Origin of the sequence: Janthinobacterium sp. LPB2021202312-11-4 (genome assembly GCF_037049705.1) — a bacterium.
Classification (GTDB): domain Bacteria; phylum Pseudomonadota; class Gammaproteobacteria; order Pseudomonadales; family Pseudomonadaceae; genus Aquipseudomonas.
On record NZ_JBAGKV010000018.1, the window covers coordinates 1 to 56446 of the forward strand.

Genomic DNA, 56446 nt, shown 5'->3' on the forward strand with positions numbered 1-56446 from the left:
CAAAGACAACTAAAATCGTTTAATCACATAGCAAGCCCCTGCGGGGGGGGGGCACCAACTTAAAAGGACTCAATAAACATGGCCATTATGCCCAGCACCAAATACATATTCACAGCTCCAACCCTAACCGTCGAACAAGAAGCAGAGCGCGACGAACGAGTTAAGAAGCAAGCGGTTAAGACGGCTGAACATCGCCGCATTCTTGCACTTAGCCCTGAACAAGTGGCTGAAGAAACTAAAATTCTACAGGCGCAAGTAGCTAAGTTGACGGCTGCCGCTACCAAAGCAGCGTTGGTTGCACCAACAACACTAGTTGCAGATAAGCCCGACAAAGCGTGCTTAGTGCCTGCACCAAAACCGGCCACAGCACCAGCAGCAATAGAGCCAACCATCAGCATTGAAATGCAGCTCATCTTGGCTGCCAAGAAAAAGGAGAATAAATAATTTTAAACACGCCTCTATTGAGCACACTTTACTTCGCAACCGTAACAGCCAGCTGATTAGCCCGTAATGTGCTGGATTGCTTCGAACATGGCCTTCATTGGCGTCCTGCTTCCGTAGATACCAAACGTTACCGAACTATCTTCGTGCCCAACCATCCGCTTGATTAACGAGTCTTGAACCCCTGAATCTCGAAGATCATCAATGAAGGTGTGCCGGTAGCTGTGAAAGGTCTTCTTGGTGTCGGTAATGCCAAGCTTAGTTTTATACCTTCCAAACCACTTGCTTGGTGCATGGCCGAGCTTGCCACGTGTTGGTTGAAGTTCAGGGAATAGCCGGGTAGCACCAGTGGCTTTTATAGTTTCGACATGGTCGAGTAGGCCGTTCCTTATCAGTTCTGGGTGGATGGGGATGACGCGGCGGCTACTGGCATTCTTTAAATTCTGGCCGTCTCGATTATCGTCGATGCGGATGCACGGGATACCTTGTACCTCAGCTAAGTCGTGAACGTGCAACTGGCATAACTCTTCCAGTCTGGCACCCGTGTAGCGCCCAAGGAGCGGTAGCCAATAACGCCACGGATGCTTGCGGGCTTCTGTTCGTAGGTTGCTCAGATCAAGCAGTTTGCCTAAATCGTCGTTTGAGAATGACAGCCGGGCGTCTTTCGCTGACCCCGTCATTACCTTCAAACCTGATAACGGGTTTTCTTTTATGTAGCCGTTGGCTTTGCACCAATTCAGGAATGCAGAGAGCTTGCGGAGTCGGTTGTTCACCGTAGTGGCTGTGATGGTCTTGTACGTGCTGCCTGACTCGACAACCTGTAGAAGTGCCTTCCCTTTGAACTCTGGACGAAGCTCGAAGTATTGCGGGCATCGGCTTAGTCGATCCTTCAGGGTGCGTGCATGCTCCACGTCGAAGGCTAAAGCGGGCATATCTCCCATCAACTCAAAGAGATCACGTAAGGCTCGCTGCACTTCAAAGGTGCTGACGGTTCGCCACGTGCCGCCACGTTTACCTTCTTCTATATATAGCTTCGAAAGGGTGCTCAGCGTGGGGCCGCTTGTGGATGTCCTGATCGGAGTTCCAGCGTTGGTTTTGGTGGCTGATATGGGTACTGATGGCGTGGGGGTGTCGGCCATCCATGACGCACATAGAGCACGCAGCTCTTCGAGTTCAATTAGTGGGTGATTGGCGATGTGGTTGTGTACTTGATGGGCCAGTGAGCAGGCAAGGAAGAGGGCGGCTTTACGCTCCCTTAAACCTAGGCTCATACGCAATGTGTGACAGTGCCGGGAGTGATACTTGGGTAGGCGGAGATTCAGGTAGTAGAGCGCCCCGCGCCTGATTATGTAGGTCATGTGTGACACCAATGTGTGACAGCTATGTGTGACAGTGGTGGCTACACCCCAAGTTTTTGGTGTTGATGAATGATGGTATTCGCCGCTCTATGGCGGTAACGCAAACCCCCTTTAAATCCTGCCAACCCAAGCGCCGTCCGGCTTTCAACGATTAACCGAGCATGCTTGCATGCCACCTGGTCAGATCCGGAAGGAAGCAGCCATAGCGGGAACATCGTGTGCCGGGGTGTGGCTGGTGGGGTTGCCTCCATAACGCCAAGTCCTCAGCTTTGAGGCTTGTGCGCGCAACATGCTCTGATACTTTTCGTTTTAAAAATCTTTATGTTCTGTTTGTCTGCTGCGCTGTCATGCGGCGGTTTTTTCGTGTCTGTCGTTTAAGAATGCTGCGCTGTCAGGGTCGCCTGACAGCGCAGAATGATGAAGGCCTTAAGCCTTTTTGCGGCTGAACAACTTGCGCACGAAGCCGGCGATCACCACCAGCCCGACGATCAGGAATTTTTTCGCGGCCAGCAGAAAAATGCCGATCTTGGCAAACAGCCCTGCCTTGGCCGCCAGACCGCCACCCACCAATGCCGCCAGACCGTAGGACGCCAGTTTGTCGGTGGCGGGGCTGTAGTCGGTGTAGAGGTTGCCGTCGGTGAAGTTGGTGAAGGCGATGACCTTCGGCAGCTCTTGCTTGACCATTGGCAAGTCCGCCATCGCGGCAACGGCGTTCAACTCCAGTACGCCTTTGCGGCCCAGTACCCGAATGCTGTAGTTCAAGGTGCTGCCCTCGGCATCGTCGGATTTCAGTTCCCGCGCCCAGTACATTTTGTGGCTGGTTTCGTCGTAATGCGGCTGCTCGGCCCAGCCCAGCAAGTGCAGGCCGGCATAGCCTTGCTTCTGGCGCTCTTTATTGTCCTCCTCGTCCTCTTCCTGCATTTGCTTGAGCAGGTCGGCGTAGTCGATTTTCGCCGCGTCCTCGTCGGAAATGTGCCCGTCTTCGGTATAGCTGACGATCACGCCCCAGCCGCTGGCGGCCAGCGGGTTTATGGCTGTCGGGATAATCATGCCCAGTGTCTCGGTGCCGGGTGGGTTGCCCCAGCCTTCGGTCAGCAGGCGTTCGGTGTCTTTGGGGTTGAGGTAATAAAACTCGTCGTTGAGCTTCATCGTCGCAGTGCCCGAGGGCAGGGTGATGGTGCCGTGCTGCTTCTTGAGGGAGGCGAGAAACTGCTCGGGCGATTGCTCTGCTTGAGCGGCTTCGACAGTTTCTGGCGCAGGCGTGGTGGCCGCTTGGGCGGGGTTATGCAGGGCGCACAGCAGTGCAGCCATCAAGAACGGACGGAGGTGTTTCATCGTATTCCTTTACATTTTGAATTGATTTAGCGCGAGGATATCGGACGGCCATTATCGGCGCACGCCCTTTGAGTCTGTTTCTGGCGCCTGAACAAGCAAAAGGCAGATCGGTCGATGTCGACAAATCTGCCTTCTTTGTTCCTGGCACTAAGGCTTGGACAAGGCCTGGTCAACCGCTGCAATCAGCTTTCCCAGATCCTTCGGGGTGGCTTTATGTATGACACCGAACAGATACGCTCGCTGTTCATCTTCATCGCCCAGATCTGCGAAAAAGGCTTTCAGCTTCACGCCCAGCACATCTGAAAGCAGGAACAACGCTTCCACGCTGGGGGTATAGGTACCGGTTTCGAAGCGGCTGATGGTTTTAGGGTCAAAACCGGTTTTTTCGCCGAGTTCAGCCTGAGTAAGCCCCGCGACCTTGCGGTAGCGTCGGATGGCCGGACCCAAACTTGAAATTTGCATCGCTCAATTCCCATTTAGAATCAAGAACTTAACGATAGATTTTTGCATTAGACAACTGCATGATCCATCACCTTGCTTTGCAAAATGTGATGTATTTCGTAGAATCGGCACTCATAGGGGGCATTTGGTGACCTGCTTACAGACGTTGAGACGATGTGAGCCGTCCAGCATTGCGTTCCATTGCCGGGTGTGCGGACGAGTCTTCAGTGGCGGGAAAGCTGTATTAAATGTAACTGATTCACTGTTTCAGCCTTGCCCGAGGCCTATGAGCCTAGTTGATCCTGGGCTGTCCCGGGGCCATCAACAGCTGTCCATGGAGTGATCACGTGTCTCTGCGCAGTTCGTTTCAAAACATCTCTTCCGGGCATTCTGCACTGGTCGAGCGGTACCACCGCTAGCGACAGAGAGCCTGACTCATGGATGAGAAATACCGCAGGGCCGTGGATGCCGCCGCCATTTTTTCCGAAACGGACTTGAGCGGCCGGATCACTTACGTCAATGACCAGTTCTGCACCATCTCCGGCTATAGCCGCGAGGAGCTGATCGGGCAGAACCATCGCCTGTTGAATTCCGGTCTGCACTCCGCCGATTTCTTCGCCAGCCTGTGGCGCACCATCGCCCTGGGCAGCGTCTGGAAGGGCGAGATCTGTAACCGCGCCAAGGATGGCAGCCTGTACTGGGTCGACAGCACCATGGTGCCGGTGCTCGACGACGCCACCGGGCGGGTTCACCGTTATTTGTCGATACGTTTCGATATCAGCGAAAAACGCCAGTTGCTGCACTCCCTGCAATGGCGGGTCGGGCATGACGTGCTGACCGGGCTGCCCAACCGCGCATTCCTTTCGGATTTGCTGGACCAGGCGCTGGAGTTCTCCCGCAAGGAAAACATCCCGCTGGCAGTCTGCATGCTCGACCTCGATGGCTTTAAGGCTGTCAACGATGGCTACGGGCATGCCAGTGGCGATTTGCTGCTGGTGGAAGTGGCCAAGCGCTTGCGCATGATCGTGCGCGGCGAAGATGTGGTGGCGCGGCTGGCCGGCGATGAGTTCGTATTGGTGTTGCGTTACGTGCGGGACTTGCCGGAACTGCGCGCCGCGCTGAATCGGGTGTTGGGCGCGATTTCGGCGCCGTACTCGCTGCATGGCAAAGACATCAATGTGTTTGCCAGCATTGGCGTGACCCTATTCCCCTACGACAACGAAGATGCCGAAACCCTGCTGCGCCACGCCGATCAGGCCATGTACGTGGCCAAGCAGCGCGGACGCAACCGTTTTCACCTGTTCGATGTCTCTCGGGACCAGGAAGTCAAAGCCACCCACCAGACGGTCGAGCGGGTGCGTCAAGCCCTGGCGGACGGCGAGTTGTGCCTGCATTTTCAGCCCAAGGTGAACATGCGCAGCGGCGAGGTGGTCGGCTTCGAAGCGTTATTGCGTTGGGAGCATCCGCAAAATGGCCTGGTGCCGCCGCGCGAGTTCTTGCCGCTGGTGGAGGAGACTGACCTGATCATCGATATCGGTGAATGGGTCATGGACCAGGTCTTGTCGCAATTACAGCGCTGGCAGCAGGCCGGGAAGGGCTGGCCGGTCAGCATTAATATTGCGGCGCGGCATTTTCAGCGGGTGGATTTCGTCGAGCGGCTCCAGCAAGTGCTCGCCCGGCACAACCAGGTCGCCCCGCAACTGCTGGACCTGGAAATCGTCGAGTCGGTGGCCGTCGAGAATATCCAGCATGTCAGCGCCTGTTTGCAGGCTTGCCAGGCACTCGGGGTGCAGTTTTCGCTGGGGGATTTTGGTACGGGTTATTCGTCCCTGAGCTACCTCAAGCGCCTGCGCACGCAAACCATCAAGATCGATAAATCCTTTGTGCGTGACATTCTTCATGATCATGACGACCTGGCGCTGACCACTGCGGTGATCGGTTTGGCCCGGGCGTTTGGCCGGCAGGTGATCGCCGAGGGGCTGGAGAGCATCGAGCACGGTCAATTGTTACTGAGTCTGGGCTGCGAAGTGGCTCAAGGCTATTTCATCGCCCGGCCAATGCCTCCGGCGGAAGTGCCCGGCTGGGTCGCCGGGTTTATTGCGCCGGCGCAGTGGCGGGAACTGGATCAGGTTGGCTGACAAAATGTGTGTCCGCCATCAATCCTACTGTGGCAGCGGGCTTGCTCGCGAAAGCATTTGGTCAGTCAACACTGATGTCGTCTGACACGACGCTTTCGCGAGCAAGCCCGCTCCCACATGGGTTTTGCGTCGATCATGAAAATTATCTAGGGCGTTCGCGGCTCGGCGCCGATGTAGAGCCCGATGATGTCATCAATCTCGCCGGACATTTTCATCCGCAGCAAGGTGCGCAAGATACGTTGCACCGGTACGTTCGGGTCGTTACGCACGTAGCAGCCGACATTCTGCTCTTGCAGCATGGCCACCGCTTGCAGTTGCTGATCAGGCAGCAAGCGCTGATTGAACCAGTCCAGGGTCCATTGATTGCTGACGGCGTAGCGAGAGCGACCGGCCAAGAGTTTTTCCAGCACTTGCTCCTGATTGCGCGCGTCTTCGCGTTGCAACTGGCCGGCATCGAACAGCGGTTGCAGCGTCGGGTAGATATAGCCGAGCACGGTGCCGATGGCCTCGTGCCGCAGATCCGCCGGGTTTACTGACACGGGCATGTCCTTGCGGCTGACCAGCAGGTCGCGCTGCAAGAACAGCGGAATGCTCCAGATGTAATCCCCGGACTGATTGGGCAGCCACGACTGTGCGGCATAGCAGCGCACGTCGACTTCGCCGTGTTCCATGGCGTTCTGCACCCGCGCCCGGGGCAGCACATGAAATTCGGCGGGGGAGCCGACCTGGGTCGAGAGGCTGAGCAGGATGTCGTAGAGAATGCCCTGGGTTGGCCGGCCGCGATCCAGTTGCACTATCGGCATGGCCCAACTGTCGGCCATGACGAAGCGCAGCGGCGCGTCGGCGGCTGTGGCGTTCAGGCAGATCAACAACAAAGCCCCCAAGGCCAACCGCATAAACGCTCCGGTACTGATGAACCCTGTGCTGATAAATAGCTCCCCAAAATGCAGCTTAGCCAGATTAGACGAGCACACCGGATGCAATTTCAGGCCTGCTCCGCTAGCATTAGCCGCTTCTGCTTCCCAGTGGCGATGGTTTTCGATGAGTTATCAGGTTCTTGCACGTAAATGGCGTCCGCGCTCGTTCCGCGAAATGGTCGGCCAGACCCATGTGCTCAAGGCTCTGATCAATGCCTTGGACAGCCAGCGGCTGCACCACGCCTACCTGTTTACCGGGACGCGCGGTGTCGGCAAGACCACCATCGCACGAATCATTGCCAAATGTCTGAACTGTGAAACAGGTATCACCTCGACGCCCTGCGGCGAGTGTTCGGTGTGCCGAGAGATCGATGAAGGCCGCTTTGTCGACCTGATCGAAATCGACGCCGCGAGCCGGACCAAGGTCGAGGACACCCGCGAGTTGCTCGACAACGTGCAGTACGCACCGAGCCGTGGGCGCTTCAAGGTCTACCTGATCGACGAAGTGCACATGCTCTCCAGCCATTCCTTCAATGCGCTGCTGAAAACCCTCGAAGAGCCGCCGCCCTACGTCAAGTTCATCCTGGCGACCACCGATCCGCAGAAACTTCCGGCAACGATTCTTTCCCGTTGCCTGCAATTCTCCCTGAAGAACATGACACCGGAGCGGGTGGTCGAGCATTTGACCCACGTGCTGGGCGTCGAGCAGGTGCCGTTCGAAGACGATGCGCTGTGGCTGCTGGGCCGCGCTGCCGATGGTTCGATGCGCGATGCCATGAGCCTGACCGACCAGGCCATCGCCTTCGGTGAAGGCAAGGTCATGGCCGCCGACGTGCGAGCGATGCTCGGCACCCTCGATCATGGCCAGGTGTTCGATGTCCTGCATTCGTTGATCGAAGGCGATGCCAAGGCATTGCTCGAAGCGGTTCGTCATCTGGCCGAGCAAGGCCCGGACTGGAATGGCGTGCTCTCGGAAATTCTTAACGTGCTGCACCGTGTCGCCATCGCCCAGGCCTTGCCCGAAGGCGTCGACAACGGCCACGGCGACCGTGACCGGGTGCTGGCACTGGCCCAGGCGTTGCCGGCCGAAGACGTGCAGTTCTATTACCAGATGGGGCTCATCGGGCGCCGCGACTTGCCGCTGGCACCGGACCCGCGTGGTGGCTTCGAAATGGTCCTGCTGCGCATGCTGGCGTTCAGGCCGGCGGACACGGCGGATGCCCCGAGGCAGCCGCTAAAGCCAGTGGGGATCAGCCAGGCCACAGTTGATTCCACCAATTCTGTGGCTGCCGCGCCTAAAGTTGCGCCGGTAGTCCCTGCGGCGGCGGCACCTGTTGCGCCTGCGCCGGTCGTTGCCCCGGCCCCTGAGCCCGAGCCTGAGCCGGTTGTGCCAGTGGTCGTGCCCGAGCCTGTGGTTGAAACGGTCGCGGTTGCACCTGTCGTCGACCTGCCATGGAACGACCCGGTTGAACCCGAAGTGGTCCAGCAACCCGCCGTCGAGCCAGTGCTGGAAACCGCCAGCGAGCAACCCGAGTTGCCGCCGATGCCGATGCCAACGCCTGACAGCGCAGTGCCGGACGCGCCGGAATGGGCCGCTGCGCCGATCCCGGAGCCGTCCGTGGCCGACGTCGATGCTGCCACGCCGGGCATCGACCTCGACGACGAGCCGCCACTGGACGAGGATTACATCGAGCCGGACATCGACTCGGCCTATAGCTACCTCGATGAACTGGCCAGCGAACACACCGCCGAACCGGCGCCGGAACCCGAGCCAGAGCCCGCCGCCGCACCAGCCACCGGGTTGGCGCTGCAATGGCTGGAACTGTTCCCGAAACTGCCGATCTCCGGCATGACCGGCAGCATCGCCGCCAACTGCACGTTGATTTCCGTTGAAGGCGACAACTGGCTGTTGCACCTGGACCCGGCTCACAGTGCCTTGTTCAACTCGACGCAACAGCGTCGCTTGAACGATGCGCTGAACCAGTTTCACGGCCGCACGCTGACCCTGAGCATGGAGCTGATCAAGCCCGAGCAGGAAACCCCGGCCCAGGCTGCGTCCCGGCGCCGTGTGAACCGCCAGCGCGAGGCCGAGGAGTCGATCCACGGCGATCCGTTCATCCAGCAGATGATGGAGCAGTTCGGTGCGGTGGTCCGGAACGATACTATTGAACCTGTCGAAGCCCTGGTCAGTCAGGGCTAATAACTGAAGGCGTTCGGCTACCGTTGCCGGGCGCCGTTTTTATCCAAGTACTTTGAGGTGATTACCATGATGAAAGGTGGCATGGCCGGCCTGATGAAGCAGGCGCAGCAGATGCAGGAAAAAATGGCCAAGATGCAGGAAGAACTGGCCAACGCCGAAGTCACCGGTAAGGCCGGTGGCGATATGGTCACCGTGGTGATGACCGGTCGTCACGACGTCAAGCGCGTGACCATCGACCCAAGCCTGGTTGAAGGCCTGAGCGAAGACGACAAAGAGATGCTGGAGGCCGTATTCGCCGCCGCCGTCAACGATGCCGTGCGCAAGATCGAAGCCAACAGCCAGGACAAGATGGGCAGCGTAACCGCAGGCATGCAACTGCCGCCGGGTATGAAACTGCCATTCTGATTCGCCAAGGCGCGTCGGATGGGCTACAAAAAATGCCAGGCATTGCGCCTGGCATTTTTGTTTCTGGCTGGTGGGGTTGTTGTGTCCGTGAGGCCGCCTTCGCGATCAAGCTTCGCTCCTACGTGTCATATGTCGGCCCGAATCGCGCGGCTGACGTAAAACCTGCAGGAGCAAGGCTTGCCCGCGATGAATCCACCTCGGTCCCACTGAATAAACATCGAACGCCCTACCGCCACGACGGTCTGCTCCCTATACCGCTGAATTCACCGATCAAGGAGACGCTCACATGCCACAAGCATTGACCCTCAACCAACGTATCGTCCTGGTGTCCCGCCCGGTAGGCGCGCCGACTCCAGAGAATTTTCGCCTGGAGCGCGTGGCGCTGCCGGAGCTGGCGGACGGCCAGGTGTTGCTCAAGACCCTTTACCTGTCCCTCGATCCCTACATGCGCGGTCGCATGAGTGACGCGCCGTCCTACGCCGCGCCGGTGGAAATCGACGAGGTGATGACCGGTGGCGCTGTCAGTCGCGTCGAGCGTTCGCTCAATCCCAAGTTTCAGGAAGGGGATGTGGTGGTCGGCTCCACCGGTTGGCAGAGCCACAGCATCAGCGACGGTCGCAACATCATTCCGGTGCCGGCCGGGCTGTCGAGCCCGTCGATGGCGTTGGGCGTGCTGGGCATGCCGGGCATGACGGCCTACATGGGCCTGATGGACATCGGCCAGCCCAAGGCCGGTGAAACTCTGGTGGTTGCCGCTGCGTCGGGTGCCGTGGGTTCGGTGGTCGGCCAGGTGGCGAAGCTCAAGGGCCTGCGAGTGGTTGGCGTGGCCGGTGGCGCCGAGAAGTGCCGCTACGTGGTCGAGGAGTTGGGTTTCGACGCCTGCATCGACCACAAGAGCCCGGATTTTGCCAGTGATCTGGCGCTGGCGTGCCCCAAAGGCGTCGACATCTACTACGAGAACGTCGGCGGTAAGGTCTTCGACGCGATCGTGCCGTTGCTCAACGCCAAGGCGCGGATTCCGCTCTGCGGTCTGATTGCCGGCTACAACGCCCATGAAGCACCGAGCGGACCGGATCGCCTGCCGCAATTGCAGCGCACCTTGTTGACCAAACGGGTGCGTATCCAGGGCTTTATCGTGTTCGACGACTACGGTGATCGTCAGCCGGAATTCGTCAGTGCCATGGCGCCGTGGGTGCGCGAGGGCAAGGTCAAGTTCCGCGAGGACGTCGTCGAGGGCCTGGAGCAGGCGCCCGAGGCGTTCATCGGTCTGCTGGAGGGGCGCAACTTCGGCAAACTGGTGGTGCGGGTCGCTCAGGACTGAGTATTTGACGCTGGCCAGAGGCGCGGGTATAAACCGCGTCTCGTTGTTTTTGTCGGACTTTTCCCCATGAGCTTCAGCCCTCTGATTCGCCAACTGATCGATGCCCTGCGAACGTTGCCGGGCGTGGGTCAGAAAACCGCCCAGCGCATGGCGTTGCAACTGCTCGAGCGCGATCGCAGCGGCGGCTCGCGCCTGGCGCTGGCCCTGAGCCAGGCCATGGAAGGGGTCGGTCACTGCCGCTTGTGCCGCACGCTGACCGAAGACGACCTCTGCCCGCAATGCGCCGACAACCGCCGTGACGACACGTTGTTGTGCGTGGTGGAAGGGCCGATGGATGTCTACGCCGTGGAACAGACCGGTTTTCGTGGTCGCTACTTTGTGCTCAAGGGCCATTTGTCGCCGCTCGACGGTCTCGGACCAGAGGCCATCGGCATTCCGCAATTGCTGGCGCGGATTGAAGAGGCGGGCACCTTTGCCGAAGTCATCCTGGCCACCAATCCGACGGTGGAAGGTGAAGCCACGGCGCATTACATCGCCCAGTTGCTCAGCAATAAAGGCTTGATCGCTTCGCGTATCGCCCATGGCGTGCCGTTGGGTGGCGAGCTGGAACTGGTGGATGGCGGGACCTTGGCGCATTCGTTTGCCGGGCGTAAGCCGATCGCCTTGTAACCGTTGAAAGTAAAAGATCGCAGCCTTCGGCAGCTCCTACGGTGGGAGGGCGTACACCTCGTAGGAGCTGCCGAAGGCTGCGATCTTTTGATCTCTTCTTGAAAACCAAGCAAGCGCTCGGTTAACGTCGCTGAACCCTTCAGTGGAGTTCGCCGATGCCTGCCTTCCAGGAATACTTCGATTCCAGCCACCAATTGGTCCGTGACAGTGTCAGGCGTTTCGTCGAGCGCGAGATCCTGCCGGACATCGACCAGTGGGAGGAAGCCGAAAGCTTTCCCCGTGAGCTCTACCTCAAGGCCGGTGCGGCGGGGATTCTCGGTATCGGTTACCCCGAAGCCCTGGGCGGCAGCCATGAAGGTGATCTGTTCGCCAAGGTTGCGGCCAGCGAAGAGCTGATGCGTTGCGGCTCCGGCGGTTTGGTGGCGGGGCTTGGTTCTCTGGACATCGGCCTGCCGCCGATTCTCAAGTGGGCCCGGCCCGAGGTCCGTGATCGGGTGGTGCCGCAGGTGTTGTCCGGCGAGAAGATCAGCGCTTTGGCCATCACCGAGCCCAGCGGCGGTTCCGATGTGGCCAACCTGCAAACCCGCGCCGTGCGCGACGGTGACGTCTACCGGGTCAGCGGCAGTAAAACCTTTATCACCAGCGGTATTCGTGCGGATTTTTACACCGTCGCGGTGCGCACTGGCGCGCCGGGTTTTGGCGGCATCAGCCTGTTGTTGATCGAGAAGGGCACACCCGGTTTCACCGTTGGCCGACAGTTAAAGAAAATGGGTTGGTGGGCGTCGGACACCGCCGAGTTGTTCTTCGACGATTGCCGGGTGCCGGTGGGCCATCTGATCGGCGCCGAAAACATGGGCTTCGCCTGCATCATGGGTAACTTCCAGAGCGAACGCCTGGCCCTGGCGCTGATGGCCAACATGACCGCGCAGCTGGCGCTGGAAGAAGCCTTGAAATGGGCGCGGCAGCGCGAGGCCTTTGGCAAGCCGATCGGCAAGTTCCAGGTGCTCAAGCATCGCCTCGCGGAAATGGCCACGGCCCTGGAAGTGTCACGGGAGTTCACCTATCGCCAGGCGGCGAAAATGGCGGCGGGGCAGAGTGTGATCAAGGAGATATCCATGGCCAAGAATTTCGCCACCGACACGGCGGATCGCATTACCACGGATGCGGTGCAGATTCTGGGGGGAATGGGTTACATGCGCGAAAGCCTGGTGGAGCGGCTGTATCGGGATAACCGGATTCTGTCGATTGGCGGCGGAACGCGGGAAGTGATGAACGAGATCATCAGCAAGCAGATGGGGCTTTAAGAGCAAAAAGATCGCAGCCTTCGGCAGCTCCTACACTGGGATGGCGTACACCCGTAGGAGCTGCCGAAGGCTGCGATCTTTTAATCTTTACTGTTCGCTCAACGCAAACTGCGTCAGGCAAAACGTCGGAATCCCCATGTCTTCCAACCGCTGCGACCCGCCCAACTCCGGCAAATCAATAATCGCCGCCGCTTCATGCACTCGCGCACCCATGCGCCGAATCAGATTCGCCGCTGCGATCAAGGTGCCACCGGTCGCAATCAGATCATCGAACATCACCACCGAATCGCCCTCGCACAGGCTGTCGGCGTGCACTTCGAGGAAGGCTTCGCCGTACTCGGTCGCGTAACCTTCGGCCAGCACATCCGCTGGCAGTTTGCCTTGCTTGCGAAACAGCACCAGCGGCTTGTTCAACTGGTACGCCAACACCGAGCCGATCAGGAAGCCCCGGGCATCCATCGCGCCGATGTGGGTGAAGTCGGCCTCGACGTAACGGTGGGCGAAGCTGTCCATCACCAGGCGCAGGGCCGTGGGCGATTGGAACAACGGGGTGATGTCGCGGAAGATCACGCCCGGCTTGGGAAAGTCGATCACGGGGCGGATCAGGGATTTGATGTCGAAGGAGTCGAAGACCATCGTCGAGGTGTCCTGGCAGGGCTGCAAACGACGCAGTATAACGGCGGCTGAACCGTTTCGCTCAGCCGCAATGGTGTCCGTCAGTCGAGGGAGCCGCCGGCCAGGGCGCAGAGCTGGATCGGGTCGAGGATATGGATTTCCTTACCCTCGGCGGCAATCAGTTCGTTTTGCTGGAAGCGAGTGAATACCCGGGACACGGTTTCTACCGCCAGGCCCAGGTAATTGCCGATTTCGTTGCGCGACATGCTCAAGCGGAACTGGTTGGCCGAGAACCCGCGCGCGCGAAAGCGCGCGGACAGGTTGACCAGGAACGTGGCGATGCGCTCGTCGGCGGTTTTCTTCGACAGCAGTAACATCATTTGCTGATCGTCACGAATCTCGCGGCTCATCACCCGCATCAACTGACGACGCAGTTGCGGCAGTTGCAGGGCCAGTTCGTCGAGGCGTTCGAAAGGAATTTCGCAGACCGAGGTGGTTTCCAGTGCCTGGGCCGACACCGGGTGCTTTTCAGTGTCCATGCCCGACAGGCCGACCAGTTCGCTCGGCAGGTGGAAACCGGTGAGCTGTTCTTCGCCGCCATCGCTGAGGCTGAAGGTCTTCAGGGCGCCCGAGCGTACTGCATAAACGGAATCGAAGGTGTCGCCCTGGCGGAACAGGAACTCGCCTTTTTTCAGTGGGCGACCACGTTTAACGATCTCGTCCAGCGCATCCATGTCTTCCAGATTCAGAGAAAGTGGCAAGCAGAGGGGAGCCAGGCTGCAATCCTTGCAATGGGCCTGGGTATGAGCGCGCAGCTTTACTGGCTCGGACATTTCTTCAATCCTTGTGGGAAAAACACACATAAGCCGTAAGGGTAACTCACGGGAGGACGTTCAGGCCAGTACACGGCGAATTTGCCGCAGGCTTGTAAAGCCAGTGAGCGCTCGGCCGATAGCCTGTCTACTGATCGCTTGCAAGGAACTGCATTCATGTCCGCCATTGGCACGTTGAGTCCCGGTAACAACGGCTTGTCGTCGTTGATCGATACCTCGAAAACCGCAACGGCCAATGAGTCTGACGTCACCTCGCCGATCTCCGAAACCCCGACCAAAGTCGAAGGCATCAAAGTCTCGCTGTCCGGTGCCGGGATCGAAAAGGCCGCCGCGCCCAAGGGTGAAAACAGCGACATCGAAGAAAGCGGTTTGCCGGAGAACATTCAGCAGATCCTGAAGATGATTCGCAAATTGCAGCAGCAGATCGCCGAGAAACTGGCCGAAATGCAGGCGGTGATGAGAGATAAACGTCTGAGCCCGGAAGAAATAAAGGCCAAACTCGGCGCCTTGCAAGCGTTTATCAACAACCTCAACGGTGGCCTGATCACCGCCAACACCGCACTCAGTAAAGCCATGAAACAGGCGGGCCTGACGCCGCAGCAAATCCTCAAAGCGGCGTCATTGGCCATGAAGTCCTAAATCACCCGGGAAAACCGCTGGCGATTCTGTTGTTCAAGGTAGGCATCGAAAACCATGCACACCGAGCGCACCAGCAGGCGTCCGGCCGGTAATACGGTGATCCCTTCGCTGGTCAGTTCGATCAAGCCGTCCCTGGCCATCTCCTCCAACTGCGGCCAGAGTTCGCCGAAGTAGCCACGGAAATCGATATTGAACGCTTGCTCGATCCCGGCGAAGTCCAGGCTGAAACTGCAAATCAATTGCTGAATCACCGCCCGTCGCAGGCGATCGTCGGCGTTGCACAGCAGGCCGCGATTGGTGGCCAGTTGCGCCGAGGCCAGGGTGTTTTGATACAGGTTCAAATCACTGGTGTTCTGGCAGTACAGGTCACCGATCTGGCTGATGGCCGAGACGCCGAGGCCGATCAAGTCGCAATGGCCGTGGGTGGTGTAGCCCTGGAAGTTGCGTTGCAGGGTCGATTCTTCCTGGGCAATCGCCAATTCGTCGTCGGGCAGGGCGAAATGGTCCATGCCGATGTAGTGGTAACCGGCCTTGGTCAGTTGTTCGATGGTGCCCTGGAGCATTTCCAGTTTTTGCGCGGGTGTCGGCAGTTCGTTGCTGTTGATCCGCCGTTGCGGCATGAAGCGTTCCGGCAAGTGTGCGTAGTTGAACACCGAGAGCCGGTCCGGTTGCAGGGCGATGACTTCATCGACCGTGCGGGCGAAATTCTCGGGCGTCTGGCGCGGCAAGCCGTAGATCAGGTCGATGTTGATCGAGCGAAACTGCAAAGTGCGTGCGGCGTCGATGACGGCGCGGGTTTCTTCCAGGCTTTGCAGGCGATTGACTGCGCGTTGCACGGCGGGGTCGAGGTCTTGCAGGCCGATGCTGACCCGGTTGAAGCCCAGTTCCCGCAGCAGGCCCATGGTCGACCAGTCGGCTTCCCGGGGGTCGATTTCGATGCCGTAGTCGCCGGAATCGTCGTCCAGCAAGTTGAAGTGCTTGCGCAACTGGGCCATGAGTTGGCGCAGTTCGTCGTGGCTGAGGAAGGTCGGGGTACCGCCGCCGAAATGCAGTTGCTCGACTTTCTGGGCCGGGTCGAGGTGGCAGGCGATCAACTGGATCTCCTGCTCCAGGCGCTGCAAGTAGGGGAGTGCGCGGCCGCGGTCCTTGGTGATGACTTTGTTGCAGGCGCAGTAGTAGCAAATGTTCGCGCAGAACGGCACGTGCACATACAAGGACAGTGGGCGCAGCGCTTTGCGGCTGTCGCGCAGGGCATGAAACAGGTCGAACGTGCCGACCTGGCTGTTGAATTGAACGGCGGTCGGGTACGAGGTATAGCGCGGCCCCGACAGGTCGTAACGGCGAATCAGGTCTGTGTCCCAACGAATGGCGTCGAGCATGCGGGCATTCCCCCGGATAGGCTTGCAGTGTCAGCGAGTCTATGGGGTGCGGCGTTGGGGCATCTTGATTTACATCAACGGTCAGGATTTGTGTTGCCCTTTCGGGCCTCTTCGCGGGCAAGCCTCGCTCCTACAGGGGGCCGCGAATTCCTGTAGGAGCGAGGCTTGCCCGCGAAGGGGGCGCCGCCGATCTAATGCCCCATCAACCAATGCTGATGCGGCCCCGGCAACGTCCAGATCCCGAACAGGATCACCAGCAAGCCGCCACTCATTCGCACGCTGCGCTTGCGCAACAACGCGGTAACCCGCTCCGCCGCCAGGCCCGTCGCCAGCAGCACCGGCCACGTCCCGAGCCCGAATGCCAGCATCAACAACGCACTATCAAGCGCATTACCCTGGCTCGCCGCCCACAGCAACGTGCTGTAAACCAGCCCGCACGGCAACCAGCCCCAGAGCGCGCCTAGCAACAAGGCGCGAGGCAGGCTCGACACCGGCAGCAGTTTGTTGGCAACTGGCTGGATATGCCGCCACAGGCCGCGACCGAGGCTTTCGATACGGGTCAGGCCGCTCCACCAGCCGGCCAGGTACAGGCCCATGCTGATCAACAGCAGCCCGGCGATGATGCGCATGACCATCGCCGCCGGGCTGTTGGCCACCGCCCAGCCAGCCAGGCCGATCAGCAGGCCGGCGGTGGCATAGCTGAGAATTCGCCCAAGGTTGTAGGCCAGCAGCAGACGGAAGCGGCGGCTGCGTTGTTCCTTGGGAATCGCCAGGGTCAGCGCGCCCATCAAACCGCCGCACATGCCCAGGCAATGGCCGCCACCGAGCAGGCCAAGGATCACCGCTGATACCAGCAGCGGCGCCAGCTCAAGCATGGGGTGGCGCCTTGTCGTCGGGTTTGGCCGGGTGACCGCTGGCTTCATCGACCGCCGCTTGGTGGGCCGGGTCCTGGTCGTCGAACAGAATGCTATGGGCCGGGCCGTCGAGGTCGTCGTACTGACCACTGTCGACCGCCCAGAAGAAGATGTAGACGGCGATGGCCACGATCAGCAGTGCCGCCGGGATCATCACATAAAGAGCTGGCATTGGAAGACTCCATGCCCGCGCGGCTCAGGCCGGCAGCGGACGGGTTGCTGGCGTGGTGCGGGCCTTGGGCGTGCTCGGCATGCGAGTCAGGCGCAGGGCGTTGAGTACCACGGTCAACGAACTGATCGACATGCCGACCGCAGCCCACACCGGAGTGATCCAGCCAAGGGCGGCGAACGGCAACATGAGGCCATTGTACAGCCCGGCCCACAGCAGGTTTTCGATGATTACCCGGCGGGTGCGTCGCGCCAGGCTGAAGGCTTGCACCAAGGCATCGAGGCGGTTGGACAACAGCACCGCATCGGCGCTGGTTTTCGCCAGGTCGGTGGCCGAACCCATGGCCACGCTGATGTCAGCGGCGGCCAGCACCGGTACATCGTTGACCCCGTCGCCGAGCATCAACACCTTGCGACCTTCCTTGTGCAACTGTTGCAGCACCTGCAACTTGTCATCGGGCCGCAAACCACCACGGGCCTCGTCGATGCCCAACTCGGCGGCGACGCTGGCGACCATCGGCGAACTGTCGCCGGACAGCAACAGTGTGCGCCAGCCGCGCGCCTTGCACGCGGCGAGCAGGGCCGGCGCATCGGCGCGCAAACGGTCGTCGAGGACAAACCACGCCAGCGCGCCGGTTTGATCGCCCAGCAGCAGCCATTGCCCGGCTTCATCCGGCATCAATGGCACGCTGGCGCCGCTGAGTTCGCAGACAAACCCCGGTTGGCCGATCCGCAGGCGTTGCTCACCGACCAGGCCTTCAAGGCCCAATCCCGGCGTACTCAGGACTTCTTCGGCCGCCAGTGGCGCGCGGCCAAACGCCCGGGCGATCGGGTGTTCGGAGCGGTTTTCCAGCGCCGCCGCGAGGCCCAGGCACTCATCGCTGCCGAGGGTCCCGAGCGGGCGAATCGAGCGCAACGCCAGACGACCTTCGGTCAGCGTGCCGGTTTTGTCGAAAATCACCGTGTCGATCTGGTTCAGGCCTTCGAGCACATGGCCGCGAGTCAGCAGTAGACCGAGTTTGTGCAACGTGCCGGTGGCGGCGGTCAGCGCGGTTGGCGTGGCCAGGGACAAAGCGCACGGGCAGGTTGCGACGAGCATCGCCAGCACGATCCAGAAGGCCCGCGATGAATCCAGCTCCCACCACAGCAGGCCAATGGCGGCCGCCGCAATCAGCGACAGCAGCAGGAACCACTGGGCGGCGCGGTCGGCGATTTCCGCCAGGCGTGGTTTTTCCGCTTGGGCGCGCTCCAGCAGGCGGACGATGGCGGACAGTCGCGTGTCATGACCCAGGGCCAGCACTTCCACGGTCAACGCGCCTTCAACGTTCAAGGTGCCCGCCGTGACCGCATCGCCCAAGGTGCGCGGTTGCGGCAGGTATTCACCGGTGAGCAGGGATTCGTCGATGCTCGACTGGCCGTCGAGGATCTTGCCGTCGGCCGGGAGGATCGCCCCCGGATGCACCAGCACTCGATCGCCGACGCGCAATTCGCTGAGCAGGATGCGCTCGCTCTGGCCATCGGCACTCAGGCGCAGGCACGAGGCCGGCAGCAGGTTGACCAATTGCGCAGTGGCGGCGGCGGTGCGTTCCCGGGCGCGGCGTTCCAGGTAACGCCCGGCCAGCAGGAACAGCGCGAACATGCCGACCGCATCGAAATACAGCTCGCCGACCCCGGTGATCGACGTCCAGATCCCGGCGAGGTACGCGCTGCCAATCGCCAGCGATACCGAAACGTCCATGGTCAGGTGCGGGGTGCGCAGGTCGCGCATCGCGCCTTTGAAGAACGGAGCACAGCTATAGAACACAATCGGTGTGGTCAGGAACAACGCGACCCAGCGCAGGATGGTGTGCAGCTCGAGGCTGAGGTCGATATTGAATTCCGGCCAGGTGGCCATGGTCGCCATCATCGCCTGGAACCACAGCAAACCGGCGACGCCGAGCTGGCGCAGGGCCAGGCGGTTTTCGCTGGCCAGTTGCTCGCTGGCGCGGTCGGCCTGATAAGGGTGAGCGGCGTAGCCGATGTGGCGCAGTTCGCTCAGCACCTGGCTCAGGGGCAATTGGGCGTCGGCCCAGCGCACATAGAGGCGATGGTTGGACAGGTTCAGCCGTGCCTCGGCCACTGCCGGCAAGCCGCGCAGGTGTTTCTCGATCAGCCAGCCGCACGCGGCGCAACTGATGCCTTCCATCAGCAGCGTGGTTTCGGCGAGTTCGCCTTCGTGGCGGACGAAGGGTTGCTGGACGTCGGCGCGGTCGTACAGCGCCAGTTCGTCGACCAGTTGCACCGGCAAGGTCTCGGGGTTGGCCGAGGCTTCGCTGCGATGCTGGTAATAACTTTCCAGCCCACCGGCCACGATAGCTTCAGCCACGGCCTGGCAACCCGGGCAGCAGAGCTCGCGGGTTTCACCGAGGACGACGGCGGTGAAGCGGCTGCCGGCCGGGACGGGCAGGGCGCAGTGGTAGCAGGGGGTTGGGGTGGTCATGGGGTTTTCACTAATGCCGCTGAATCAGGATCGGGCCTCATCACTGTAGGAGCCGGTAGGAGCTGTCGAGTGAAACGAGGCTGCGATCTTTTGATGTTGTTTTTAACGAGCAAGATCAAAAGATCGCAGCCTCGTTTCACTCGACAGCTCCTACGGGTCCTACGGGTCCTATGGGGCCAACGGGGCCTACGGTTTCTTCAGGTCTTCAGCGCCTTGCAGCGGCTCGTCGCCCAGCAGCAGGTCTTTGTCGTGGCTGACTTGTTCTTCTTCGAACATGCGCCAGGTCTTGTCGTCTTGCACGCCCAGCAGTTCGACAAAACGCCGGCCTTCGACCTTGTCGCTCATCTGGCCGAGGTAGCGGCCCTGTTCGGTTTCACTGCGGGTCAGGGTGATCTTGCGATCCTTCTCCGGCTGGGTCGGCGAGATCAGGTTCAGCTCCAGGGTCTTGGGCTGGCTGTTGCCGGTCAGGTGCAGGTCGACTTCGCCGGTCAGCTCATCCAGATGCACGTTGGCGCGCAATTGCAGGGTCTGCGCGAGCAGTTCGCGGTCCAGGGAACGGTTGATGCCTTTGCCTGCCTCGTAGTAGTTGTCGTTGACCAGGTTGTCCGGGTTCTTGACCGCGATAGTCACCATGGACAAGGTCAGGGTCACCGAACAGGTCAGAATCGCGATGATGATCCATGGCCAAAGATGCTTGTACCAAGGGCTTGCGGCAGTTGCTGCGGGCATGTTCAGTTCTCTCAACGAATTTGTGGGCCGATGAATCGGCTCTTGGCTTCAACGTGGACGCTGTCGTCATCGGCATCCTTGAGGGTGAATTTCACCTCATTGGTGCTCGATGGCAATTGCTCCGGCGAACTGGACAACTCCACCGGCTGGCTGAAAATTTCCCCGGCGGCGACTTTGATCTCACGCTTGCCTTGCAGCTTGAGGTCCGGCAGACCGCTGGCTTCGAGCAGGTAAGTGTGGTCGCGCTGGTCCTTGTTCATGATCTTCAGGCTGTAGACGTTCTCGATCCGGCCTTCGGCGTTTTCGCGGTACAGCACACGGTCCTTGCTGACGTCGAAACCCACCAGCGAACGCATGAAGAACGCGGTCACCAGCAAGCCGATCATGGTCAGCAGCACCAGTGCATAACCGATCAGGCGTGGGCGCAGTTTATGGGTGACCTGCCCGGACAGGTTGTGCTCGGTGGTGTAGCTGATCAGCCCGCGCGGGTAATCCATTTTGTCCATGATGCTGTCGCAGGCGTCGATGCACGCAGCACAGCCGATGCACTCGATTTGCAGGCCGTCGCGGATGTCGATGCCAGTGGGGCAAACCTGGACGCACATGGTGCAATCGATGCAATCGCCCAGGCCCTGGGCCTTGTAGTCCACGCCTTTTTTGCGCGGGCCACGGGATTCGCCGCGACGCGGGTCATAAGAAACGATCAGCGTGTCCTTGTCGAACATCACGCTCTGGAAGCGTGCATACGGACACATGTAAATGCACACTTGCTCGCGCAACCAGCCGGCATTGCCGTAGGTGGCGAGGGTGAAGAAACCGACCCAGAAATACGACCAGCCATCGGCCTCGCCAGTGAAGAAGTCGATGGTCAGCTCACGGATGGGTGAGAAGTAGCCAACGAAGGTCATGCCGGTAACGAAGCCGATCAGCAGCCACAGGCTGTGTTTGCTGAACTTGCGCAGGAATTTTTTAGCGCTCATCGGCGCCTTGTCGAGCTTGATGCGCTGGTTGCGGTCGCCTTCGGTGACCTTCTCGCACCACATGAAAATCCAGGTCCAGACGCTTTGCGGGCAGGTATAGCCGCACCAGACGCGCCCGGCGTACACGGTAATGAAGAACAGGCCGAAGGCGCTGATGATCAGCAGGCCCGAGAGCAGGATGAAATCCTGGGGCCAGAAGGTCGCGCCAAAAATGAAGAACTTACGTTCCGGCAGGTTCCACCAGACGGCTTGATGACCACCCCAGTTCAACCACACCGTACCGAAATACAGCAGGAACAAACCGGCCCCGCCCATCATCCGCAGGTTGCGGAACAGGCCGGTGAAGGCGCGGGTGTAGATCTTTTCTCGAGAGGCGTAGAGGTCGACGCTGTTGTTCGCGTTCTTGGCGGGCGGTGTAACGTCGTGTACCGGAATCTGATTGCTCATCATTGCATCCCACGGCAGTGGAAAAATGCCTCGGTCAGTACATGCCGACCGCGGTCAAAAAGAGGTGTTGCAGTGGCGCAATGATACGCCTGTCGCTCTGGCTCAAGGGTGCGACCTTTGGTCACGTTTGCGGAAATCATTTGACGGTGTAATGACTTGAATCAATTGACTTGTGAATTATGGACGGTTTTCCCGGTGTTGCCGCTCAATCGGTCCATGGGTTGATCACTCCCTCAACGCCTCGCGACGCTCGATACACAGGACACCTGTCCGCTCCAGAATACTGATGTTGCCGGTCGCGAAAAGTTATTTCCGTGCGGATGGATGTTGTTTGTCAATAAGCTTTTAATAGTGTGTGTTAGTTGTGCCTGGCGTGTCGGGAAATACATTTTTATAACTAGGGGCTGGAGGTGTTTTTACTTTAATGTTTATTCTGGTGCGGCGTAGTTATGGAGACTGCGGCGGTATCGCTCTTAAATGTTTTATTCAAATGGAAAGGGATGTCTATGAAGTTGTTTGAGAAGTATCGGCTTTTAACGGGCCTGATGATGGTCATTGTTATGCCAGCGGCTTACGCTGCCCCCGGGGAGTATTCACCTCGATATTTGGTCTTTGCCTCCGACCCGCAATACCCCTGGACCGAGCGCTCGGACAGCGGCACCGCTCAGACCGACAGTGAGCGAGATACCCGCTCCAAATGGCTGATCGAAACCCAATATGCTGACATCGCCAGTTTCAGGACAGCTAATGGTGGTGCTTCGAACGTGCCCGTGATGATTAACGGCGATATGACCGCCTTCGGTCATGGTTGGCAACGATCGACGGTCAAGCCGATTCTGGATAAACATCTAGGTGATCAGTACGACTACGGTTTGGGTAATCACGACTATCAAAACAATGTGGATGATTGTTTTCTGAATAATTGTGCTGCCGGCAGTATTGTGGATTTAAAGAACCGTTATTGGGGTAAGCTGGATTCGCTGGATTTGAAAGTAAGCAGCGCTATGTCTATCACTAAGATGGTTGCAGGCAGCCTCGCTTATTCCAGAACCTATGGCGATGTTCATCTGGTGCAACTGCATAACGAACCGACTTATTCGACAGTGTTTACCGCTTGGGATTGGGGCATGCCAACGGTTTATCAAATCACGGATGCCCTCGACTGGCTGGAGCAGGATCTGAAAGCGGCCCGGCAAAAAGGTCGGGTCATCCTGCTCAATATGCACAAGCCGGATGAGTGGAAGGGCAGTCGTGAGCAAGTTGATCGATTCCGGCAAATGATTCAGAAATACCAGGTGACCGCTGTTTTTGCCGGCCACTATCACCGCAATGCCGGCAATTGGTGGGGCTATGACCAGCGCACTTACTTTGGTGATGTGCCGGTCTTCCTGAGCGGTGGTGCTTCCGGGCAAACCTACCTGACCGCCAGTTTTTCCGAGGACCGTAAAAATCTGACCGTGAAGCTGGTCAGGGAAAACCAGTGGCCGAAGCAGGCCGAGCTGAAGACGATCCCGGTTCGCTAGCAGACCTTTTACGCGCGCATAAAAAAGGCCCCGTCAGATGACGGGGCCTTTTCATTTTGCGGTCAGGCGTTTGCCTTACTGGGCGTCTGCCACTGGAGCCTTCTCACCGTGAGACAGGCTGTAGACGTAAGCGGCCAGCAGGTGAACCTTGTCGTTGCCTTGCAGCTGTTCTTGCGCAGGCATCTGGCCCTGACGGCCGTAACGGATGGTCTGCTGCAGTTGAGCGAAGCTCGAACCGTAGATGAACGCCGCCGGGTGGGTCAGGTTCGGTGCGCCCATGGCTGGCGTACCTTTGCCTTCCGGACCGTGGCAAGCCACGCAGTTGGCCGCGAACAGTTTCTGGCCGGCAACCGGGTCAGCCTTGGTGCCTTCCGGCAGCTTGCGGCCATCGAGGTTGGTCAGTACGAACGCGGCAACGTCCGAAACGCCTTGCTCGCCGATCACTTCAGCCCACGCCGGCATCACCGCGTGACGACCGCCCATGATGGTAGTCTTGATGGTGGCCGGCTCGCCGCCCCAGCGCCAGTCGGCGTCGGTCAGGTTCGGGAAGCCATAAGCGCCCTTGGCATCGGAGCCGTGGCAAACCGAGCAGTTGGAGGCGAACAAGCGGCCACCCATCTTCAGGGCTTGCGGGTCCTTGGCCACTTCTTCGATGGGCATGGACGCGAATTTGGCGAAGATCGGACCGAACTTGGCGTCCGACTTGGCCATTTCCTTTTCCCACTCGTGAACGCCGGTCCAGCCGCTCTGGCCGTTGGCGAACGCGGTCTGCTTGTCGTTATCGAGGTAGTTGTAGCCCGGTAGCAGGCCTTTCCAGTTGCCCAGGCCCGGGTACAGGACCAGGTAGCCGAGGGCAAAAATGATGGTGCCCACGAACAGCATGAACCACCATTTCGGCAGTGGGTTGTCGTACTCCTCGATCCCGTCGAAGGAGTGGCCAACAGTCTCTTCGGTGGCTTCGCTGCGCTGGCCCTTGCGGGTGGACAGCAGCAGCCAGGTCAGGGCGAAGATAGTACCCAGACTGAGGACTGTGACGTACAGACTCCAGAACGTAGTCATTCTTTGTTACTCCTAGAAGCTTGCTCGACGTGCTTGATGGCTTCGGGATCATCCGCGAAAGGCAGCAAGGTCGCGTCTTCAAACTCCGACTTGCGCTTGGGGCTGAACACCCACAACGCCAGACCGATAAAGGCCACCATCACAACAACGGTGCCCAGGCCACGAATCATCCCGATATCCATCTAAATCACCGTTTGCTTTTGATGATGGTGCCCAGGCCTTGCAGATAGGCCACCAGCGCGTCCATTTCGGTTTTGCCCTTCACAGCATCCTTGGCGCCGGCGATGTCTTCGTCGGTGTAAGGGACGCCGAGCGTGCGCAAGACTTCCAGTTTCTTGGCGGTGTCTTTGCCGTCGAGCTTGTTTTCCACGAGGAACGGGTAGGCCGGCATTTTCGACTCAGGCACCACGTTGCGCGGGTTGTACAAGTGCGCACGCTGCCAGTCATCGGAGTAGCGACCGCCGACACGGGCCAGGTCCGGACCGGTACGCTTGGAACCCCACAGGAACGGGTGGTCCCAGACGCTTTCACCGGCGACCGAGTAGTGGCCGTAACGTTCGGTTTCAGCACGGAACGGGCGGATCATCTGCGAGTGGCAGCCGACACAACCGTTGGCGATAAAGACGTCGCGTCCTTCGACTTCAAGCGCTGGACGAGGCTTCATGCCTTCGACCGGCTTGTTGGTGACGTCCTGGAAAAACAGCGGAACGATCTGGGTCAGGCCGCCGATGCTGACGGCGATAACCATGAAGAAGGCCAGCAGGCCAATATTCTTCTCGACTGCTTCATGCTTCATCAGTGAGCTCCAACTACAGCAATCTGAGCGGCGGCTTCGGCTTCAGCCGGGTTCGAGGCACGAACGGTGCGGAACACGTTGTAGGCCATGAACAGCATGCCGCTGGCAAAGAACGCACCGCCCAGGGCGCGAACGATATAGCCAGGGTGGCTGGCTTGCAGCGCTTCGACGAACGAGTAGGTGAGGGTGCCGTCGTCGTTGATTGCACGCCACATCAGACCCTGGGTGATGCCGTTGACCCACATCGACGCGATGTACAGAACGGTGCCGATGGTCGCGAGCCAGAAGTGCGTGTTGATCAGGCCGATGCTGTGCATCTGCGTGCGACCGAACAGTTTCGGGATCATGTGGTAGATCGCGCCGATCGAGATCATCGCTACCCAGCCAAGCGCGCCGGCGTGTACGTGGCCGATGGTCCAGTCGGTGTAGTGCGAGAGCGAGTTGACGGTCTTGATCGCCATCATCGGGCCTTCGAAGGTCGACATGCCGTAGAACGCCAGGGAGACCACGAGGAAGCGCAGGATCGGGTCGGTGCGCAGCTTATGCCAGGCGCCCGACAGGGTCATCATGCCGTTGATCATGCCGCCCCAGCTTGGCGCCAGCAGGATGATCGACATCGCCATGCCCAGGGACTGAGCCCAGTCCGGCAGTGCGGTGTAGTGCAGGTGGTGCGGACCGGCCCAGATGTACAGGGTGATCAGCGCCCAGAAGTGCACGATGGACAGGCGATAGGAGTAGATCGGACGCTCGGCCTGCTTCGGCACGAAGTAATACATCATCCCCAGGAAGCCGGTGGTCAGGAAGAAACCCACCGCGTTGTGGCCGTACCACCACTGGATCATGGCGTCGGTCGCACCGGCGTAGGCCGAGTAGGACTTGAAGAAACTCACCGGCAGGGACGCGTGGTTGACGATGTGCAACATCGCCGTCACGACGATGAAGGCCCCGTAGAACCAGTTGCCCACATAGATGTGCTTGGTCTTGCGCTTGGTGATGGTGCCGAAGAACACCAGACCGTAGGTGACCCAGACAATGGCCAGCAGAATAGCCAGCGGCCATTCCAGTTCCGCGTATTCCTTGGTGGTGGTGTAACCCAGCGGCAAGGTAATGATCGCGCCGACGATGACCGCTTGCCATCCCCAGAAGGTGAAGGCCGCGAGGCTGTCGGAAATCAGTCGCGTTTGGCAGGTTCGCTGCACGACGTAATAAGAAGTGGCAAACAATGCACAACCACCGAAGGCGAAAATCACCAGGTTGGTGTGCAACGGGCGTAAGCGTCCAAAAGTCGTCCACGGCAGACCGAAATTCAATTCCGGCCATACAAGCTGTGAGGCGATGAAGACACCAAGCCCCATGCCAAGGATCCCCCAGACCACCGTCATGATGGCGAACTGGCGGACTACCTTATAGTTATAAGCAGTCGGACTGATTGCTGTGCTCATTCTAAGGTTCCACGGTTTGGGTGTTTTATTAGGAGTAAAAATCGGCCGCAAGTATGTAGAAAGCAGGGGGTCAATGCAACGCACCATGACCTGGGTCAATGCTTTCAGAAGCTGATTCTGCGGCCTTTCCATGCGCCGCGTAAGGACAAAATTGCCCTCGGACAAAATGTCGCAGCGGAAGAATAAGGCGAGGGGTTCAGGTCAGTTGTAACGGGGTGTGTTGAAACGCAACGATCAGGTGACCGATGGCAATTGGCACGACAGCCGGTATCTACCAGCCTTTGCGGCCTGTCATCGAGCAGATTCGTCGAACACATCGGCTAAGGTCGACCCGGAACCGGTACTTTGCCAGTCCGCATCGAGCAAGCGTAGACCCGAATCAGGGGAACCGAAAGGGAGAGTGATTGAGGGTGCGACAATGAGTCGCAAAGAAGCAGGGAACTGCCGCATCCGGGAGAATGCGGCAGCAGAGCGGTCAAGAATTATTCGCTTTTGCCTTCCGCTTGCAAGCGCTCGGTGCTGACACCGTGCGACAAGCTGTAAACGTAAGCGGCCAGCAGTTGCACTTTATCGTTGCCGAGCAGTTCGTTCTGCGCCGGCATATGGCCCTGGCGGCCATGACGAATGGTTTGTTGCAGTTGCGCCAGGCTTGAACCGTAGATGAATGCGCCCGGGTGCGTCAGATTCGGCGCGCCCATGGCTTCAGTGCCTTGGCCGTTTGCCCCGTGACAGGCTACGCAGGTGGTGCTGAACACTTGCTGCCCGGCTTGCACGTCGACGTTACTGTCGGCCGGCAATGGCAGGCCGGCCAGTTCGTGACGCACATACCCGGCCACGTTTTTCACGCCGGCCTCACCGAGGATTTCGCCCCAGGCCGGCATCGCCGCCATACGACCGCCCATGATAGTGGTCTTGATGGTGTCGGCCGCGCCGCCCCAGCGCCAGTCGCTGTCGGTCAGGTTCGGGAAGCCGAAGGCGCCCTTGGCGTCCGAGCCGTGGCAGACCGAGCAGTTGGAGGCAAACAGGCGACCGCCCATTTTCAGCGCTTGCGGGTCTTTGGCCACTTCTTCCACCGGCATCGCGGCGAATTTGGCGAAGATCGGCCCGAACTTGGCGTCAGCCTTGTCCATTTCCTTTTCCCACTCGTGAACGCCGGTCCAGCCGTTCTCGTAGCCAGGCAGGATGCCTTTCCAGTTGCCCAGGCCCGGATAAAGGATCAGATAACCCACGGCGAACACCAGCGTGCCGGCGAACAGCATGAACCACCACTGCGGCAGCGGGTTGTCGTACTCCTCGATGCCGTCGAAGCTGTGGCCCATGGTCTGGTCGACGCTGCCCTTGGTTTCGCCCTTGCGGGTGCCGATCAGCAGCCAGGTCAGGCCGATCAGGCTGCCGATGGTCAGTACGCAGATCCACGTACTCCAGAAGGTGGTCATGGCCGGGTACTCCTTGTTTCAGGTTCTTGGGTGTTGGCGTCGTCGGGGAGCGGCTCATCGGCGAACGGCAGCAAACGCGCTTCGGCGAATTCCGGGCTGCGCTTGCCGTTGAACACCCATAACGCCAGGCCGACGAAGGCCACAAACACCACGACCGTGCCCAGGCCGCGGATCATTCCACTGCTCATTTCAAAGACCATGGCTCACCTCTTGCTCTTGATGGCAGTGCCGAGCACTTGCAAGTAGGCGACCAGGGCGTCCATTTCGGTCTTGCCCTTGAGCGAGGCCACTGCACCGGTGATGTCGTCGTCGGTGTACGGCACGCCAAGGGTGCGCATGGCCTTGATCTTGGTTTCGGTGTGGCTGCTGTCGAGCTGGTTGGCGACCAGCCATGGGTAGCCGGGCATTTTCGATTCCGGCACCACGTTGCGCGGGTTGTACAAGTGCGCGCGGTGCCAGTCTTCGGAGTAACGACCGCCAACCCGTGCCAGGTCCGGCCCGGTACGCTTGGAGCCCCACAGGAACGGGTGATCCCAGACGCTTTCACCGGCCACCGAGTAGTGCCCGTAGCGTTCGGTCTCGGCGCGGAACGGCCGGATCATCTGCGAGTGGCAACCGACGCAGCCTTCGCGGATGTAGATGTCGCGACCTTCCAGTTGCAGCGCGGTGTAGGGCTTCATGCCTTCCACCGGTTTATTGGTTACGTCCTGGAAGAACAGCGGGACGATCTGGGTCAGACCGCCGATGCTCACGGCAAAGATCATCAGCAACAGCAGCAGGCCGACGTTTTTCTCGATTGTTTCGTGTTTCATGGCGGACTCCTCAGGCCATCTGCGCGGCAGCGGCGGCTTCGGCAGGCTGCGAGGCCCGCACGGTACGCCAGGTGTTGTAGGCCATCAGCAACATGCCGCTGAAGAAGATCGCACCGCCCACCAACCGCACGACGAAGCCTGGGTGGCTGGCCACCAGGGTTTCGACGAAGGAGTAGGTCAGCGTGCCGTCTTCGTTGACTGCGCGCCACATGAGGCCTTGGGCGATGCCGTTGACCCACATCGAAGCGATGTAGAGCACGGTGCCGATGGTCGCGAGCCAGAAGTGCGCGTTGATCAACCCGATGCTGTGCATCTGTGGGCGACCGAAGATTTTCGGGATCATGTGGTACAGCGCGCCGATGGAAATCATCGCTACCCAACCGAGTGCCCCGGCGTGTACGTGGCCGATGGTCCAGTCGGTGTAGTGGGAGAGTGCGTTCACGGTCTTGATCGCCATCATCGGACCTTCAAAGGTCGACATGCCGTAGAACGCGAGCGAGACCACCAGGAAGCGCAGGATCGGGTCGCTGCGCAACTTATGCCAGGCGCCCGAGAGCGTCATCATCCCGTTGATCATCCCGCCCCAGCTTGGCGCCAGCAGGATCAGCGACATCACCATGCCCAGGGACTGTGCCCAGTCCGGCAGCGCGGTGTAGTGCAAGTGGTGCGGGCCGGCCCAGATGTACAGGGTAATCAGTGCCCAGAAGTGCACGATCGACAAGCGATAGGAATACACCGGACGCTCGGCCTGTTTCGGCACGAAGTAATACATCATCCCGAGGAAGCCTGCGGTCAGGAAGAAACCCACCGCGTTGTGGCCGTACCACCACTGAACCATGGCATCCGTCGCACCACCGTACAGCGAGTAGGACTTGTTCCAGCTGACCGGGATTTCCAGGTTGTTGACGATGTGCAGGATCGCCACGGTGACGATGAACGCCCCGAAGAACCAGTTACCGACGTAGATGTGCTTGGTCTTGCGCTTGGCCAGTGTGCCGAAGAACACGATGGCGTAGGCGACCCAGACGATGGTGATCAGGATGTCGATCGGCCATTCCAGTTCGGCGTATTCCTTGGAACTGGTGTAACCCAGTGGCAGGCTGATGGCCGCCAGGACGATCACCAGTTGCCAGCCCCAGAAGCAGAACTGGGCGATTTTCGGCGCGAACAGTTGGGTCTGGCAGGTGCGCTGCACCGAATAGAACGAACTGGCGAACAGGGCGCAACCGCCGAAGGCGAAGATCACCGCATTGGTGTGCAACGGGCGCAGACGGCCGAAGCTGGTCCACGGCAAATTGAAGTTAAGTTCGGGCCAGACCAATTGGGCCGCGAGAAAAACCCCGAGCCCCATGCCGACGATGCCCCACACCACCGTCATAATGGCGAATTGGCGGACCACCTTGTAGTTGTAGGCGGTACTGATAGAAGTGTTCATGGTTCCCCATCCACGGTTCAGCCGAAGTGAAGGCCCGTCTTTGCGAGTAAACCGCGCAAGGCAGACGCTCCCTTCGCCTGGAGTTATAGGCAGACTAAAAGCGAGGCAAGCATGGACAAAGAGCACAAGGCCAGTATTGACGGGGATCAATGGGCGCGGTGCGTGGCCGAACATGGTTGGTTGTGGAATACGGCTTCGGCACCCTCATCGACCACGCTGATCCTCGCTCACGGCGCCGGTGCGCCGATGGACAGCGCCTGGATGAACGACATGGCTGCGCGCCTTGCCGGGCTTGGGATCAACGTGTTGCGCTTCGAGTTTCCATACATGGCGCAACGACGTATCGACGGGGGCAAGCGCCCACCGAATCTGGCGCCGAAACTGCTGGAATGCTGGCGTGAGGTGTACGCCGTGGTGCGACGCCATGTCACTGGGTCCCTGGCCATTGGCGGTAAATCCATGGGCGGGCGGATGGCCAGTTTACTGGCGGATGAGTTGGGTGCGGACGCGCTGGTGTGCCTGGGTTATCCGTTTTACGCGGTGGGCAAACCGCAGAAGCCCCGGATCGAGCATTTGGCCGGGCTCAAGACCCGAACCTTGATTGTGCAGGGTGAGCGGGATGCGTTGGGCAATCGGGAGGCGGTGGAGGGTTATGCGTTATCGCCGAACATCGAGGTGTTCTGGTTGGTGGCGGGGGATCATGATTTGAAACCGTTGAAGGCTTCCGGGTTTAGCCATGAGCAGCATTTGGCGGCTGCGGCGAAGAAAGTGGCGGGATTTTTGTAAGAAGCCAGATCAAAAGATCGCAGCCTTTGGCAGCTCCTACGGGATTATGCGATCCCTGTAGGAGCTGCCAAAGGCTGCGATCTTTTGATTCTGCTGTCAGCGGTTAAACCGCTCCACCAACGAGTACTGGGTATTCGCAGTCTTGGTCAGTTCCTCACTCAGCAGCGCTGAGTGTTGCGCCTGTTCCGAGGTCTGGTCCGCCAGTTGCGAGATGTTGCTGATGTTGCGGCTGATTTCCTCGGCTACCGAGCTTTGCTCTTCGGTTGCCGCCGCGATCTGCGTGGTCATGTCGGTGATGTGCGCCACGGCTTCGCTGATGCCGATCAGCGCCTGATCCGCTTCCAGCACCCGCGCCACGCCTTCTTCGGCCTGGCGATGCCCGGCTTCCATGGTTTGCACCGCAGTGCTGGCGGTTTGCTGGAGCTTGGCGATCAGGCTGTGGATCTGTCCGGTGGATTCGCTGGTGCGTTGTGCCAGTTGACGGACTTCGTCCGCCACCACCGCAAAACCACGGCCCATTTCACCGGCGCGCGCCGCTTCGATGGCGGCGTTCAACGCCAGCAGGTTGGTCTGGTCGGCAATGCCTTTGATCACATCGACCACGCCACCGATTTCGTCGCTGTCCTTGGCCAGTTGAGTCACGGTCAGGCCGGTTTCACCCACTACCACTGACAGGCGCTGAATGGCTTCGCGGGTTTCCCCGGCGATATCACGACCACGACCGGTCAGGCGATTGGCTTCCTGGGTGGCATCCGCCGTGCGCTGCACGTGGCTGGCAACTTCCTGCGTGGTGGCGGCCATCTGATTGACGGCGGTCGCCACTTGCTCGGTTTCGACGCGCTGACGTTCCAGGCCACTGGAGCTGTTGTGGGCCAGGGTGTCGGACTGCTTGGCTTGCTCGGTCAGGTGCTCGGCGGTGTCCTGCAGACGCGTCAGGCAGGTTTTCAGGCGGGCTTCCTGGCTGAGGATCGACATCTCCAGGCGCGCCTGGGCGCCACGGCTGTCGGTGTACATCTGCGCGATCAGCGGGTCGGACGTGGTTTGCCCGGCCAGGACCAGCAGGCGCTTGAGGCCACGCTGTTGCCAGCGCAAACCCATCAGGCCCAGTGGCACCGAGAGGCCGGCGGCCAAGGCAAAACCCCAATGGGAGTTGAGCGACGCGCCGATCATGAAGCTGACTTGGCTGATCAGAATGAACGGTACCCAGTCCTGAAGGACCGGGAGCCATTTGTCTGACGAAGGAATGGCCGACTTGCCCTGGTTGATGCGTTGGTAGAGCGCTTCGGCACGGCGGATCTGTTCGGCGGTGGGTTTAACCCGCACCGATTCGTAACCGATCACCTGATTGCCTTCGAAAACCGGTGTGACGTAGGCGTTAACCCAGTAGTGATCACCGGTCTTGCAGCGATTCTTGACAATGCCCATCCATGGCAAGCCTTGTTTCAATGTGCCCCACATGTGCGCGAATACCGCCGCCGGGACGTCAGGGTGACGAACCAGGTTGTGCGGCGCACGGATCAGCTCTTCGCGAGAATACCCGCTGATTTCGACGAATGCGTCGTTGCAGTAGGTGATCACGCCTTTGGCGTCGGTCGTGGAAATCAACCGTTGCTGAGCCGGAAAGGTCCGTTCGCGTTGTGTAGTGGGTTGGTTATTACGCATGGCTTTTTCAATCCGCAAGGCTTTGAAAGGTTGTCGGCATGATCGGGAATTTATTGAAATAATTTTTCAATAATCAGAGGTTCGTCGCAAAACGACCATTGCGTCACCCGGCGAGCATCGGATACGTGAACAGGCCGAAATGCAGCAGGTTCAGGCCGAAATGGGTGGCGATGGCCGCACCCAGCCCGCCAAATCGGTAGGCCAGACCATAGCCGACACCGGCCAGGCTCGCCAGTAACACCCATTGCCAGCCTGCGCCGAGATGAGCCAGGCCGAACAGCAGCGAGGCGAGCAGCAGCGCGAGATTTTCACCATAGGGCAGGTGCTTGAAGGACCGGCTCAAGCCACCCTGGATATAGCCGCGAAACAGCGCTTCTTCTACCAGGGTCACCAGCAGCAAGTTGTTCAGGACCCAGAGCCAGGCCTGATCCGGCCATTTCGGCGCCCAACTGATCATGCCCAGCACCACTGCACCGCCGAGGGCGAGGACGGCACTCAGGATCAGGGCCATGGCGGTGGCGTAAATCGACAGTCGCAGCGAACGCCGACCGACAATCCAAGGGCAGGCCAGCAGCAACCAGAAACCAATCAGCGGTTTGTCCTGGTTCAGGTACATCGAAAACGGCACGGCATCGTTGGTGAAGCGTTGCGGGTCGATGCCCCGACCGTTGTAGAAACCCGGCAGCCAATGCATCGCCAGCGCCAGGGCCAGGACGATAAATAAACCGTGACCGAGGAACCGGCCGACTTGCACCGTTTGCTGGCGCACGGCGAAACCGGCGAATAACAGCAACGCGAGGGAGATTGCGGCGAGCCAGCCGAGGTGGCCGTAGATCAGCGCGATTGCATAGCCGATGGAAAGGAGTGCCAGGTGGAGCCATGGCAGAGCGGGCATAACGAGTCCTTCTAGAGCGATAGTGCTTATGTGGCCGCCAAGATCGAAGCCTTCGGCAGCTCCTGCAGGGGAATGCATTCCAAGGTAGGAGCTGCCGAAGGCTGCGATCTTTTCCGGGCCGCGCGATTATAAGGACGTACACCGCACAAACAAAAACACCGCCCGAAGGCGGTGTTTCTGTCAGCGCGGGTGCTTACGAGGCAATCAACTGCCGCAACACGTAATGCAAAATCCCCCCGGCCTTGAAGTACTCCACTTCGTTCAGCGTATCGATCCGGCACAACACCTCGATCTTCTCGCTGCTGCCGTTCTCACGGGTGATCACCAGCGTCAGGTTCATGCGCGGTGTTACTTCAACCCCGGTCAAACCGAGAATATCCACAGTTTCCTTGCCGGTCAGGTTCAGGCTCTTGCGGTTCTGATCGAGCTTGAACTGCAACGGCAACACGCCCATGCCCACCAGGTTGGAACGGTGGATGCGTTCGAAGCTTTCGGCGATGACCGCTTTCACACCCAACAGATTGGTGCCCTTGGCCGCCCAGTCGCGGCTCGACCCGGTGCCGTATTCTTGCCCGGCAATCACCACCAGCGGTGTGCCCGAGGCTTGATAACGCATGGCCGCGTCGTAGATCGGCAGCTTCTCGCCGGTTGGAATGTAGATCGTGTTGCCACCTTCTTCACCGCCGAGCATTTCGTTGCGGATACGGATGTTGGCGAAGGTGCCGCGCATCATCACTTCATGGTTGCCGCGACGGGAGCCGTAGGAGTTGAAGTCCCTCGGCTCCACGCCTTTCTCGCGCAGGTAATGGCCGGCGGGGCTGTCGGCCTTGATGTTACCGGCGGGGGAGATGTGGTCGGTGGTCACCGAATCGCCGAGCAGGGCCAGCACATTGGCTTTCTTCACGTCCTGAATCACCAGCAACGGCCCGCCAATGTCATCGAAGAACGGCGGATGCTGGATGTAGGTCGAATCCTCCTGCCAGACATAGGTCGCGGCCTGCGGCACTTCAATGGCCTGCCATTGTTCGTCACCGGCAAACACTTCGGCGTATTCCTTGTGGAACATCGCGGTGTTGACCTGATTCACCGCGTCGGCGATTTCCTGGGTGCTTGGCCAGATGTCCCGCAGGAACACCGGGTTGCCGTCCTTGTCATCCCCCAGGGATTCGCTGCTGATGTCGATCCGCACGGTGCCAGCCAGCGCATAGGCGACCACCAGCGGCGGGGAGGCCAGCCAGTTGGTTTTCACCAGCGGATGCACCCGACCTTCAAAGTTGCGGTTGCCGGACAACACCGACGCCACCGCCAGATCGGCTTTCTGAATCGCTTTCTCGATCGGTTCCGGCAACGGCCCGGAGTTGCCGATGCAAGTGGTGCAGCCGTAGCCGACCAGGGCAAAACCCAACTCATCGAGATACTGGGTCAGGCCGGCCGCCTTGTAGTAGTCGGTGACCACTTTTGAACCGGGTGCCAGGGAGCTCTTGACCCACGGTTTGCGTTTCAGGCCTTTCTCGACCGCTTTTTTCGCCACCAGCCCGGCCGCCATCATCACGCTGGGGTTGGAGGTGTTGGTGCACGAGGTGATCGCGGCGATCACCACCGCGCCGTTTTTCAGTCGATAGGTATGGCCTTCCGACTCGTAGTCCGCTTCGCCAATCAGATCGGCGTTGCCCACCGCGACACCGCCGCCACCTTCACTTTCCAGGCGACCTTCTTCCTTGCTGGTGGGTTTGATTTGCAGGCCGAGGAAGTCGCTGAAGGCCTGGGCGACGTTCGGCAGCGAGACGCGGTCCTGCGGGCGTTTCGGCCCGGCGAGGCTGGCTTCGACGCTGCCCATGTCCAGGGAAAGGCTGTCGGTGAACACCGGTTCCTTGCCGGGCAGGCGCCACAAGCCCTGGGCCTTGGTGTAGGCCTCGACCAGTTTGACCACTTCGGCTGGGCGCCCGGACAGGCGCAGGTAATCCAGCGTTACGTCGTCCACCGGGAAGAAACCGCAGGTGGCGCCGTACTCCGGGGCCATGTTGGCGATGGTTGCGCGGTCGGCCAGCGGCAGGTCAGCCAAACCGTCGCCGTAGAACTCGACGAATTTCCCGACCACGCCTTTTTTGCGCAGCATCTGGGTGACGGTCAGCACCAGGTCGGTGGCGGTGATGCCTTCCTTGAGCTTGCCGGTGAGTTTGAAACCGATCACTTCCGGGATCAGCATCGACACCGGTTGGCCGAGCATCGCCGCTTCCGCTTCGATCCCGCCGACGCCCCAGCCGAGTACGCCGAGGCCATTGATCATGGTGGTGTGGGAGTCGGTGCCGACCAGGGTGTCGGGGAAGGCGTAAGTGCGGCCGTCCTCGTCCTTGGTCCAGACCGTGCGCCCGAGGTATTCCAGGTTCACCTGGTGACAGATCCCGGTGCCCGGCGGCACCACGCTGAAGTTATCGAAGGCACTCTGGCCCCAGCGCAGGAACGCATAACGCTCCCCGTTGCGCTGCATTTCAATGTCGACGTTTTGTTCGAAGGCGCTGGAGCTGGCAAATTTATCGACCATCACCGAGTGGTCGATTACCAAATCCACCGGGGAGAGCGGATTGATCCGCTGCGGGTCGCCGCCGGCCTTGGCCATGGCGGCGCGCATGGCGGCCAGATCGACCACGGCGGGCACGCCGGTAAAGTCCTGCATTAATACCCGGGCAGGGCGGTATTGAATTTCCCGGTCGGAACGCCGCTCCTTGAGCCACGCGGCAATGGCCTTGAGGTCGGCGCCGGTGACGGTTTTTTCGTCTTCCCAGCGCAGCAGGTTTTCCAGCAGCACTTTCAACGACATGGGCAGTTTGTCGAGATCACCGAGGCTCTTGGCAGCGTCGGGCAGACTGAAATAGTGGTAGGTCTTGTCGTCGATTTGTAAGGTTTTAAGGGTTTTCAGGCTATCGAGGGACGGCATTTGAAATGACTCCTTATGGTCCGCACGGCTACGGACTGAGGGAACGAACTGAGGTTTAAACCTAGTCCTCTTTGATGCTTAAGGCTAATTACTGGACTCTATGGGCAAGTCCAAGGTTCCGAACTCGGCTATCATGCGGCGGTTTTCGTGACAGGCTTTGCTTCAACGCAAGCCTGGGCATCGCGCAGTGGCTGAATTTCTTCGCCATCTGCCCAGGAGTAAGAATGAACACCCTCTTTATGCATTGCCGGCCGGGCTTCGAAGGCGAAGTCTGTTCCGAGATTTCCGAACACGCCGCACGGCTGAACGTGGCCGGTTATGCCAAGGCCAAGACCGCCAGCGCCTGCGCCGAATTTATCTGCACCGAAGAAGATGGCGCCGAGCGTCTGATGCGCGGCCAGCGGTTTGCCGAGCTGATCTTCCCGCGCCAATGGGCCCGGGGGATTTTCATCGACCTGCCGGAAACCGATCGTATCAGCGTGATCCTCGCGCACATTGTCGACTTCCCGGTGTGCGGCAGCCTGTGGCTGGAAATGGTCGACACCAACGATGGCAAGGAACTGTCGAACTTCTGCAAGAAGTTCGAAGTTCACCTGCGCAAGGCCCTGATGGCTGCCGGCAAACTGGTGGAAGACGCCAGCAAACCGCGCCTGTTGCTGACCTTTAAAAGCGGTCGTGAAGTATTCGTTGGCCTGGCCGAGTCGAATAACTCGGCGATGTGGCCGATGGGCATCCCGCGTTTGAAATTCCCCCGTGACGCGCCAAGCCGTTCGACCCTGAAGCTGGAAGAGGCCTGGCACCATTTCATCCCGCGCGATCAGTGGGACGAGCGCCTGCACAGCGACATGACTGGCGTTGACCTCGGCGCCGCACCCGGCGGCTGGACCTGGCAACTGGTCAACCGTGGCATGCTGGTGACCGCCATCGATAACGGCCCGATGGCCGAAAGCCTGATGGACACCGGTTTGGTGCAGCACTTGATGGCTGACGGTTTTACCTTCAAGCCACGTCAGCCCGTGGACTGGATGGTCTGCGACATCGTCGAGAAACCGGCGCGCAATGCCGCGATGCTGGAAGAGTGGATTGGCGAAGGGCATTGCCGCGAAGCGGTGGTCAACCTCAAGCTGCCGATGAAGCAGCGCTACGCGGAAGTGAAGCGCCTGCTCGAACGCATCGCCGAGGGCTTCAAGGAACGCGGGATCAAGGTCGAGATCGGCTGCAAACAGCTGTACCACGACCGCGAAGAAGTGACCTGCCACTTGCGCCGGATCGATGTGAAGAAACCCAAGTCCCGCTAATCATCGCTGACAACGGCGGACCGGGATGTACGCCATGCCTGTAGGAGCTGCCGAAGGCTGCGATCTTTTGACTTTGTTTTTTAAGATCAAGATCAAAAGATCGCAGCCTTCGGCAGCTCCTACACAAGGCCGTGTTATGCCAAAGATGACCGAACACCCGGCAATGCGCGACAATGCCGGCCAGTTTCAGGAGTGAATCATGAGTGAAATGCTTGATACGCCGGTAGACGGCACCCTCGACGCCACCGGCCTCAACTGCCCGGAGCCGGTCATGATGTTGCACCAGCACATTCGTGACCTGGCGCCCGGCGGCCTGCTCAAGGTGATCGCCACCGACCCGTCGACCCGTCGCGATATCCCCAAGTTTTGCGTGTTTCTCGACCACGAACTGGTCGCGCAGCACGAAGAGGCCGGCACCTACCTCTACTGGATTCGCAAGAAACTCGCTTAACCCGCCGACTGGCTGATGCGAATCCGCTTGCGTGCACTGCGCGTCAGGCGGATCGACAGCATCAACGCCGCGCAACTCAAGCCCACGATCAAACCCTGCCACAGCCCGCTCGGGCCACTCGGCGCGCCGAACCAATCGGTCAGGCCCAAGGCGTAACCCACCGGCAAGCCAATCCCCCAATAGGCGAACAGGGTCAGGATCATCGTCACCCGCGTGTCCTGATAACCGCGCAGTGCGCCGGCGGCCGTGACCTGGATCGCATCGGAAAACTGAAACAGCGCCGAATACACAATCAGCATCGCCGCCACATGGATCACCGTCGGGTCAGCGGTGTAGATCGTCGCGATGTGCTCGCGCAGTAACAGCATCATGCTCGCCGACAGGCAGGCATACGCCAGTGCGCTACCCATGCCGACGCCTGCGGCGAAACGTGCTTCTCGGGGTTCATTGCGTCCCAGTGCCTGGCCGACGCGCACCGTAACAGCCATACCCAGCGAGTAGGGGATCATGAACACCAGCGAACTGACATTCAGCGCGATCTGGTGCCCGGCCACGACGGTGGCGCCGAGGCTGCCGATCAGCAGGGCAATCACCGCGAAGATGCTCGATTCGGCGAACACCGCGATGCCGATCGGCAGGCCGATGCCCAGCAGGCGTTTGATCACCGACCACTGTGGCCAGTCGAAACGGCTGAACAGTTCGCTCTTCTGGTAGGCAGGCGCCCAACGTGTATAGACCGCCATGCCAATGGCCATGAACCACATCACAATCCCGGTCGCCCAGCCACAGCCGGCACCGCCCATGGCGGGCACGCCCAAGTGCCCATAAATGAACACATAGTTCAGCGGGATGTTCAGCGCCAGGGCGCACAAGCCGAGGATCATCGCCGGGCGCGTGCGGCCCATGCCGTCACTGAAACAGCGCAACACGTGATAGAACGCGACCGCTGGCAAACCGGCGGCAATGCCGTGCAGGTACTGCATGCACGGGCCGATCAGTTCCGGATCGACTTTCATGAGGTGCAGGATCGGTTCGGCGGCGATCAGCAGGCCGGTGGCCATCAGCCCCACCACCAGCGCCAGCCACAGGGCCTGGCGCACGATCAGGCCGATCTCGCTGTGAGTGCCGGCGCCGAAGCGCTGGGCGACTTTCGGTGTGGTGGCCAGCAGGGTGCCGGTCATCAGCAGGAACACCGGCACCCAGATCGAGTTGCCCAGCGCCACGGCGGCCAGGTCTCGCGGCCCGACCCGGCCGGCCATCACCGCATCGACGAAGCCCATGGCGGTGGTCGCCAGTTGCGCGATCATGATCGGCAGCGCCAGGGCGAACAGGTTTTTCAACTCCAGGCGAACCCGGGCCGGGCGGGTGAGAGGGGTTGCAGCGGGGCGGTCAGTCACGGAATTCAAGGGCGAAACGTCCAGGGAGTTTTGATGCGCAAGGGCGGCGCATTCTACCTGCTGACGCCGCAGTCAGGAAAAGAGCTGTGTTAGGGATTTGTAATCCCCATCCGACCGCACCGCCCCTGTAGGAGCTGCCGAAGGCTGCGATCTTTTGATTTTGTTTTTAAGAGCAAGATCAAAAGATCGCAGCCTTCGGCAGCTCCTACAGGGGATCTGTGCTGGTCGGTGGAGGGTATCTGCGCCTAAACTGCCGGTCCGCCAAAGGAGCCTCGCCATGCTGATTGTTGCCGATGAAAATATCCCGCTGCTTGATGCCTTCTTCGAAGGTTTCGGCGAAATCCGCCGGGTGCCGGGGCGTTCCATCGACCGCGCCACCGTCGAACAGGCTGATGTGTTGTTGGTGCGCTCGGTGACCAACGTCAACCGTGCGTTGCTCGAAGGCAGCAACGTGAAGTTTGTCGGCACCTGCACCATCGGCACCGATCACCTGGACCTGGATTACTTTCAGCAGGCCGGCATCACCTGGTCCAGCGCACCCGGCTGCAATGCCCGGGGCGTGGTTGACTATGTGCTCGGCAGCTTGCTGACCCTGGCCGAAATCGAAGGCGCCGACCTGACGCAACGCACCTACGGCGTGGTCGGTGCTGGCGAAGTGGGCGGGCGGTTGGTCAAGGTCTTGAAGGCGCTGGGCTGGAACGTGCTGGTGTGTGATCCGCCCCGGCAAGCGGCTGAAGGCGGCGACTACGTCAGCCTTGAGCAGATCATCGAGCAGTGCGACGTCATCAGCCTGCACACGCCGTTGAAGAAACACGGTGCTCAAACGACCTGGCATCTGTTCGATAAACCCCGTCTGAACCGACTCAAACCCGGCACCTGGCTGATTAACGCCAGCCGTGGTCCGGTGGTGGACAACGCCGCCCTGCGCCAGGTGTTGCTGCAACGTGAAGACCTGCAAGCGGTGCTCGACGTCTGGGAAGGCGAACCCGAGGTCGATGTGGCACTGGCCGATCTCTGCGTGCTGGCGACCCCGCACATCGCCGGTTACAGCCTCGATGGCAAACAGCGCGGCACCGCGCAGATCTATCAGGCGTATTGCAATTTTATCGGCCAACCGGCTGCGGTCAGCCTGAGTGAATTGTTGCCGGCGCCATGGTTGTCGCACGTGACCTTGCACGCCGACAGCGATCCGGCCTGGGCGCTGGCGATGTTGTGCCGTGGCGTGTACGACCCGCGCCGCGACGACGCCGATTTTCGCCGCAGCCTTGTCGGCAATGTCAGCGAGCAACGTGCGGCGTTCGATGCACTGCGCAAGAACTATCCGTCGCGCAGGGAGATTGACGGGTTGCAGGTGCGCATTGACGGGGATGCGCCAGCATTACGCCAAATCGTCGCGGCCCTCGGCGCAACACCCATCTAAAGACCCCGACCGTCCCCCCGTAGGAGCTGCCGCAGGCTGCGATCTTTTGATCTTGTTTTTAAAAACCAAAGTCAAAAGATCGCAGCCTGCGGCAGCTCCTACAAAAGCCATCCAAAGCAGGCGCCCATAAAAAACCCGGCCAACCTGGGCCGGGTCAAGAAGACGGTGGCTATATCACTCTTGTTCGACAGGCTTGACCAATCGTTTCTCCAGTTCGCGGCAAGCGTCCTGGATCATGCCTTCAGTGATCGGTACTTCGCGCCCGTCTGCATCAATAATCGAGCAACCCAGAGACTGGTCTGGTTGTGTGCGGATCACTTGAATCTTGTCATCGCTGCTGTTTTGCAAGGACATGGCCTGTCTCCTCATCAGGTTGTGCGCCTACTTTAAAACCGCCAAGTGACCGGGCTGTGACAACTCCCTGCGATCTTCCGGGTCGGCAATACCAGTCCACCAGAAATAGCCTGGTGTTGCCACCCGCACTTTAGATCAATAGCGTCTAGGCACTAGTCTTGGTGGTCATAATTAACCTGACTCATTGTGATTTACAGAGTTCCACCCCATTGAGTGTGTAGGCTTGGCCCCATCAATTGTTTTCGGTTGCGTACCTGGATGATCCCGATGCTTTCTTCCCGTCACCGTCGCGCCCTTCGTCTGACCAGTCACTTTCTTGCGCCGTATCGCTGGCACGCCTTCGGTGCCTTGCTGGCGCTGATCGTCACGGCGGGCATCACCTTATCCATGGGGCAGGGGATTCGCCTGTTGGTGGATCAGGGTTTCATGACCCAGTCACCGCATCTGCTCAACCAATCCATCGGTCTGTTCATGGCGTTGGTGCTCGGGCTGGCGGTCGGCACGTTTGCGCGGTTTTATCTGGTGTCGTGGATTGGCGAGCGGGTGGTCGCGGATATTCGGCGGCAGGTGTTCAATCATCTGGTTTACCTGCATCCGGGGTTTTATGAAGACAACCGCAGCTCCGAGATCCAGTCGCGGCTGACCGCCGACACCACGTTGCTGCAATCGGTGATCGGCTCGTCGTTATCGCTGTTTTTGCGTAATTTGCTGATGGTCATCGGCGGGGTCGTACTGCTGTTTATCACCAACCCTAAGCTCACCAGCATCGTGGTGATTGCCTTGCCCCTGGTGATCGCGCCGATCCTGATTTTCGGCCGTCGGGTGCGCAGCCTGTCGCGCCTGAGCCAGGACCGGATTGCCGACATCGGCAGCTACGTCTCCGAAACCCTGGGCCAGATCAAAACCGTGCAGGCCTACAACCATCAGGTGCAGGACGAGCGACGTTTTGCGGTGACCGTAGAGGAAGCGTTCGATACGGCGCGCAAGCGCATCTTTCAGCGGGCCTGGCTGATTACCTTGGTGATTGTGCTGGTGCTCGGCGCGGTGGGGGTGATGCTCTGGGTCGGTGGCATGGACGTCATGGCCGGGCGCATTTCTGCGGGTGAGCTGGCGGCGTTTGTCTTCTACAGCCTGATCGTCGGCAGTGCCTTCGGCACCTTGAGTGAAGTGATCGGCGAGTTGCAGCGGGCGGCCGGGGCGGCGGAACGGATTGCCGAGTTGCTGCGTTCGGAAAACATCATTCAGCCACCGGCCACCGGGCTGGTGACCTTGCCCGAGCGGGTCAAGGGCAATCTGGTGCTGCAAGACGTGCGCTTTTCCTACCCGTCGCGTCCAGAAAGCTTCGCCGTCGATGGCTTGAATCTGACGGTCAACGCGGGGGAAACCCTTGCCCTGGTAGGACCGTCCGGCGCCGGCAAGTCCACGGTGTATGACTTGCTGCTGCGGTTCTACGACCCGGCCGAAGGGCGCATCCTGCTGGACGGGGTGCTGTTGACCCAGCTCGATCCGCTGGACCTGCGTCGCTGCTTCGCTTTGGTCTCGCAAAACCCGGCGCTGTTTTTTGGCAGCATCGAAGAGAACATTCGCTACGGCAACCCGAGCGCAACCCTGGCCCAAGTCCAGGAAGCGGCGAAAATCGCCTACGCCCACGAATTCATTGAGCAGATGCCCAACGGCTACCAGACCCACCTCGGCGACGGTGGCCTCGGCTTGTCCGGCGGCCAGCGCCAACGCCTGGCCATTGCGCGGGCGCTGCTGGTGGATGCACCGATCCTGCTGCTGGACGAAGCCACCAGCGCCCTCGACGCCCAAAGCGAACACCTGATCCAGCAAGCCCTGCCCAGCCTGATGAAAAACCGCACCACCCTGGTCATCGCCCACCGTTTGGCCACGGTAAAAAACGCCGACCGCATCGCGGTGATGGACCAAGGGAAGCTGGTCGCCGTGGGCACGCATCAGGAATTGGTGGCGAGCAATGCGTTGTATGCGCGGCTGGCGGCGTTGCAGTTCAACGACGGCAAGGCCGAACTCGATCTTCACCTGTAGGCGCCGTTTCGGAACCGCGTAGGAGCTGTGTCGGAACCGCGTAGGAGCTGTGTAGGAGCTGTGTAGGAGCTGTCGAGTGAAACGAGGCTGCGATCTTTTGACCTTCGCCTCAAACGCACCCCAAAAAAAATGCCCACATCAATCGATGCGGGCATTTTTGTTTGTCGTTCAAAGCAAGATCAAAAGATCGCAGCCTCGTTTCACTCGACAGCTCCTACACAGCTCCTACGGGGGCTCTTGGCGGTTATTGATCGTCGAAGTAACGCTCATGCCAATCCACCAGCGGTTGTGGCGAGTTGAGTTTCTGGCCGTAGATCACCGAGTACGACAGCACGTTCTGCACGTACTGACGGGTTTCGTCGAACGGGATGCTTTCGACCCACACGTCGAAGCTTAGGTGGTCGGCGCCGCGAAGCCATTGACGCACGCGGCCAGGGCCGGCGTTGTAGGCGGCGGAAGCCAGGACACGGTTGCCGTTGAACTGGCTGTGGACCTGGCTGAGGTAAGCGGCGCCGAGCTGAATGTTTTTGTCCGGGTCAAGCACTTGCTGCGGCGAGGCCAGCGGGATGCTGAACTTGCGCGCAGTTTCCTTGGCGGTGCCGGGCATCAATTGCATCAGGCCGCTGGCGCCCACACCAGAGCGCGCGTCGTCCATAAAGGCGCTTTCCTGGCGGGTAATGGCGAACACCCAGCTCGAATGCAAACCACGGACCTTGGCTTCACGCACCAGCGTGTCGCGGTGGGCCATCGGGAAGCGGATGTCCAGGTCGTCCCAGTACTGCGCCTGACTGATCGTGCGGATGGCCGGGAAATACCATTTCAGGTCGTAGGCCAGTTTTGCCTGGGCGACCATCTCGTCACGGTTGAAATGACGGCTGACGTAATACCACTCGCGACGACCATCGACGACTTGCCCGCGAGCGTGGAACTCCAGGGCCCGACGTATGCCCGGCGTGTTGCGGACCTTATTGATAGTGGCCTGGCTGAGCACCAGCGGCTTGTTGACCAGCGAGTAGGGCAATTGCGAGCGGTCGGCGGCGAGGAAACCGTAGAAATCACGCTCGCGGGCGAGGCCTTTATAAAGCGTCTGCGCTTCCGGGTTCTGCGGCTGTGCCAGCTCCAGGCTGCGGGCCTGCCAGTAGCGCCAGCGGTTGGTGGTGGCCAGTTCCTGCGGCAAGCGGCGGGTCAACTGATAGGCGTCATTCCAGCGGGCCAGGCGCAGCAACAGGCGCAGGCGCCACTCCGACACGGTGTTGTCCCGCAGTTCCGGGTCATACATGGTCATGACGTCGAGTGCGCGAGGGTCGTAACGTCGCGCTAGGGTCAGGCCGATTTCCCGGGCGATCGCCACTTTCTCATCCCGGGAGAAGTGCATGCTGCTGGCGTAACCGTCGAGCAGATCCATGGCCTTGTCCGGGTCTTGTTTGGCCAGGCGACGCAAGCCAAGGCTGACGATATCGGACATTGGCTCATCGGCCGGGGTAAACCGCGACGGCTGATTGAGCAGCTCGGGTTTCTGCGCCACATCCACCAGCAAGCGACCGCGAGGGGCGAGGGTGGTCAGGCCGCTCACCAGGCTGTTGGCCAGCGGATAGTTGCGCGCCTGGGCCGCGAGTTTGGTGCGCTCCCAGCGTTTCTGTTCGGTCAGTTGGCCTTCGGCGGCCCAAATGCCGAACAACGCATCACAGGACGCGGGTTGCGATTTGCCAGTCAGCCAGAGTTTGTCGGTATTGGCATAACCGACAGCTTTCTGGTTATGGGTGATTTGATACTGCGCATTCAGGCAGTCCAGCTCGGTGAAGTTGAGCTTGGGGTCGTAATACTTGACGAAGGTCGCCCAGTCCTCGCGATCGGCGAGCCAGCGCAACCAGCGCAATTTCATCCAGTTGGCTTGGGGCAGGTCACCGTGTTCGGCGAGGAATTTCTCGATTTCGGCGTTGCTGGCGGTTTTAAGTCGTGCGGTCAGTTCGTCATAAGCGAGGTAGGGCTCCAGCGGGTAATCGCTGAGGGCCTGGCTGTAACGGAAATAAGGTTCGGAATCGCCCTTCGCCAAGGCGCGCTTGGCCTCATCGTAATACTGGCGTTGGGTGGACAGGTCTACCGCCTGGACTGATTGAGCGGCAGTGGCAGAGAGAAGCAAACAAGATAAAAGACCAAAAAGGCGACTGCGCATGAGACATCCGGGCAGAAAAATCATGACAAGTGCTGACAGCGTCAGCACTGATTGCTTGTAGCTTAGCCTTTTGCCAGCAACGGGCGAAAGCTTTGCTGCCCGGTCGGTGCAAGATCGCAACATTTGTCATGCAGAGTGCTACAGAGGTGAAATTGCCGGCCTTCTGAAGCCTCAAGTCAGGTAGAATGCGCGCCCGGTTTTTGGAGAAGCTCATGACCCTGCTCAAATTCAGCGATGTGTCCCTTGCTTTCGGCTCTACGCCGTTGTTGGACAAGGTGTCCTGGCAGATCGCCCGTGGTGAGCGGGTGTGCATCATCGGCCGCAATGGCACTGGCAAGTCCAGCATGATGAAGCTCGTCAAGGGCGACCAGAAGCCCGATGACGGCTCCGTTTGGCGCTCACCCGGCCTCAAGATTGGCGAATTGCCGCAAGAATTGCCGGTAGCCGACGAGCGGACCGTGTTCGACGTGGTGGCTGAAGGCCTGGACGGCGTGGGCGAGCTGCTTGCGCAGTATCACCACCTGAGCCAGAACATCGTCACCGACGCCGACCTGGACAAGCTGATGCACGTCCAGCACGACCTCGAAGCCCGTGACGGCTGGCGTTTGCAGCAATTGGTCGACAGCACCTTGAGCCGTCTGCAGTTGCCCGCCGACAAGACCCTCGCCGAATTGTCCGGCGGCTGGCGTCGCCGCGTCCTGCTGGCCCAGGCCCTGGTTTCCGAACCGGACCTGCTGCTGCTCGACGAACCGACCAACCACCTGGACATCGGTGCCATCGCCTGGCTTGAAGAAGCGCTGAAGGATTTCCAGGGCGCCGTGCTGTTCATCACGCACGACCGTTCCTTCCTGCAGAACCTTGCCACCCGCATCCTCGAACTGGATCGCGGCGGCCTGATCGACTGGAACGGCGACTACGCCAGTTTCCTGGTGCACAAAGAAGCCTCGCTGGCGGCTGAAGATACGGCCAACGCGCTGTTCGACAAGAAACTGGCCCAGGAAGAAGTCTGGATTCGCCAGGGCATCAAGGCGCGCCGTACCCGTAACGAAGGCCGCGTCCGCGCTCTGAAAGCCCTGCGCAACGAGCGCAGCGAGCGTCGTGAACGCACCGGCAAAGCCAACATTCAGCTGGATACCGCCGATAAGTCCGGCAAACAGGTGATGGTCCTCGAGAACGTGAGCTTCGCTCACCCGGGCGGCCCGTTCCTGATCAAGGACTTCTCGATGGTCCTGCAGCGCGGCGACCGTATCGGTCTGCTGGGCGCCAACGGTACCGGCAAAACCACGCTGTTGAAGCTGATGCTCAACGGTTTGCAGCCAACCAGCGGCACCGTGGAAGAGGGGACGCGCATCGACGTGGCCTACTTCGACCAGTTGCGCCACCAGTTGGACCTGGAAAAAACCGTGATCGACAACGTGGCCGAAGGTCGCGACTTCATCGACATCGATGGTCAGAGCCGTCACGTACTGAGCTACCTCGGCGACTTCCTGTTCAGCCCGCAGCGTGCCCGCACGCCGGTCAAGGCGCTGTCCGGCGGTGAGCGTGCTCGCCTGCTGTTGGCCAAACTGTTCAGTAAACCGGCGAACTTGCTGGTGCTCGATGAGCCAACCAACGACCTCGACGTTGAAACCCTCGAACTGCTGGAAGAGGTCTTGCTGACCTTCAACGGCACCGTGCTGATGGTCAGTCACGACCGGGCATTCCTCGACAACGTCGTGACCAGCACCCTGGTCTTCGAAGGTGAAGGCAAGGTTCGCGAATACGTCGGTGGTTATCAGGACTGGCTGCGTCAGGGCGGTTCGCCGCGCCTGCTGGGCGTGACTGAGAGCAAATCCGGCAAGGCTGACCTGACCTCTGCTGTCGTGACGGCCGAAGCGGCGCCTGTCGCGGCGGTAGAAGCGCCAGTGGCGAAGAAGAAGCTCAGCTACAAGCATCAGCGTGAGCTGGAAATGTTGCCGGCCCAGATCGAAGCGATGGAAAAGCAGATTGCGGCGGTTGAAGCGCAGATGGCAGACCCGGCGTTCTATCAGCGCCCGGCGGCTGAAACGGCGGCGGTGATTGCTCAGCTTGAGCAGTTGCAGGCTGAACTCGACGTAATGGTCGAGCGTTGGGCCGAGCTGGATGCCTGATTGATCCTGCAATAAAAAAAGCCCGACCTCGGTTACTCGAGTGTCGGGCTTTTCGTAGGAGCTGCCGAAGGCTGCGATCTTTTGATCTTGCTGCCGAAGGCTGCGATCTTTTGATCTTGCTGCCGAAGGCTGCGATCTTTTGATCTTCAAGAAAGCCAAGATCAAAAGATCGCAGCCTTCGGCAGCTCCTACCGGGGTCAACGTTTGATCAGGTGCACCGCGAGCACATCGCAAGGTGCGCCATGCAATACGTCATTGGCGGTCGAGCCCAGCAGCAATGCCAGCCCGTGCCGGCCATGGCTGCCCACCACGATCAGGTCGCACTCTTGCTCCTTGGCCAGATGATGGATTTCCTGTCGCGGCTGGCCGTAGGTCAGGTGGCTGTACTCCTTGGTCAGTTCCGGGTACTTCAGGATCAGTCGGTCAAGGCGTTCGCGGGCCTGGTCGAACTGCTGCTGTTGCAGTTGTGACAGGTCCATCGGCACGTCGCCACCGAAGGCCATGGCCATCGGTTCGACAATGTGCACCAGGGACAGCTTCGCGCCGTTGCTCACCGACAGTTCGCGAGCGCGGTGGATTACAGGATCGCACTCTTCGGTTAGATCTACAGCGACCAGAATATGGTGGTAGGGCATGAGGTGCTCCTCCTGAGGATTGCAATATTGGTAAGTATGGCTGGTTTCAAGCGCATTGGTTCCAGAGTGACTGAATGCGCTCATCAAGAATCGGGAGTACAGATATGACGGTCTGGATAGTGGTGTCAATCCTGCTGGTGGTACTGAGTCCACTGGCATGGTTGCGACCGTCCCGCCACCAGAGTGGTCGCATGGCCTTGCGCATGGAGGCGCGACGCATCGGCCTGGCCATGCAACTGGCGCCCCAGGAGTGGCCGCACTGGCTGAGCCAGGAGCCGCCAAGCCCGTGTGCGCAGTACCATCGGCCGCGCCGGGGCAATCAACCGGTGTGCTGGAGCTACTGGCAAAAGTCGCCGGGTGTGTGGGTCAATCAGTGGCAGGAGGTCTGTGAGGATCGGGCGCTGCTCAACCATTTCGAAAAATTGCCCGACAACGTCTACAAGATCGAAGCCGACAAGCAGATGATCACGTTGTATTGGGGCGAAAAGGGCGAGGCGACGGTTCTCCAGCAAATAGACGCCACCTTGAAGGCTTTGGCCTGAAACACAATCCTCGTAGGAGCTGCCGCAGGCTGCGATCTTTTGACGTTGTTTTTAAGGGCAAAATCAAAAGATCGCAGCCTGCGGCAGCTCCTACACAAACAAGCGCCAGCACCTGACAGACAGGCAATAAAAAGCCCGACATCATCATCGGGCTGGAGTTGGCCAGGCAGGCCGGAAATTCTATGTGGCGCTGATCTTACGCCGGGCATTCGCCAAAAGCGTTTAAATTTTTCCTCAACGTCCCGCCAGCGTAGCTGCTTAAACGCAGGTTGCCGCGAATTAGGGCGACTTTTCTAACTATTGATTCTATGAATGGCCTCACATGCATCCGCGTGTTGCAGATCTTCGCGTTACGGAAGTGACCGGAAAGTCGCGTTTAAACCCGCGTTTTAGGCGATTGACAATTGTCGGAAATTCCGTGAAGGTGGCGTACCCAAATCAAACGGGCGTATGAATTGAGCGTTTGTATTTCAGACCGCTCCTACAGAATCCCGACTATCGCGTTGGCGGGTGTGCCGGGTGGATTGGCGTTAGCATCGACGAAAAGCGTCCTGCCGAGCCATTCGCCTGCGTCCGACGTGTACTGTTCAGCTTCCATATCGTGGAGATCAGTTGATGATTTACGAAGGTAAAGCCATCACGGTTAAGGCTCTTGAAAGTGGCATCGTCGAACTCAAGTTCGATCTCAAGGGTGAGTCCGTCAACAAGTTCAACCGTCTAACCCTGAACGAATTGCGTCAGGCCGTAGACACCATCAAGGCAGATGCTTCGATCAAGGGTGTGATCGTCAGCAGTGGCAAGGACGTCTTCATCGTCGGCGCCGACATCACCGAATTTGTCGAGAACTTCAAGCTGCCTGATGCAGAGCTTGTCGCTGGCAACCTCGAAGCCAACAAGATTTTCAGCGATTTCGAAGACCTCAACGTCCCGACTGTCGCCGCGATCAACGGTATCGCCCTGGGCGGCGGTCTGGAAATGTGCCTGGCGGCGGACTACCGCGTCATGTCCACCAAGGCCAAGATCGGTCTGCCAGAAGTCAAACTGGGCATCTACCCAGGCTTCGGCGGCACCGTGCGCCTGCCGCGCCTTATCGGTGCCGACAACGCCATCGAGTGGATCGCCTCCGGCAAGGAAAACCGCCCTGAAGACGCGCTGAAAGTCAGTGCCGTCGATGCAGTGGTTGCTCCTGAGAAATTGCAGGAAGCCGCCCTGGAGCTGATCAAGCGCGCCATTTCCGGCGAGTTTGACTACAAGGCCAAGCGCCAGCCGAAGCTTGAGAAACTCAAGCTGAACGCAATCGAACAAATGATGGCTTTCGAAACCGCCAAAGGTTTCGTTGCCGGTCAGGCTGGCCCGAACTACCCGGCGCCGGTTGAAGCGATCAAGACGATCCAGAAAGCTGCGAACTTCGGTCGCGACAAAGCGCTGGAAATCGAAGCCGCCGGTTTCGTCAAACTGGCCAAGACCTCTGCCGCGCAGAGCTTGATCGGTCTGTTCCTGAACGATCAGGAGCTGAAGAAAAAGGCCAAGGCCTACGACGAAATCGCCAAAGACGTGAAGCAGGCTGCCGTACTGGGCGCCGGCATCATGGGTGGTGGTATCGCTTATCAGTCGGCCTCCAAAGGTACGCCGATCCTGATGAAGGACATCAACGAGCACGGCATCGAGCAAGGCCTGGCTGAAGCCGCCAAACTGCTGGTTGGCCGCGTTGATAAAGGTCGCATGACCCCGGCGAAAATGGCTGAAGTGCTCAACGGCATTCGTCCGACCCTGTCCTACGGTGATTTCGGTCACGTGGACCTGGTGGTCGAAGCGGTCGTCGAGAACCCTAAAGTCAAGCAAGCCGTACTGGCCGAAGTCGAAGGCCACGTCAAAGAGGACACCATCCTCGCGTCCAACACCTCGACCATTTCCATCACCTTGCTGGCCAAAGCCCTCAAGCGTCCGGAAAACTTCGTCGGCATGCACTTCTTCAACCCGGTGCACATGATGCCGCTGGTTGAAGTGATCCGTGGCGAGAAGTCCAGCGAACTGGCCGTGGCCACCACCGTTGCCTACGCCAAGAAAATGGGCAAGAACCCGATCGTCGTCAACGACTGCCCGGGCTTCCTGGTCAACCGCGTACTGTTCCCGTACTTCGGTGGTTTCGCCAAGCTGGTCAGCGCCGGTGTGGACTTCGTCCGTATCGACAAGATCATGGAAAAATTCGGCTGGCCAATGGGCCCGGCATACCTGATGGACGTGGTCGGCATCGACACCGGTCACCACGGTCGTGACGTAATGGCTGAAGGCTTCCCGGACCGCATGAAAGACGATCGCCGTTCGGCCATCGACGTGCTCTACGAAGCCAAGCGCCTGGGCCAGAAGAACGGCAAGGGTTTCTACGCTTACGAGACCGACAAGAAGGGCAAGCAGAAGAAGGTTGCCGATCCGTCGGTGCTGGAAGTGCTCAAGCCGATCGTTTACGAGCAGCGCGAAGTCACTGACGAAGACATCATCAACTGGATGATGATCCCGCTGTGCCTGGAAACCGTGCGTTGCCTGGAAGACGGCATTGTCGAAACCGCCGCCGAAGCCGACATGGGTCTGGTCTACGGTATTGGTTTCCCTCCATTCCGTGGCGGTGCGCTGCGCTACATCGACTCGGTCGGTGTTGCAGAGTTCGTTGCCCTGGCTGACCAGTACGCTGATTTGGGCGCGCTGTACCACCCGACCGCAAAACTGCGTGAAATGGCCAAAACCGGCCAACGGTTCTTCGGTTAAGCGTCCCAACTTTTGAGCGAGAGTGAAATTTTATGAGCTTGAATCCAAGAGACGTCGTGATTGTCGACTTCGGTCGTACTCCGATGGGCCGCTCCAAGGGCGGCATGCACCGCAACACCCGCGCTGAAGACATGTCGGCGCACCTGATCAGCAAATTGCTGGAACGCAACGTCAAGGTTGACCCGAACGAAGTCGAAGACGTGATCTGGGGCTGCGTAAACCAGACCCTGGAGCAGGGCTGGAACATCGCGCGCATGGCGTCCCTGATGACGCAGATCCCGCACACCGCTGCCGGTCAGACCGTCAGCCGTCTGTGTGGTTCGTCGATGAGCGCATTGCACACTGCTGCGCAAGCGATCATGACCGGCAACGGTGATGTGTTCGTGGTGGGTGGCGTCGAGCATATGGGCCACGTGAGCATGATGCACGGTGTCGATCCGAACCCGCACATGTCCCTGTACGCGGCGAAAGCCTCGGGCATGATGGGCCTGACCGCTGAAATGCTGGGCAAAATGCACGGCATCACTCGCGAACAACAGGACGCTTTCGGCGTGCGCTCCCACCAGCTCGCCCACAAGGCGACCCTGGAAGGCAAGTTCAAAGACGAAATCATCCCGATGCAGGGCTACGACGAGAACGGTTTCCTGAAACTGTTCGACTACGACGAAACCATTCGTCCGGAAACCACCCTGGAAAGCCTGGCAGCTCTTAAGCCAGCGTTTAACCCGAAGGGCGGCACCGTGACAGCCGGTACGTCGTCGCAAATCACCGATGGTGCCTCGTGCATGATCGTGATGTCGGCGCAACGTGCCCAAGACCTGGGTATCCAGCCTCTGGCGGTGATTCGTTCGATGGCGGTGGCAGGTGTGGACCCGGCGATCATGGGCTATGGTCCAGTTCCGGCTACACAAAAAGCACTGAAGCGTGCGGGCCTGGGGATCAACGATATCGACTTCTTCGAGCTCAACGAAGCTTTCGCCGCACAGGCCCTGCCAGTGCTGAAAGATTTGAAAGTGCTCGACAAGATGAACGAGAAGGTTAACCTGCACGGCGGCGCGATCGCCCTGGGTCACCCGTTCGGTTGCTCCGGTGCGCGTATCTCCGGCACTTTGCTGAACGTGATGAAGCAAAATGGCGGCACCTTCGGGGTAGCTACGATGTGCATTGGTCTCGGCCAAGGCATCTCCACCGTCTTCGAACGCGTTTAAGCGTCTCGTTGATGGAAGCCGGGGCCAAGTGCCCCGGTTTTTGTTTTTCTGAATTTATTTTTGTTTTTATTTTGAAAAGATTTGAGTGAGGGCCAAACCATGCCGATACAACCCGGGCTCTACCAACATTACAAAGGTCCGCAGTACCGCGTATTCAGTGTTGCGCGGCATTCCGAGACCGAAGAAGAAGTGGTCTTCTACCAAGCCCTGTATGGCGATTACGGCTTTTGGGTGCGTCCCTTGAGCATGTTCCTGGAGTCGGTCGAGGTTGACGGTGAACAGGTCCCACGCTTTGCTTTGGTGCAAGCCGAACCGAGCCTTTTTTCCAAGCCATAAGCTGAGTGCGCGCTGAACCCTGCGCTTGACCTCACCTTGTAGCCACTATATATAGCGGTGCCGCGTCAGGCGCCAACCGCCTTTCACTTCTAGAATTCAGGAATTTTCTGATCCATGGGCAAATCGCTGGTCATTGTGGAATCCCCGGCTAAGGCCAAGACCATCAACAAGTATCTGGGTAACCAATACGTGGTGAAGTCGAGTATCGGCCATATCCGAGACCTGCCCACCAGCGGTTCGGCTAGCGCCAGCAAAGAGCCAGCCGCCAAGCGTGGCAAGGCCGCTGCGGGCGAAGGTCCGGTGCTCACGCCGAAAGAGAAGGCGCGCAAGCAGCTTGTCTCGCGCATGGGTGTCGATCCCGATCATGGCTGGAAAGCCAAGTACGAGATCCTCCCGGGCAAAGAGAAAGTCATCGAAGAGCTGCGCCGGCTCGCCAAAGATGCTGACACCATCTATCTCGCAACCGACTTGGATCGCGAGGGGGAAGCCATTGCCTGGCACCTGCGCGAAGCCATCGGTGGTGACGACAGCCGCTACAAGCGCGTGGTGTTCAACGAAATCACCAAGAAGGCGATTCAGGAAGCCTTCTCCAAGCCGGGCGAGCTGGACATCGACCGTGTAAATGCCCAGCAGGCGCGTCGTTTCCTCGACCGCGTGGTGGGTTACATGGTTTCGCCGCTGCTGTGGGCCAAGGTCGCTCGTGGCCTGTCCGCCGGTCGCGTGCAATCGGTAGCGGTCAAACTGGTGGTTGAGCGTGAGCGTGAAATTCGCGCGTTCAACCCGGAAGAGTACTGGGAAGTTCACGCTGATCTCGGCACCGCCAAGGGCGCCACCGTGCGCTTTGACGTGGCCCGTGAGAAAGGCGAAGCGTTCAAGCCGCTCAACGAAACCCAGGCCATGGCCGCGCTGGAGAAACTCAAGTCTTCCAGCTACAGCATCGTCAAGCGTGAAGACAAACCGACCAGCAGCAAGCCGTCGGCGCCGTTCATCACCTCCACCCTGCAGCAGGCCGCGAGCAACCGCCTGGGCTTCGGCGTGAAGAAAACCATGATGATGGCCCAGCGTTTGTACGAAGCGGGCTACATCACGTATATGCGTACCGACTCCACCAACCTCTCGGTGGATGCGGTGGCGATGGCGCGTACTTATATTGAAGGCGAGTTCGGCAAGAAGTACCTGCCGGAAAACCCGAACGTCTACAGCAGCAAGGAAGGCGCACAAGAGGCTCACGAAGCGATTCGTCCCTCCGACGCCAATACCGAGCCAAGCAAGCTGACGGGCATGGAGCGGGACGCTGAGCGGCTCTACGAGCTGATCTGGCGCCAGTTCCTCGCTTGCCAGATGCTGCCAGCGCAATACTTGTCGACCACGGTGACCGTGGGTGCCGGCGATTTCGAGCTGCGTGCCAAGGGCCGCATCCTGAAGTTCGACGGTTACACCCGCGTCATGCCGCAAATTGCCAAGCCTGGCGATGATGATGTGCTGCCGGACATGGCCCAGGGCGACGCGATGAAGCTGATCAAGCTTGATCCGACCCAGCACTTCACCAAGCCGCCGGCCCGTTATTCGGAAGCGAGCCTGGTTAAAGAAATGGAAAAACGCGGCATCGGTCGTCCTTCGACCTACGCAGCGATCATTTCGACCATCCAGGACCGCGGCTACGTGGCGCTGCACAACCGTCGTTTCTACTCGGAAAAGATGGGTGACATCGTCACCGAGCGGCTGGCCGAGAGCTTCTCCAACCTCATGGACTACGGCTTCACTGCCGGCATGGAGGAGAACCTCGATGACGTGGCCCAGGGCGAACGCGACTGGAAAAGCGTGCTTGATGAGTTCTACGGTGACTTCAAGAAAAAACTTGAAGTAGCCGAAAGCGCTGAAGGCGGCATGCGTGCCAACCAGCCTGTCATGACCGACATTCCATGCGTGGTGTGCGGCCGTCCGATGCAGATCCGTACTGCATCGACCGGCGTGTTCCTCGGCTGTTCGGGCTACAGCCTGCCTCCGAAAGAGCGCTGCAAGGCCACCGTCAACCTGGTGCCGGGCGATGAAATCGCTGCGGACGACGAGGGTGAGTCGGAATCCCTGGTTCTGCGCGGCAAGCACCGCTGCCCGATCTGCAGCACGGCAATGGATGCTTACCTGCTGGATGAGAAGCGCAAGCTGCACATCTGCGGTAACAACCCGGATTGCGATGGCTACGAAATCGAAGAAGGCAGTTATCGCATCAAGGGCTATGAAGGTCCGAGCCTGGAATGTGACAAGTGCGGCAGCGAGATGCAGCTCAAGACCGGCCGTTTCGGCAAGTTCTTCGGCTGCACCAACGCGACATGCAAGAACACCCGCAAGCTGCTGAAAAGCGGTGACGCGGCGCCGCCGAAGATGGACCCGGTGAAGATGCCTGAGCTGAAATGCGAAAAGGTCAACGACACCTACATCCTGCGCGACGGTGCATCCGGCCTGTTCCTGGCGGCGAGCCAGTTCCCGAAAAACCGCGAAACTCGTGCTCCGCTGGTGATCGAGATCGTGCCGCACAAGGATGAGATTGATCCGAAGTACCACTTCCTGTGTGACGCGCCGAAGAAAGACCCGGATGGTCTGCCTTCCGTGATCCGTTACAGCCGCAAGACCAAAGAGCAGTACGTGCAGACAGAAGTCGACGGTAAGCCGACTGGCTGGAAAGCCTACTACGACGGCGGCAAGTGGACGGTTGAAGACAAGCGACCAGCCGCAAAAGCTTAAAAGACGCTGTACATAAAAGGCCGTATGACAATCCTCGGATTTTCATGCGGCCTTTTGTTTTGGGCTTGCGGTCAGATCATGTGATCCACGACACTGTCCGACCTGTGTGAAGCAAATATTTCGCTGTGGAGGCTGCCGTCATGGCCCACGAACTCTATACCCGTACCAACCAGAAGATTTATTTCGCCGGCCTGTCGCTCGAAGCGCTCGCCAGAGCTGAAGAGGGGCGGGCGATGAACTCCCTGGCGTTGATTCAGGCCGGACGCGAATCGGCGCTGTTCCACCTGTACGGTGCGTTGCTGGGGCTCTGCCATGAAATCGCCGGTTTCTATCGTTTGCCGCAGGCCAATGCGCCGCGCGCGGAGATGTTGCTGACCCGCGAGGTGCTGGAAGCCATCGCCATTCCGGAAATGGCTGAGCTGGTCGAATTGGCTAACAACTCTGAAACCTGGCTGGCCA

Annotated in this window: 49 protein-coding genes (1 of these 49 cut by a window edge); 22 read left to right on the forward strand and 27 right to left on the reverse strand. The window is 59.7% G+C overall.

What is annotated here, in order from left to right; all coding sequences use genetic code 11:
• Nucleotides 1–78 precede the first annotated feature (78 nt).
• Nucleotides 79–444, forward strand: a complete 366-nt coding sequence (locus tag V5E99_RS19160) for a hypothetical protein (protein WP_499803843.1) — start codon at nt 79–81, stop codon at nt 442–444.
• A 56-nt stretch (nt 445–500) separates the two neighbouring features.
• Here V5E99_RS19160 and V5E99_RS19165 read toward each other — a convergent pair whose 3' ends face one another.
• The 3 genes from V5E99_RS19165 to V5E99_RS19175 all read right to left on the reverse strand — a co-directional run bounded on the left by V5E99_RS19165 (nt 501) and on the right by V5E99_RS19175 (nt 3596).
• Nucleotides 501–1799: a site-specific integrase gene (locus V5E99_RS19165; RefSeq protein ID WP_499803844.1), complete on the reverse strand. Its 1299-nt coding sequence runs from the start codon at nt 1797–1799 to the stop codon at nt 501–503.
• A gap of 426 nt (nt 1800–2225) precedes the next feature.
• Nucleotides 2226–3134: a DUF2167 domain-containing protein gene (locus tag V5E99_RS19170; protein ID WP_499803845.1), complete on the reverse strand. Its 909-nt coding sequence runs from the start codon at nt 3132–3134 to the stop codon at nt 2226–2228.
• A gap of 147 nt (nt 3135–3281) precedes the next feature.
• The gene (locus V5E99_RS19175; RefSeq protein WP_499803846.1) at nt 3282–3596 is read right to left on the reverse strand and encodes a helix-turn-helix domain-containing protein; all 315 of its coding nucleotides are present in this window, start codon (nt 3594–3596) and stop codon (nt 3282–3284) included.
• A gap of 416 nt (nt 3597–4012) precedes the next feature.
• Here V5E99_RS19175 and V5E99_RS19180 point away from each other — a divergent pair, with 416 nt between their 5' ends.
• Entirely contained in the window at nt 4013–5713 is a 1701-nt protein-coding gene (locus tag V5E99_RS19180; protein ID WP_499803847.1) for a putative bifunctional diguanylate cyclase/phosphodiesterase, read from the forward strand.
• A gap of 146 nt (nt 5714–5859) precedes the next feature.
• On the opposite strand, the gene V5E99_RS19185 is transcribed toward V5E99_RS19180, so the two are convergent.
• The gene (locus tag V5E99_RS19185; protein ID WP_499803848.1) at nt 5860–6609 is read right to left on the reverse strand and encodes a substrate-binding periplasmic protein; all 750 of its coding nucleotides are present in this window, start codon (nt 6607–6609) and stop codon (nt 5860–5862) included.
• Between the two features lie 145 nt (nt 6610–6754).
• On the opposite strand from V5E99_RS19185, the gene dnaX reads away from it, so the two are divergent.
• From dnaX to V5E99_RS19210, 5 genes are all read left to right on the forward strand, one after another.
• Nucleotides 6755–8830 (forward strand): DNA polymerase III subunit gamma/tau, encoded by a 2076-nt coding sequence (dnaX, locus tag V5E99_RS19190; RefSeq protein ID WP_499803849.1) that lies wholly within the window; start codon nt 6755–6757, stop codon nt 8828–8830.
• A 66-nt stretch (nt 8831–8896) separates the two neighbouring features.
• The gene (locus tag V5E99_RS19195) at nt 8897–9235 is read left to right on the forward strand and encodes a YbaB/EbfC family nucleoid-associated protein (protein ID WP_123403312.1); all 339 of its coding nucleotides are present in this window, start codon (nt 8897–8899) and stop codon (nt 9233–9235) included.
• Between the two features lie 286 nt (nt 9236–9521).
• Nucleotides 9522–10556, forward strand: a complete 1035-nt coding sequence (gene curA, locus V5E99_RS19200; RefSeq protein WP_499803850.1) for an NADPH-dependent curcumin/dihydrocurcumin reductase — start codon at nt 9522–9524, stop codon at nt 10554–10556.
• Between the two features lie 66 nt (nt 10557–10622).
• The gene (gene recR, locus V5E99_RS19205) at nt 10623–11225 is read left to right on the forward strand and encodes a recombination mediator RecR (RefSeq protein WP_123403316.1); all 603 of its coding nucleotides are present in this window, start codon (nt 10623–10625) and stop codon (nt 11223–11225) included.
• Nucleotides 11226–11380: 155 nt separating this feature from the next.
• Nucleotides 11381–12529 carry an acyl-CoA dehydrogenase family protein gene (locus tag V5E99_RS19210; RefSeq protein ID WP_499803851.1) on the forward strand — a complete coding sequence of 383 codons (1149 nt, stop codon included), beginning with the start codon at nt 11381–11383 and terminating at the stop codon, nt 12527–12529.
• Between the two features lie 87 nt (nt 12530–12616).
• Here the strand turns inward: V5E99_RS19210 and V5E99_RS19215 are convergent, their stop codons facing one another.
• Both V5E99_RS19215 and fnr read right to left on the reverse strand, forming a co-directional pair.
• On the reverse strand, nt 12617–13165 hold the full coding sequence (locus tag V5E99_RS19215; protein WP_123403319.1) for an adenine phosphoribosyltransferase: 549 nt from the start codon (nt 13163–13165) through the stop codon (nt 12617–12619).
• Nucleotides 13166–13245: 80 nt separating this feature from the next.
• The gene (gene fnr / locus V5E99_RS19220; protein ID WP_499803852.1) at nt 13246–13977 is read right to left on the reverse strand and encodes a fumarate/nitrate reduction transcriptional regulator Fnr; all 732 of its coding nucleotides are present in this window, start codon (nt 13975–13977) and stop codon (nt 13246–13248) included.
• 156 nt (nt 13978–14133) lie between these two features.
• Here fnr and V5E99_RS19225 point away from each other — a divergent pair, with 156 nt between their 5' ends.
• Nucleotides 14134–14616 carry a hypothetical protein gene (locus tag V5E99_RS19225; protein ID WP_499803853.1) on the forward strand — a complete coding sequence of 161 codons (483 nt, stop codon included), beginning with the start codon at nt 14134–14136 and terminating at the stop codon, nt 14614–14616.
• Here the strand turns inward: V5E99_RS19225 and hemN are convergent.
• The 6 genes from hemN to ccoG all read right to left on the reverse strand — a co-directional run bounded on the left by hemN (nt 14613) and on the right by ccoG (nt 21712).
• On the reverse strand, nt 14613–15995 hold the full coding sequence (gene hemN, locus V5E99_RS19230) for an oxygen-independent coproporphyrinogen III oxidase (RefSeq protein ID WP_499803854.1): 1383 nt from the start codon (nt 15993–15995) through the stop codon (nt 14613–14615). The genes V5E99_RS19225 and hemN overlap by 4 nt on opposite strands.
• A 191-nt stretch (nt 15996–16186) precedes the next feature.
• On the reverse strand, nt 16187–16870 hold the full coding sequence (locus tag V5E99_RS19235; protein WP_499803855.1) for a sulfite exporter TauE/SafE family protein: 684 nt from the start codon (nt 16868–16870) through the stop codon (nt 16187–16189).
• Nucleotides 16863–17081, reverse strand: coding sequence for a cbb3-type cytochrome oxidase assembly protein CcoS (gene ccoS, locus V5E99_RS19240; protein ID WP_499803856.1), 219 nt, complete (start codon nt 17079–17081; stop codon nt 16863–16865). Before ccoS ends, V5E99_RS19235 begins: the two co-directional genes overlap by 8 nt.
• Nucleotides 17082–17105: 24 nt before the next feature.
• The gene (locus V5E99_RS19245; protein WP_499803857.1) at nt 17106–19556 is read right to left on the reverse strand and encodes a heavy metal translocating P-type ATPase; all 2451 of its coding nucleotides are present in this window, start codon (nt 19554–19556) and stop codon (nt 17106–17108) included.
• A 186-nt stretch (nt 19557–19742) separates the two neighbouring features.
• Nucleotides 19743–20285 (reverse strand): FixH family protein, encoded by a 543-nt coding sequence (locus tag V5E99_RS19250; protein WP_499803858.1) that lies wholly within the window; start codon nt 20283–20285, stop codon nt 19743–19745.
• A gap of 11 nt (nt 20286–20296) precedes the next feature.
• Nucleotides 20297–21712, reverse strand: a complete 1416-nt coding sequence (ccoG, locus tag V5E99_RS19255) for a cytochrome c oxidase accessory protein CcoG (RefSeq protein ID WP_499803859.1) — start codon at nt 21710–21712, stop codon at nt 20297–20299.
• Between the two features lie 506 nt (nt 21713–22218).
• On the opposite strand from ccoG, the gene V5E99_RS19260 reads away from it, so the two are divergent.
• Nucleotides 22219–23235 (forward strand): metallophosphoesterase family protein, encoded by a 1017-nt coding sequence (locus V5E99_RS19260; protein WP_499803860.1) that lies wholly within the window; start codon nt 22219–22221, stop codon nt 23233–23235.
• Nucleotides 23236–23310: 75 nt separating this feature from the next.
• Here V5E99_RS19260 and ccoP (V5E99_RS19265) read toward each other — a convergent pair whose 3' ends face one another.
• The 8 genes from ccoP (V5E99_RS19265) to ccoN (V5E99_RS19300) all read right to left on the reverse strand — a co-directional run bounded on the left by ccoP (V5E99_RS19265) (nt 23311) and on the right by ccoN (V5E99_RS19300) (nt 30215).
• A complete protein-coding gene (gene ccoP / locus V5E99_RS19265) occupies nt 23311–24294 on the reverse strand; it encodes a cytochrome-c oxidase, cbb3-type subunit III (protein WP_499803861.1) in 984 nt (327 codons plus the stop codon).
• Nucleotides 24291–24476 carry a CcoQ/FixQ family Cbb3-type cytochrome c oxidase assembly chaperone gene (locus V5E99_RS19270; RefSeq protein ID WP_003175465.1) on the reverse strand — a complete coding sequence of 62 codons (186 nt, stop codon included), beginning with the start codon at nt 24474–24476 and terminating at the stop codon, nt 24291–24293. The genes ccoP (V5E99_RS19265) and V5E99_RS19270 overlap by 4 nt, the downstream gene beginning before the upstream one ends.
• A gap of 5 nt (nt 24477–24481) precedes the next feature.
• Nucleotides 24482–25090: a cytochrome-c oxidase, cbb3-type subunit II gene (ccoO, locus tag V5E99_RS19275; protein ID WP_054054085.1), complete on the reverse strand. Its 609-nt coding sequence runs from the start codon at nt 25088–25090 to the stop codon at nt 24482–24484.
• Entirely contained in the window at nt 25090–26532 is a 1443-nt protein-coding gene (ccoN, locus tag V5E99_RS19280) for a cytochrome-c oxidase, cbb3-type subunit I (RefSeq protein ID WP_499803862.1), read from the reverse strand. The genes ccoO (V5E99_RS19275) and ccoN (V5E99_RS19280) overlap by 1 nt, the downstream gene beginning before the upstream one ends.
• A 482-nt stretch (nt 26533–27014) precedes the next feature.
• Complete coding sequence (gene ccoP, locus V5E99_RS19285; RefSeq protein ID WP_499803863.1) at nt 27015–27968, reverse strand: cytochrome-c oxidase, cbb3-type subunit III; 954 nt, start codon at nt 27966–27968, stop codon at nt 27015–27017.
• Nucleotides 27965–28168: a cbb3-type cytochrome oxidase subunit 3 gene (locus V5E99_RS19290; RefSeq protein ID WP_201192892.1), complete on the reverse strand. Its 204-nt coding sequence runs from the start codon at nt 28166–28168 to the stop codon at nt 27965–27967. Before V5E99_RS19290 ends, ccoP (V5E99_RS19285) begins: the two co-directional genes overlap by 4 nt.
• A 3-nt stretch (nt 28169–28171) precedes the next feature.
• A complete protein-coding gene (ccoO, locus tag V5E99_RS19295; RefSeq protein WP_499803864.1) occupies nt 28172–28780 on the reverse strand; it encodes a cytochrome-c oxidase, cbb3-type subunit II in 609 nt (202 codons plus the stop codon).
• A gap of 10 nt (nt 28781–28790) precedes the next feature.
• Nucleotides 28791–30215: a cytochrome-c oxidase, cbb3-type subunit I gene (gene ccoN / locus V5E99_RS19300; RefSeq protein ID WP_499803865.1), complete on the reverse strand. Its 1425-nt coding sequence runs from the start codon at nt 30213–30215 to the stop codon at nt 28791–28793.
• 111 nt (nt 30216–30326) lie between these two features.
• Between ccoN (V5E99_RS19300) and V5E99_RS19305 the strand changes: the two genes are divergently transcribed.
• The gene (locus tag V5E99_RS19305; protein WP_499803866.1) at nt 30327–31001 is read left to right on the forward strand and encodes an alpha/beta family hydrolase; all 675 of its coding nucleotides are present in this window, start codon (nt 30327–30329) and stop codon (nt 30999–31001) included.
• Nucleotides 31002–31097: 96 nt separating this feature from the next.
• Here the strand turns inward: V5E99_RS19305 and V5E99_RS19310 are convergent, their stop codons facing one another.
• The 3 genes from V5E99_RS19310 to acnA form a co-directional block, all read right to left on the reverse strand.
• On the reverse strand, nt 31098–32663 hold the full coding sequence (locus tag V5E99_RS19310) for a methyl-accepting chemotaxis protein (protein ID WP_499803867.1): 1566 nt from the start codon (nt 32661–32663) through the stop codon (nt 31098–31100).
• 103 nt (nt 32664–32766) lie between these two features.
• A complete protein-coding gene (locus V5E99_RS19315; protein WP_499803868.1) occupies nt 32767–33558 on the reverse strand; it encodes a CPBP family glutamic-type intramembrane protease in 792 nt (263 codons plus the stop codon).
• 193 nt (nt 33559–33751) lie between these two features.
• Nucleotides 33752–36493 (reverse strand): aconitate hydratase AcnA, encoded by a 2742-nt coding sequence (gene acnA / locus V5E99_RS19320; RefSeq protein WP_499803869.1) that lies wholly within the window; start codon nt 36491–36493, stop codon nt 33752–33754.
• A 224-nt stretch (nt 36494–36717) separates the two neighbouring features.
• Between acnA and rlmM the strand changes: the two genes are divergently transcribed.
• From rlmM to tusA, 3 genes are read left to right on the forward strand one after another with little or no spacing between them, the layout of a single operon-like run.
• Nucleotides 36718–37791, forward strand: coding sequence for a 23S rRNA (cytidine(2498)-2'-O)-methyltransferase RlmM (rlmM, locus tag V5E99_RS19325; protein WP_499803870.1), 1074 nt, complete (start codon nt 36718–36720; stop codon nt 37789–37791).
• Between the two features lie 25 nt (nt 37792–37816).
• Complete coding sequence (locus tag V5E99_RS19330; RefSeq protein ID WP_499803871.1) at nt 37817–37987, forward strand: hypothetical protein; 171 nt, start codon at nt 37817–37819, stop codon at nt 37985–37987.
• A 3-nt stretch (nt 37988–37990) separates the two neighbouring features.
• Nucleotides 37991–38242: a sulfurtransferase TusA gene (tusA, locus tag V5E99_RS19335; protein WP_054054315.1), complete on the forward strand. Its 252-nt coding sequence runs from the start codon at nt 37991–37993 to the stop codon at nt 38240–38242.
• Here the strand turns inward: tusA and V5E99_RS19340 are convergent.
• A complete protein-coding gene (locus tag V5E99_RS19340) occupies nt 38239–39639 on the reverse strand; it encodes an MATE family efflux transporter (protein WP_499803958.1) in 1401 nt (466 codons plus the stop codon). The genes tusA and V5E99_RS19340 overlap by 4 nt on opposite strands.
• A gap of 277 nt (nt 39640–39916) precedes the next feature.
• Between V5E99_RS19340 and pdxB the strand changes: the two genes are divergently transcribed.
• Nucleotides 39917–41059, forward strand: coding sequence for a 4-phosphoerythronate dehydrogenase PdxB (gene pdxB, locus V5E99_RS19345; RefSeq protein WP_499803872.1), 1143 nt, complete (start codon nt 39917–39919; stop codon nt 41057–41059).
• A gap of 174 nt (nt 41060–41233) precedes the next feature.
• Here the strand turns inward: pdxB and V5E99_RS19350 are convergent, their stop codons facing one another.
• Nucleotides 41234–41413, reverse strand: a complete 180-nt coding sequence (locus V5E99_RS19350; RefSeq protein WP_499803873.1) for a PA1571 family protein — start codon at nt 41411–41413, stop codon at nt 41234–41236.
• A gap of 267 nt (nt 41414–41680) precedes the next feature.
• On the opposite strand from V5E99_RS19350, the gene V5E99_RS19355 reads away from it, so the two are divergent.
• Nucleotides 41681–43459 (forward strand): ABC transporter transmembrane domain-containing protein, encoded by a 1779-nt coding sequence (locus tag V5E99_RS19355; protein ID WP_499803874.1) that lies wholly within the window; start codon nt 41681–41683, stop codon nt 43457–43459.
• 244 nt (nt 43460–43703) lie between these two features.
• Here the strand turns inward: V5E99_RS19355 and V5E99_RS19360 are convergent, their stop codons facing one another.
• Nucleotides 43704–45599, reverse strand: a complete 1896-nt coding sequence (locus V5E99_RS19360; RefSeq protein WP_499803875.1) for a transglycosylase SLT domain-containing protein — start codon at nt 45597–45599, stop codon at nt 43704–43706.
• A 245-nt stretch (nt 45600–45844) separates the two neighbouring features.
• Between V5E99_RS19360 and V5E99_RS19365 the strand changes: the two genes are divergently transcribed.
• Entirely contained in the window at nt 45845–47761 is a 1917-nt protein-coding gene (locus tag V5E99_RS19365) for an ATP-binding cassette domain-containing protein (RefSeq protein WP_499803876.1), read from the forward strand.
• A gap of 197 nt (nt 47762–47958) precedes the next feature.
• Here V5E99_RS19365 and V5E99_RS19370 read toward each other — a convergent pair whose 3' ends face one another.
• On the reverse strand, nt 47959–48396 hold the full coding sequence (locus V5E99_RS19370) for a universal stress protein (protein ID WP_499803877.1): 438 nt from the start codon (nt 48394–48396) through the stop codon (nt 47959–47961).
• A gap of 104 nt (nt 48397–48500) precedes the next feature.
• Here V5E99_RS19370 and V5E99_RS19375 point away from each other — a divergent pair, with 104 nt between their 5' ends.
• From V5E99_RS19375 to V5E99_RS19400, 6 genes are all read left to right on the forward strand, one after another.
• On the forward strand, nt 48501–48938 hold the full coding sequence (locus tag V5E99_RS19375) for a hypothetical protein (RefSeq protein WP_499803878.1): 438 nt from the start codon (nt 48501–48503) through the stop codon (nt 48936–48938).
• Nucleotides 48939–49553: 615 nt separating this feature from the next.
• Entirely contained in the window at nt 49554–51701 is a 2148-nt protein-coding gene (fadB, locus tag V5E99_RS19380; RefSeq protein ID WP_499803879.1) for a fatty acid oxidation complex subunit alpha FadB, read from the forward strand.
• A gap of 32 nt (nt 51702–51733) precedes the next feature.
• Nucleotides 51734–52909, forward strand: coding sequence for an acetyl-CoA C-acyltransferase FadA (gene fadA / locus V5E99_RS19385; RefSeq protein WP_010456360.1), 1176 nt, complete (start codon nt 51734–51736; stop codon nt 52907–52909).
• 99 nt (nt 52910–53008) lie between these two features.
• Complete coding sequence (locus V5E99_RS19390; RefSeq protein ID WP_007953059.1) at nt 53009–53245, forward strand: DUF1653 domain-containing protein; 237 nt, start codon at nt 53009–53011, stop codon at nt 53243–53245.
• Between the two features lie 114 nt (nt 53246–53359).
• Nucleotides 53360–55987 (forward strand): type I DNA topoisomerase, encoded by a 2628-nt coding sequence (gene topA / locus V5E99_RS19395; RefSeq protein ID WP_499803880.1) that lies wholly within the window; start codon nt 53360–53362, stop codon nt 55985–55987.
• A gap of 140 nt (nt 55988–56127) precedes the next feature.
• Nucleotides 56128–56446 carry the 5' portion of a DUF6586 family protein gene (locus tag V5E99_RS19400; RefSeq protein WP_499803881.1) on the forward strand. 206 nt of this gene lie beyond the right edge of the window, so the window shows 319 of its 525 coding nt (coding positions 1–319); the start codon lies at nt 56128–56130; its stop codon lies off the right edge, out of view.

What these genes read in the sequence shown, in the direction of transcription:
- V5E99_RS19160 (WP_499803843.1), top strand. Translation starts at nt 79, where the DNA reads ATGGCCATTATGCCCAGCACCAAATACATATTCACAGCTCCAACCCTA.
- V5E99_RS19165 (WP_499803844.1), bottom strand. Translation starts at nt 1,799, where the DNA reads ATGACCTACATAATCAGGCGCGGGGCGCTCTACTACCTGAATCTCCGC.
- V5E99_RS19170 (WP_499803845.1), bottom strand. Translation starts at nt 3,134, where the DNA reads ATGAAACACCTCCGTCCGTTCTTGATGGCTGCACTGCTGTGCGCCCTG.
- V5E99_RS19175 (WP_499803846.1), bottom strand. Translation starts at nt 3,596, where the DNA reads ATGCAAATTTCAAGTTTGGGTCCGGCCATCCGACGCTACCGCAAGGTC.
- V5E99_RS19180 (WP_499803847.1), top strand. Translation starts at nt 4,013, where the DNA reads ATGGATGAGAAATACCGCAGGGCCGTGGATGCCGCCGCCATTTTTTCC.
- V5E99_RS19185 (WP_499803848.1), bottom strand. Translation starts at nt 6,609, where the DNA reads ATGCGGTTGGCCTTGGGGGCTTTGTTGTTGATCTGCCTGAACGCCACA.
- dnaX (WP_499803849.1), top strand. Translation starts at nt 6,755, where the DNA reads ATGAGTTATCAGGTTCTTGCACGTAAATGGCGTCCGCGCTCGTTCCGC.
- V5E99_RS19195 (WP_123403312.1), top strand. Translation starts at nt 8,897, where the DNA reads ATGATGAAAGGTGGCATGGCCGGCCTGATGAAGCAGGCGCAGCAGATG.
- curA (WP_499803850.1), top strand. Translation starts at nt 9,522, where the DNA reads ATGCCACAAGCATTGACCCTCAACCAACGTATCGTCCTGGTGTCCCGC.
- recR (WP_123403316.1), top strand. Translation starts at nt 10,623, where the DNA reads ATGAGCTTCAGCCCTCTGATTCGCCAACTGATCGATGCCCTGCGAACG.
- V5E99_RS19210 (WP_499803851.1), top strand. Translation starts at nt 11,381, where the DNA reads ATGCCTGCCTTCCAGGAATACTTCGATTCCAGCCACCAATTGGTCCGT.
- V5E99_RS19215 (WP_123403319.1), bottom strand. Translation starts at nt 13,165, where the DNA reads ATGGTCTTCGACTCCTTCGACATCAAATCCCTGATCCGCCCCGTGATC.
- fnr (WP_499803852.1), bottom strand. Translation starts at nt 13,977, where the DNA reads ATGTCCGAGCCAGTAAAGCTGCGCGCTCATACCCAGGCCCATTGCAAG.
- V5E99_RS19225 (WP_499803853.1), top strand. Translation starts at nt 14,134, where the DNA reads ATGTCCGCCATTGGCACGTTGAGTCCCGGTAACAACGGCTTGTCGTCG.
- hemN (WP_499803854.1), bottom strand. Translation starts at nt 15,995, where the DNA reads ATGCTCGACGCCATTCGTTGGGACACAGACCTGATTCGCCGTTACGAC.
- V5E99_RS19235 (WP_499803855.1), bottom strand. Translation starts at nt 16,870, where the DNA reads ATGCTTGAGCTGGCGCCGCTGCTGGTATCAGCGGTGATCCTTGGCCTG.
- ccoS (WP_499803856.1), bottom strand. Translation starts at nt 17,081, where the DNA reads ATGCCAGCTCTTTATGTGATGATCCCGGCGGCACTGCTGATCGTGGCC.
- V5E99_RS19245 (WP_499803857.1), bottom strand. Translation starts at nt 19,556, where the DNA reads ATGACCACCCCAACCCCCTGCTACCACTGCGCCCTGCCCGTCCCGGCC.
- V5E99_RS19250 (WP_499803858.1), bottom strand. Translation starts at nt 20,285, where the DNA reads ATGCCCGCAGCAACTGCCGCAAGCCCTTGGTACAAGCATCTTTGGCCA.
- ccoG (WP_499803859.1), bottom strand. Translation starts at nt 21,712, where the DNA reads ATGAGCAATCAGATTCCGGTACACGACGTTACACCGCCCGCCAAGAAC.
- V5E99_RS19260 (WP_499803860.1), top strand. Translation starts at nt 22,219, where the DNA reads ATGAAGTTGTTTGAGAAGTATCGGCTTTTAACGGGCCTGATGATGGTC.
- ccoP (WP_499803861.1), bottom strand. Translation starts at nt 24,294, where the DNA reads ATGACTACGTTCTGGAGTCTGTACGTCACAGTCCTCAGTCTGGGTACT.
- V5E99_RS19270 (WP_003175465.1), bottom strand. Translation starts at nt 24,476, where the DNA reads ATGGATATCGGGATGATTCGTGGCCTGGGCACCGTTGTTGTGATGGTG.
- ccoO (WP_054054085.1), bottom strand. Translation starts at nt 25,090, where the DNA reads ATGAAGCATGAAGCAGTCGAGAAGAATATTGGCCTGCTGGCCTTCTTC.
- ccoN (WP_499803862.1), bottom strand. Translation starts at nt 26,532, where the DNA reads ATGAGCACAGCAATCAGTCCGACTGCTTATAACTATAAGGTAGTCCGC.
- ccoP (WP_499803863.1), bottom strand. Translation starts at nt 27,968, where the DNA reads ATGACCACCTTCTGGAGTACGTGGATCTGCGTACTGACCATCGGCAGC.
- V5E99_RS19290 (WP_201192892.1), bottom strand. Translation starts at nt 28,168, where the DNA reads ATGGTCTTTGAAATGAGCAGTGGAATGATCCGCGGCCTGGGCACGGTC.
- ccoO (WP_499803864.1), bottom strand. Translation starts at nt 28,780, where the DNA reads ATGAAACACGAAACAATCGAGAAAAACGTCGGCCTGCTGCTGTTGCTG.
- ccoN (WP_499803865.1), bottom strand. Translation starts at nt 30,215, where the DNA reads ATGAACACTTCTATCAGTACCGCCTACAACTACAAGGTGGTCCGCCAA.
- V5E99_RS19305 (WP_499803866.1), top strand. Translation starts at nt 30,327, where the DNA reads ATGGACAAAGAGCACAAGGCCAGTATTGACGGGGATCAATGGGCGCGG.
- V5E99_RS19310 (WP_499803867.1), bottom strand. Translation starts at nt 32,663, where the DNA reads ATGCGTAATAACCAACCCACTACACAACGCGAACGGACCTTTCCGGCT.
- V5E99_RS19315 (WP_499803868.1), bottom strand. Translation starts at nt 33,558, where the DNA reads ATGCCCGCTCTGCCATGGCTCCACCTGGCACTCCTTTCCATCGGCTAT.
- acnA (WP_499803869.1), bottom strand. Translation starts at nt 36,493, where the DNA reads ATGCCGTCCCTCGATAGCCTGAAAACCCTTAAAACCTTACAAATCGAC.
- rlmM (WP_499803870.1), top strand. Translation starts at nt 36,718, where the DNA reads ATGAACACCCTCTTTATGCATTGCCGGCCGGGCTTCGAAGGCGAAGTC.
- V5E99_RS19330 (WP_499803871.1), top strand. Translation starts at nt 37,817, where the DNA reads ATGTACGCCATGCCTGTAGGAGCTGCCGAAGGCTGCGATCTTTTGACT.
- tusA (WP_054054315.1), top strand. Translation starts at nt 37,991, where the DNA reads ATGAGTGAAATGCTTGATACGCCGGTAGACGGCACCCTCGACGCCACC.
- pdxB (WP_499803872.1), top strand. Translation starts at nt 39,917, where the DNA reads ATGCTGATTGTTGCCGATGAAAATATCCCGCTGCTTGATGCCTTCTTC.
- V5E99_RS19350 (WP_499803873.1), bottom strand. Translation starts at nt 41,413, where the DNA reads ATGTCCTTGCAAAACAGCAGCGATGACAAGATTCAAGTGATCCGCACA.
- V5E99_RS19355 (WP_499803874.1), top strand. Translation starts at nt 41,681, where the DNA reads ATGCTTTCTTCCCGTCACCGTCGCGCCCTTCGTCTGACCAGTCACTTT.
- V5E99_RS19365 (WP_499803876.1), top strand. Translation starts at nt 45,845, where the DNA reads ATGACCCTGCTCAAATTCAGCGATGTGTCCCTTGCTTTCGGCTCTACG.
- V5E99_RS19370 (WP_499803877.1), bottom strand. Translation starts at nt 48,396, where the DNA reads ATGCCCTACCACCATATTCTGGTCGCTGTAGATCTAACCGAAGAGTGC.
- V5E99_RS19375 (WP_499803878.1), top strand. Translation starts at nt 48,501, where the DNA reads ATGACGGTCTGGATAGTGGTGTCAATCCTGCTGGTGGTACTGAGTCCA.
- fadB (WP_499803879.1), top strand. Translation starts at nt 49,554, where the DNA reads ATGATTTACGAAGGTAAAGCCATCACGGTTAAGGCTCTTGAAAGTGGC.
- fadA (WP_010456360.1), top strand. Translation starts at nt 51,734, where the DNA reads ATGAGCTTGAATCCAAGAGACGTCGTGATTGTCGACTTCGGTCGTACT.
- V5E99_RS19390 (WP_007953059.1), top strand. Translation starts at nt 53,009, where the DNA reads ATGCCGATACAACCCGGGCTCTACCAACATTACAAAGGTCCGCAGTAC.
- topA (WP_499803880.1), top strand. Translation starts at nt 53,360, where the DNA reads ATGGGCAAATCGCTGGTCATTGTGGAATCCCCGGCTAAGGCCAAGACC.